A 57671-nucleotide genomic window follows, 5' to 3' on the forward strand; every position below is an offset into this window, starting at 1 on the left:
GACTCCATTTCGTGAATCGTACCGGGGGTCGCGCCATCGGCATGAAACCAGCTTTCGAAATGCCGTCGGTAAGAACAGTTGGCGCGAAAAGCATAGATGTTATAACCATTCACCTCGCTGGCCCGCGAAACGACGGAATGGCCGTGTGGCGCGACGATCATCATCTCTTCCTGGTAAGCCGGTATACCTTCCAGCCCCGGATGCATTAGCGGGCCATCAATAAAGGCGGCGTTCAGCTTTCCTTCGAGCACGCCATCCAGCATGGCGCCGGAAGGACCGGTCGTTAACGCGAACTGAATTTTAGGGTAACGCTGGTTATAACCCGCCAGCAGCGCGGGGATACGTACGGCGGCAGTACTTTCTAACGCGCCGAGTGAAAACAGTCCTTGCGGTTCCTCTCCGGCAACCACCATGCGGGCTTCATCGACCAGCGCCAGGATCTGCTGGCTGTAACGTAAAAAGTTATGCCCGGCTGGTGACAGCCTGAGTCGCTGGTTTTCGCGAATAAACAGAGAGACGCCCAGGTCGGCTTCAAGCTGGCGGATACGCGTGGTCAGGTTGGACGGAACGCGGTGTACTTTTGCCGCCGCCTGCGTAATGCTGCCCGTCAGAGCGACAGCGTTAAACATTTCCAGTTGCGTCAGGTCCATGGTTTTCTCAATTCGTGAATAGTCTGGTTAATATTATTCATTTTTCAGAAAGGGTAAAGGGCGTCATGATGGTACAATTCCCCTGATAACGAGAGAAAGAACATGACCATGATGACTACAACACAGGCGTTATCCGTTAATCCTGCGACCGGCCAGACGCTGGCGGCAATGCCCTGGGCTAACGCGCAAGAGATTGAACATGCGCTGAGTCTGGCGGCGAGCGGTTTCAAAAAGTGGAAAATGACATCAGTAGCGCAACGGGCGCAAACATTACGCAATATTGGTCAGGCGCTTCGCGCTCATGCAGAAGAGATGGCACAATGTATTACGCGTGAAATGGGTAAACCCATAAAGCAGGCGCGTGCGGAAGTGACGAAATCCGCCGCGTTATGCGACTGGTATGCGGAACATGGTCCGGCAATGCTGAATCCTGAGCCTACGCTGGTAGAAAATCAGCAGGCGGTGATTGAATACCGTCCGCTGGGCGTCATTCTGGCGATAATGCCGTGGAATTTTCCTTTATGGCAGGTGTTACGCGGGGCAGTGCCGATACTGTTGGCGGGGAATAGCTACTTGTTAAAACATGCGCCCAATGTCACGGGTTGCGCGCAGATGATAGCCCGAATCTTGACGGAAGCCGGTACTCCCGCTGGCGTCTATGGATGGGTGAACGCCAATAATGAGGGCGTGAGTCAGATGATTAACGATCCGCGAATCGCGGCGGTGACGGTGACCGGTAGCGTGCGCGCCGGCGCGGCGATTGGCGCTCAGGCTGGGGCGGCGCTGAAAAAGTGCGTACTGGAACTGGGTGGCTCGGATCCGTTTATTGTACTCAATGATGCCGATCTCGAGTTGGCGGTAAAAGCCGCAGTTGCCGGACGCTATCAAAACACCGGACAAGTCTGCGCCGCCGCCAAACGTTTTATTGTCGAAGAGGGCATTGCGCAGGCGTTTACCGATCGTTTTGTGGCGGCTGCCGCAGCATTAAAGATGGGTGATCCTCTGGTTGAAGAGAATGACCTGGGGCCGATGGCGCGCTTTGATTTGCGTGATGAACTCCATCAACAGGTGCAGGCTTCCGTCGCCGAAGGCGCACGGCTACTGTTGGGCGGGGAGAAAATCGCCGGGGAGGGCAACTATTATGCCGCGACCGTTCTGGCGGATGTTACACCTGACATGACGGCATTTCGTCAGGAACTTTTTGGGCCTGTTGCCGCCATTACCGTCGCAAAAGATGCGGCGCACGCCCTCGCGCTGGCGAATGACAGTGAGTTTGGCCTGTCGGCGACGATCTTTACCGCCGACGATACGCTGGCCGCGGAGATGGCGGCGCGTCTTGAGTGCGGCGGGGTATTCATTAATGGGTACAGCGCCAGCGATGCGCGTGTGGCATTCGGCGGGGTGAAGAAAAGCGGCTTCGGTCGCGAGCTTTCGCACTTTGGTTTACACGAATTTTGTAATGTGCAGACCGTCTGGAAGAACCGCGTCTAATCGCCCTGACGTCGCGTGGCGCCCTCTGCTATACTCGCAGGCCTTTTCAGACCTGCGAGCAAGGAGCATGTTGTGGCCAGGGCCATGGATAATGCAATTTTAGAGACGATTTTACAGCGCGTTCGCCCCCTCATTGGCCAGGGCAAAGTCGCTGACTATATTCCGGCATTAGCGTCCGTCGAAGGTTCAAAGCTGGGGATAGCGATTTGTACCGTGGACGGGCAGCATTATCAGGCGGGCGATGCGCACGAACGCTTCTCTATTCAGTCTATTTCGAAAGTGCTTAGTCTGGTGGTGGCGATGCGTCATTATCCGGAAGAGGAGATCTGGCAGCGCGTCGGAAAAGATCCTTCCGGCTCGCCGTTCAATTCGTTGGTTCAGTTAGAGATGGAACAAGGCATCCCGCGTAATCCATTTATTAATGCGGGCGCGCTGGTGGTATGCGACATGTTGCAAGGCCGGCTTAGCGCGCCGCGTCAGCGGATGCTGGAAGTTGTGCGCGCGCTTTGCGGCGTATCGGATATTACGTATGACGCTACGGTCGCGCGCTCTGAATTTGAGCATTCCGCCCGTAACGCCGCTATTGCCTGGCTGATGAAATCATTCGGTAATTTTCATCATGATGTGCCTACCGTGTTGCAAAATTACTTCCACTACTGTGCGTTGAAAATGAGCTGCATGGAACTGGCGAGGACGTTTGTCTTTCTGGCGAATCAGGGCGAGGCGTTTCATCTCGACGAGCCGGTAGTTACCCCCATGCAGGCCCGACAGATTAATGCGCTAATGGCGACCAGCGGGATGTATCAGAATGCCGGAGAGTTTGCCTGGCGGGTGGGATTGCCCGCTAAATCCGGCGTGGGCGGCGGTATTGTCGCCATAGTGCCGCATGAAATGGCGATTGCCGTCTGGAGTCCGGAGCTGGATCCTGCGGGAAACTCTCTGGCAGGTATCGCCGCGCTTGAACAATTAACACAAACGTTAGGACGTTCGGTATACTGATGAATGCGCTTGAACCGCTCTTTGCCCGCCTGGCGCGATCGACATTTCGTTCGCGTTTTCGTCTCGGGATAAAAGAAAGACAATATTGCTGGGATGAAGGCGCGGAGGTAATTGATAAACACGCCGCCGATTTTATCGCCCAGCGACTGGCGCCAGCTCACCCGGCGAATGATGGTAAGCAAACGCCGATGCGGGGCCATCCGGTATTTATCGCGCAACATGCGACGGCAACCTGCTGTCGCGGGTGCCTGGCGAAGTGGCACCAGATACCTCAGGGAGAACCACTGAGCGAAGCGCAGCAACAGTATATTGTCAGCGTTATCCATTACTGGCTGGTCATACAAATGAATCAGCGGTAGAGCAGCGCGTCGTTGCTGACGCTTTCCCCGATAAATTATACCACTGATAGCAGCCGTTGACCGTCATATATCTCATGTGCTGAAGTGTCTTTTTAGTTACAACATACATTTGGTTATTTTTTTCAACGCCTGTCAGCACTGTGCAAAAAAATGTTCTACAGGGCAGGGGATCCGTGTATCACCAGAAGCTTGCAACCTTGATCTGGATCACGTTTAATGACAGTGCTTTTTTACCTGCTGAAGATAATCATGATCGTTAGACCACAACAGCACTGGATTCGCCTGATATTTGTCTGGCATGGTTCCGTGTTATCTAAAATCTTTTCACGACTGCTCCTTAACTTTCTTCTTTCTATCGCCGTTATTATCATGCTGCCCTGGTACACAATGCTGGGTATTAAGTTTACCCTTGCGCCGTTTAGCATACTGGGCGTCGCTATCGCCATTTTTCTTGGGTTTCGCAATAATGCCTGTTATGCGCGTTACGTCGAAGCGCGACATTTGTGGGGGCAGTTGATGATCGCTTCACGCTCAATACTGCGAGAGGTGAAAACAACCTTGCCTGATGAACGCGGTATCGAGGATTTTGTTCGGTTACAAATCGCTTTTGCCCACTGTTTGCGTATGACATTGCGTCGACAGCCTCAAACGCAAGTTCTGGGAAACTATCTTGACCAGGAGGCGTTACAGAAAGTTGTCGCTTCCCATTCTCCCGCTAACCGTATCTTATTGCTGATGGGAGAGTGGCTGGCGATTCGCCGCCGCAGCGGAAAGCTTTCCGATATTTTATTTCATAGCCTCAACAACCGTTTAAATGATATGTCGTCAGTGTTGGCCGGCTGTGAACGCATCGCCAACACGCCGGTGCCTTTTGCCTATACGTTAATTTTGCATCGTACGGTTTATCTTTTCTGCATTATGTTGCCATTTGCACTGGTGGTTGATCTGCACTATATGACGCCGTTTATTTCGGTACTTATTTCTTATACGTTTATCGCGCTGGATGCGTTAGCGGAAGAGTTGGAAGATCCGTTCGGTACTGAAAATAATGATTTACCGCTGGATGCGATATGCAATGCGATAGAAATCGATTTACTGCAAATGAATGATGAAAGGGATATTCCGGCAAAACGGATACCGGATAAGCGCTATCAACTGACCTGAGATCGTCTTAACTGGCGCAGAATGTTCATCTGCGCCATAACCTGAAGAGCAAAGCTTAATAGCCTTCTCCAACGCCGGTTTTGGCTGGACCGGAGTAGTGGACATGAACGATTCGCCATCCTGTGTTTGGTATCTTCGCCCACACCTGGCTTTCGCGGCCTGTCGTGTGTTGAGTCTGCCCATTATCACGGCGTACCGCGGTAAAATGCCAGTCGAACTCTGCAACGGCGGCATTGCCATACACATGAATAGCAGGGGGAGCGTCCAGTTTTAATGTGCGTTTGCTGAAGGTTTTACCCATAGTGGTGCCATAAAAATTTTCAGCGATCTGCGACCATCCGCGTTCGTGACCGCGTGGATGAATAAAACTGGTTTCCGGTGAAACATAAAAGAGCTGCTTGCCTAACGTTGGGTCTGCCTTATCTATTGAATAAAGGTAACGGTTAATGCCTTCTGTAATTTCTTGTTTAACGGTCGACGTAACTTCATTTTGTGCGGCGGTTGGCGTTGCCGCTGATGCCGATGACGCCATCAGAGTTAACGTTATCGCGGCGGCCGAAAACAATAGTGACGTTTTTTGCATAATAGTTATACCCATATGGTCTGTTTTTGAGACGCTTTATCTTTCCTGTTACGTTCACCTTTATACTAAAAGAGCATGGCTCACGAACAATAAAAAACATCCTTCTATAAAATTACCCCGAAAAGGGAGTAGTGCAATTAAGAATATCGTATTTGTTTGTAACGGCATGACTCAAAATATCAACATTTAGAGTTTCAGGATTGTTGTTGTCCCTTGATTTGTTTTTGTATTTATTACCGCTGGTAAATAGTTAATCTTATGAATAGTGATACACAAATGACCGTTTGCGCTATGTGATAATTAACCATAGTAAAAATACACGAAGCGAAGAAATGCTATTTCAGTAGTACTGATATTTTCATAACGCTAATTTAAAAATAAATGTAAACGTAACAAATTATACACAAAAATAAGAAGGGCTGTGGTCTCAACTGACTTGATTATGATTCCGTCTTAACGAATGTCAGCCGAGTGTTAAGTGCCATTCTCGCCCTGGCATCCCCGACCGTAAGCCAGTTCTCTACTGGTAACCCCCTTGTTATTACAGCAGAAAACAGGGCATATCATTGATGCAGTCATACTTAACTTGCATTTTAACATTACTAATACATAGCAAGCTAATATTACACTTTGAAACTTAACGCACGGTAATTGTTAGTGATATTGTCCTGGACAGTTCCGCGAGCAGGTTTTGCGGAAAGTCCAAAAATAAGACAAATAAGGCATATAAAATGAAAAAAGTAGTGGTGTTATCTGCGGTAGCCGCAGCCGTGATGATGGCTGGAGCCGCCAACGCAGCAGAAATCTATAACAAGGATGGCAATAAACTGGATTTGTATGGCAAGGTCGACGGCCTGCATTATTTTTCCAGTAATCATAGTACGGATGGCGATCAATCTTATATCCGTATGGGTATTAAAGGCGAGACTCAAATTACCGATCAACTAACCGGTTTTGGACAGTGGGAGTATCAGGTCAACGCCAATCGTCCGGAAGATGGTGACTCCAGCGGTTCCCCGCAAAGCTGGACGCGTCTCGGTTTTGCTGGTTTGGCATTTGCCGATATGGGGTCTGTTGATTATGGTCGTAATTATGGCGTGTTATACGACATTGGTTCATGGACTGACGTACTGCCTGAATTTGGTAATGATTCGTATGAAGCTTCCGATAATTTTATGACCGGACGCGCGAATGGCGTTCTGACTTATCGCAATAATGATTTCTTTGGTCTGGTTGATGGCCTGAATATTGCGTTGCAGTATCAGGGTAAAAATGACGGCCTGTCGAAAGAAGGCGATCCTTTAAGTAATAATGCCAGAAAAAGTATCGCGTACCAGAATGGCGATGGTTTCGGGGCATCAGCGACATATGATTTGGGCATGGGGGTGAGCCTGGGGGCAGCCTATACCAGTTCCAAACGCACGCTTGATCAGATGACGCAAGATAAATACGACAATGGCGACCGCGCTGAAGCCTGGACTGGCGGCGTGAAGTATGATGCCAATAATATTTACCTGGCGGCAAACTATACCCGTACTTATGATATGACCTATATGGGTGATACATTGGGCGGCTTTGCACATAAAACCGATAACTGGGAAATGGTAGGGCAATATCAATTTGATAATGGCTTACGCCCATCACTGGCGTTCCTGCAATCCAGAGCCAATGATGTTGATGGACTGGGTTCGTTCGACCTTGTGAAATATATTGATGTGGGTTCCTATTACTACTTCAATAAAAATATGTCCGCGTATGTTGACTACAAAATCAATCTGCTAAAAGATGGCAACCCATCGAATCCTAATACAGACAACACCGTGGCGCTCGGCTTAGTCTACGAGTTTTGATAAAACTTGCTGATTAAGACAGTTTAGGGATACCCTCCTTTTCCCAAAACTGTGTCACTGCTTAACCTTTATTATTGTCAGTTTATTCTTTTATTATTTCAGGACGCTTCTGGCGTCCTTTTTTATTGACTATTCGTTGACTATTCGACTTCGATCTCCCGAATGCGCATTCTGCTACTGTCATCTATCTGCACTTTGCCTGAATGACAAAAGGGACAACAGAGTGTGGATGTTTGAGAGGTGAAGGGTTGATTACAGGACAGACACCAACCTTGCGCCGGTGCGATAGTAATGTGGAAACGCGCATTGTCAGCAAGGGTATGACGAGCGGCGACGTCCAGGCCAAAATGCAGCGCCGGCACCTCAACACAGGCCATAACGCCAATCTCCAGCCAGACTTGCTTTACCTTGCTGAACTGGTGATTTACTGCCTGTTCCTCCAGCAATTCGATAATATTTTGCGCCAGGGCTAATTCATGCATGGGCCAGCTCCTTCATTCAACAATATTTACGGCGACACAAGGATCAATTACCTGTAACTGTTGCGACCACAATGAGAGTGGAATAGTGGCCAGTTCGCGAGCAATGACGCCGTCAGATTGAGCGTGACGTGTGGTAGGCGAGATAATACGGTAATCAAGAATATTACCTGACGTCGTCAGTCTGGCCTGATGAACTAACCATCCTCGCGCGGTTTCCACTACTGCTATTTTCCATTCGCCATCATCAAAACGATTCCAGCGTAGGGTAGGAAGGGCGCTCAAACTTCGAGCGAGCGTAATGCAGCGGGCCAGCAGACGTAGCGCAGTCGTTTTTCCGCTAAGACAACAGGCTGACAGTAGCGGATATTCGATAGCCAGAGGCGAGACATCCAGGGGACCATGGGTTATTAACGTATAATCCGGGGACGACGCCATCGGTAGTGTAGGTGTAATGATATTCTGTACTGCCGCCAGCCAGCGGGCGGTTTCAGAACGCTCTTGCAAAAACCAGGCTTCCCAGCCCTTTACGCCAGCGGCAAGCCAGGTCTGAGGATCATCGTCAAAAAAGATTGTGCTTGCCAGCGGGGATAACTCTCCGCAACGTAACAACGCCCATTCTTCAGCGGTTGCCTGTCGGTGGCTAAACAGGGGGAGCCAGTCTGTCAACGCACGACGGAGCGTTTCTCGCGCCAGCTCTTGTTGTGCGGCCTGCATATCTGGCTTCTCTTCAGGAAACAACAGTAAAGCCGCCGCCGCGCTGTGCGCCTGAGCGCACAACGTAAACAAACGTGAAATAAGCGTTTTTGCGTATACCGGCGTTGCGCCCTGTAACAAACGACCGATCGGCGCCTCCTGCCAGGTAATCCGTAGCGGGTGAGAATAGACGGTCAATCTTTGCACGAATTATTACCTTCATCGATCACCATAAACCCGGACTTACTGGTTTCGCAAACCGGACAGCACCAGTAATCAGGTAACTGGCTGAAGGGCACGCCGGGTGGAATTTGCCATACATCATCGCCCAGCGCAGGGTCGTAAACCCACCAACATACTTTGCACTCCATGCGCACCACTGGCTCATTTTCTGTGACCGGGTATTCTTTCAACCATTCCAACGTATTTTTTAGCCCCGCGTAGGCATCTTCGATATCGTCGATGCCTGCAACGGCGATATCAGGAATGTCCGCTATCTCAATCATATCTTGCAGTAATGTGTTCATATCATTGAAATAATTGACCCGCCATACGCCGGGAAAATGCGTGCTTACAATCCGGCATTTACCATATCCGCGTGAAAAAATAGCGCTACACCCTTCGCCTAAAAAATGATCCAGATACTCGCGATCGGCATCGTTTACTGGCAATAGCGTTAAGTTAATGATATGCGGCTCTTTTACCGGCTGTTTTACGCGCTCGGCTATTTCATGCGCGATAAAGGCGCCATTCATCAATCCCGCCGGTTGCGGCGGCAATTCTGGCGTAATCGGCGGCTGCGGATGCGTCTGCCAGATGCTCTCCGGGATCGGGCCAATGATAATTTCATCGGCAACCCGTTGCTGGTCAGCGTTATATTCACGTACACGCCAGACGCCCGTAAAAACCGTCTCCTGAATACGCTGTTCTTTTCCATCGGATAATAGTACCCGGGCGGAGATTTCACCTTCGCCGAGCAGTTGATCCAACAAACCGCTATTCTGTTGCTCAGTGGCATTCAGCTTATAGCTCAGGGGAAAGGGGAGCGTTGCCACTGGGTTATCCATATTGCGAATAAGCGTAGTCAGGATGTGTCTGGCAACACGGAGCTCAGCGGGCAGCGCCTGTTCCGGTAAAACCGGCGTCAGTGGGAGATTAATGCCGGCGGGGATGGGAAGAAAGTTAAAGTCTTCCTCTTCTGGCTGCGAGCCTGGTCCGGCAATATTAACGACTGGAATAGTTCTGGAATGATTCACGTGTGTTACCTTTCATTCTATTGCGTGATAACGGGAATATCCTGACGATAGCCCGGTGTGGTCAGCAATGCGGCCACCCGCTGAGAGTATTCTTGCCAGCTATATAATCCCGCCAGACTGCCGACAAAACGGTGCTGGCGAAAGAAAAGCAGCGCCGGATATTTCAGAATGCGATACTCCCGGGCGATCAGTTCACTCTGTTCGCTATCCGCAAATGCCGCGGTATAAGACGTCGCCGGAAATTGCTTGAGGATCTCCGGGATAATGACCCAACTGTCGGCGACTTCCGGATGTTTGTTGGGGTCGCTTTGCAGCAAAACCAGCAGAGTCGGATGCGCATTAATCAACGACGGGAGCGTTTGCGCATCGGTAACCAGAAAGCCTTTATCCGCCAGTGGACAAACAGAATTTTGGGGTGAGATAGTCATTTTTTTAAATGCTCCGGTAATTCAGGCGTGCGAGATAATAAATCGGCAAAACCGGTCAGCGGATCGCTTTGCGTGAGCATGGCCTGTTCCAGTGAGTCCAGCGCCGCCAGTACCTCAGCGGCTTCCGCTTCGTCCATTTCTCGTCGCGCTGCGCCGCCAAATGTCAGCAGCCATGCGCCTGCTAAGGGGGGAGCCACAAGCCACAAGCCGAATATCAACGTCGATAAGCTCGCCGTGTCGGTCGCGGCATTTGGCGAACCACTGACCGGGTGAAATAACCTGCACAGGAACGCCAATACACATTATGATTTCTCTCTCTGTAGCACCCGAATATCGCCGACCCGGCAAGCGCTTTGCGCATCTGGCCGTTCATCTTCGTAGCGTTCCATACACAGGCTGTAATGATTGAGTCTTTCAGTGGGCAAGGCCGTTGAAGAGGCGGTGATACCCCATTGCGCCAGCACTTCCTGCGCGAGATAGACCGCAGGCATCAGTTGCGCCTTTACCTGCGGCGTGAGACTCCCGCCATAGTCATCCAGACATTCCGGCTGCACGCCAATCAGCACAATCTCCGCTAACTGACCGCCGGTTAATTGCAGCAATGCCAGCACTTCAGAAAAACTGGTCTGATGTAAACTGAGTTTTTTCGCCGTCAGATAGGCGGGAACCTGTTCATCACGAAACATCGCCAGCGAACCTGGCGCCATACCAAAATCGATAGCATCCATGATTAACAGTTTTTCGGTCTGTTGCAGCCACGGAAGCAGCGCCAGCCCCTGCGTACCGCCATCAACAACGTCAACTTTCTCGTTATCGGCATACTGTTCAAACAGCTTTTCCGCCGCTCTGACGCCGAACCCTTCATCTGCCCAAAGCAGGTTGCCAAGCCCTAAGATTGTTACTTCTGCCATTGTTATCACCTGAACCAGCGCCAGCCGCTTATCATGACGGAAATCACGCTTTGTCGGCTCATAATGTCTTCGCGGATAGCGGTATAAACATGCGCAATGACGAAGGCGATAATGAACCACATGCCCAGCCGGTGCCAGAAATGTAGCGCGAGGCTATCGTTGCCAGTCAGGCGAATCATCCAGCCAAACCATTGATACGCCCAACTGTCTGTTCCAAGCCCTTCGCCATAGAGCGCAAAGCCACTACACACCATCAGTACGGACATCCAGAAATAGAACATTACCGCCAGTCCCGCTACCGGATTATGTCCATAGTAACGATGGGCCTCTTTTTCGAGGAAAAAATACCAGCGGATTTCGCTGATAACGCCTTTGCGCCAGGCGCGGCGCCAGAACGGAACCAGAAACATCTCTCTGGCGTACTCATTGCCGACACATGCCCAGTAAATACGAAACAGCAGCGCGACAGTAAAAATATACGCCGTGGTAAAATGGATCAGTCGTATCCAGCCCATCCAAAACATAAAGGTCGCTTCACCTTGAATCGATGGCAGGGGGCGGCCAATGAAATATCCTGTAACAGCCAGGACGACAATGGATAACGCCGTGATCCAGTGCCATAAACGGACCGGCGCTTCATAGATATAGTACCCCTGGCTGGTTATTTCTTTGAGATGCATTGAGACCTCCGAATCGTCGTCATCGTACCTGAACCCTGACCAGCTCCCCTCCATGATTATCAATAACATGGGTGGAGCAGGCCAGGCAGGGATCGAAGCTGTGCAGAGTACGTAAAATCTCCAATGGTTGATCGGGAACGGCGAGTTTAGTCCCCATTAACGCCGCTTCGTACGCGCCAATTTGACCTTTATCGTCACGTGGCCCGGCATTCCAGGTTGTCGGTACCACACACTGATAGCTGTCGATTTTCTGATTTTCAATTTTTATCCAGTGCCCCAGCGCGCCGCGCGGCGCCTCGCTGAAACCAACGCCTTTTGTCGATGTAGGCCAGGTATTGGGTTCCCAGAGCGTGACGTTTGCCGTCGCCGTATCGCCGGACTTGAGGTTACGCATCAGACGATCGAAGAAATATTGCAGCGTATTGCCTGCCCATACAGATTCCAGCGCACGCGCGGCAGTACGTCCTAATGTAGAAAAGAGCGCCTCTTTAGGCAGCTTTAATACACTCAGCAGTTGATCCACGGGCTCTTTAAATTCCGGTTTATTTTGATGATATCCAATCAAATAACGCGCCAGCGGACCTACCTCCATCGCATGTCCCTTCCAGCGCGGCGATTTAATCCATGAATATTTAGCGGACTCATCCACCTGTTCGATAAAGGTTTTTGTGCCTTTATAGTGTTCGCCCATGACCAGTTGCGGTTCGGTCAGACCATCCCACGGATGCAGGCCCTTATCGTTATTGCCGTTACCATAGGTATACCAGGAGTGAGTGACAAACTCCTGAATCTCATCGGGGGCGGTTAAATCGACAGGATGAATTTCGTCGAAACGACCGTTAATGATAGCTCCACGCGGAAGCAGAAGATTACTGGCGGAATAATCGTTAGGGTTATCCGGAAACTCGCCATAAGCCAGCAGGTTCATGCTCGATAACCCGCCGCCGATTTTTGCCCAGTCTTTGTAATAACTGGCAATCAGCAAGACGTCCGGAAGATAAACTTGTTCGCAGAACTGGCGAGCTTTTTGGATGATGGAACTGACAAGGTTCAGGCGCTCCATATTCACTGCGCCGACCGCGCCCGTTTCGTCAAGGTTGATGGCGCAAGGGACGCCGCCCACCAGCCAGTTAGGATGCGGGTTTTTACCACCGAAAACGGTGTGAATTTTTACGATCTCTTTTTGAAAATCGAGCGCTTCAAGATAGTGGGCGACCGCCAGCAAATTGGCTTCCGGTGGAAGTTTCATCGCCGGATGTCCCCAGTAGCCGTTACGGAAAGGGCCAAGTTGACCGGACTCGATAAACCGCTTCAGTCGATTTTGCAAATCGCGGAAATATCCCGGCGAGGATAGCGGCCATGCGGAAAGGCTTTGCGCGATGGCGGAGGTCTGATGCGGGTCGGCTTTCAGGGCGGCAACTACATCGACCCAGTCCAGCGCATGCAGATGATAAAAATGCACCAGGTGATCGTGAACGTGTAGCGTAGCCTGCATCATATTACGGATACAGTTTGCGTTGTCCGGAATCGCGATTCCCAGCGCATTTTCTACGGCACGGATTGAGGTCAGAGCATGTGTACCGGTGCAGACGCCGCAAATGCGTTCAACAAATGCCCAGGCGTCTCGCGGATCGCGACCTTTCAGGATAACCTCCAGGCCGCGCCACATGGTGCCGGTCGACACGGCGTTAGTAATGACATTATTACTGTCAATATTCACTTCGCAGCGCATATGCCCTTCGATGCGAGTAACCGGATCGACCACAATTCGCCGTCCGCTATTGTCCAGCGTAAAACCCTGAGTCTGATAAGGATATGCCATAATTATTTTTTCTCTTCCGGAGCGTTTTCTGATGACGTGTTATTTTTATTACGGGCGTGTTTTATGGCGCTAACCGTAGCGTGAGCGATGGCGGCAGCGCCCGCGACGCCGGCAACGCCCAGTCCGATTTTATCGGCGGTAGCCTCAATGCCGGTTTGCGGAATGCCCGTTGCCCGGCTGTAGAAAGAACCGTAATCCCAGAATCCATCTTCCGAACATCCGAGGCATCCATGACCCGACTGGATAGGAAAAGACACGCCATCATTCCAGCGAACGGTTGAACAGGCGTTATAGGTGGTCGGGCCTTTACAGCCCATCTTGTACAAGCAATACCCTTTTCTGGCGCCTTCGTCATCCCATGCTTCCACAAACTGACCGGCATCGAAATGCGCGCGTCGGTAGCATTTGTCATGAATTCGCTGGCCATAAAACATTTTTGGTCGTCCAAGACGATCAAGGGGAGGGATGCGATCAAATGCCAGCATATAGGTGATAACGGCGGACATCACTTCAGGTATAGGCGGGCAGCCTGGCACTTTAATAATGGGGTTATCGGTAATTAATTTGTGAACCGGCGTGGCTTTAGTTGGGTTGGGACGGGCTGCCTGCACGCAGCCCCATGATGCGCAGGATCCCCAGGCGATAATCGCTTTAGCATCCGCGCTGACGCGTTTTAACTTCTCCAGGAACGGCTCGCCAGCCAGTATGCAAAACATCCCATCTTCATTCAGCGGCGCGTTACCTTCCACGGCAACGATATAATTTCCTTTGTACTCACGCATCACATCCGCCAACGCCTGCTCGGCTTGTTGCCCTGCGGCGGCCATAATGGTGTCGTCATAATCCAGGGAAATGAGCGACAAAATGGCATCTTTTGCCAACGGGTGCACAGAGCGAATGAAAGATTCGGTACAGCAGGTACATTCAAGACCATGCAGCCATATCACTGGCGTACGCGGTTTATTCTCCAGGGCATAAGCTATTTGAGGAATCATCGAACTGCTCAGGCCTAAAGACGTTGCGGTAAGGCTGCAAAACTTGAGGAAGCTACGCCTTGTCACGCCGTGTCTACGCATAACTTGATAAAATGTATCTTGTGTTTGCATAACGTTTATCCCAAACCACTATAGTTAGTGTGGGCATCATATGTTGCATTTCTTGTCTTTCTCAACGTGTTTTAGTAGCAATTATGTTTCTAATTCGTAACAACTGATTACATGTGTGCTACTCACATTACTCAAAAACATAAATTAATTTAATGTTATTGGTGATGTTGAGTAAATATAGCGTTGTGATGGCATCTCTTAATGTTGATAAGAAACCGTGTTTTTTATTTATAACATGATGGGATTTTTTTAAATGGTCACACGGATAACGCGTTTCATGTTAGTTCGCTGTGTTTAACTCTCCTTTAAACCCGTCAGTTATGTAAAATAAGATCACAATTAATTACGTGCTGCATAACCATTGATAGGTTTAATTTAATATATTCATCCAATCCATTTTACAAACAAGGAAAGCATGATGAAAAAAAGTAAAGCAATGTTATTTATCGCTCCGGCGCTGTTTTCATACGCCCTGGCTGCATGGAGAAGCTGGGGTTGATAATACGGCAGCATAATGCCATCGATCGTCGTATACGCGAGGCCGTTATCTCCCGGACAGGAAAGGCGATGACGGAGCGTATAGACGCTGCTCGAGAGCAAATGGGCAAAGTTGTTTTTAAAGACTGGCCTCAGGATGAACTTGATGTCTTTGTTCGGTTAATGCAAAAGTTTGCCGATGCAATGGATAGCGATGCTTCAATGCCGGAATAAGCAAAAGAAAAGGGCGGTCAAATCCGATCGTCCAGCTTAATATCGGTATCTGACATTGATTAAATAGCCAGCAAAGTAAATATAACAACAACATTTATTGAGTTAATTTTCACCCTTTGAAAGGCCAACGTATACTGCAGAATACGGCTATATAACAATCGCCGTATCAATGGTTTTTCAAAGGGTAAATAAATGCTTACCGAAAAATATGATTTTCGCATTACCGATCAGATGACTATCCCACTCAGACCTCATTGGATAGCCAATGATTCATACAGGGAAAAGTGTAAAATGCTTGTCCTCAACCGGAGTAAAGGGGAAATTCATAAGGTAGACTTTAGTAAAGTAACAGATTATATCAAAGAAGGTGATGTAATCTGTTTTAACGACAGTACTATAATAAACTATATGTTTATCTGTAAAACAAGACGAAATAGATTAATTAAAATTGTTTTAGAGGGATTTTTACCAAATAATAGAGTAATTATTTCCGGACTTTTAAAAGAAAGGCTTAACGCGAATGATGTTTTCTATTTGGTTGATAATCCTGAAATTTCCATTAAGGTAGAGCAAAAGTTTAGCGAAGAGAGCCAGTACCGAGCCGTCGTAGAAAATCATGATGCCTTAATTTGCTATTTAGCCAGTCATGGTGAGCGTCTTGATGAGTATGTGGATTCCAGCTTATTTTATAAATATCCAGATGCTTACCGCTCCGTTTTTTCTAAAAAGTATGGTTCTTTGGATGTAGATAAAGGGAATTTCTCGATCACAACATACTATCCGCCAGAACCACCGCTAAAGCATTTGCTTAATCCGTTTCGCAAAAACGATATTCCTCAGGCGCCGGAGTTCACGATAGGTATGCTCATTGCGTCTGCCAGGGCTGGTCGCTGGTTGTATGAACTGATTCACGCTTGGGGGCTGCTTTCCGTTCTCCATCATCATGGTGCGCATAATGTATATTATGTTAAATGCACCAGAACAATTAAAAGACATGTTAAGGCGGCTGGATTCGTGCATGTCAAAAAACTTCTGGCCCATAAGTTTGATCCCTTCCCTGCCGTGACGCTGCGCGAATTCTGTTGATTTGCACCCGCTTATCCTGCACACGAACCCTGGTCCGCTGCTTTTTCTGACTGATGTTCTGCAGCTCTGACAACGGCTATAAACGCTTTGATACCCGGATCCACATCCGGCGACAACATGCGCATTGTTGATTTGGCATTCCTGCCGAACCTCGTCAAAAATCGCAGGATAACCGAACGTGACTTTAATCAGCGTGCGCAGCATCCCTTGTTTCTCGTAAGCAGCAGTATCGCTTGATGGTAGTGAGGCTATTGTTGTACACGCCAGCCGATTACCGGATAAAGAGCTGCTGCGCTACGCAGCCCACTTTCCAGCGCTGGTTGTTGTTAATCGTTATATCGCCGGTATGGCCAACCGATGTATCTGGCTGGAAAATCGCAGCGCCGCCAGGGAAGCGACCCGATATCTCCTGGCGAACGGGCATCGGCGCATCGCCTGTGTGACATCTGACTTGCCAATTATCGATCGTCAGGAACGCCTTGATGGTTACCGTCAGGCGCTGGAAGAATATGGTATTTCTCCAGACCCTCGCTGGGTGATTAGCGTTCCGTTTAACGAAGAAGGCGGCGAGCGGGCCGCGCATCAACTTATTAATAGCGGGCTTCCCCTTACGGCAGCGGTCACGTTTAACGATGTGATGGCCGCTGGCATTATGCGTATTCTTCATCAACGCGGCGTTCAGCTTCCGCAACAGCTCTCTATTGTCGGCTTTGATGATGTGGTGCTGGCCCGGTATCTTTATCCGGCGTTAACAACAATGCATTATCCGGTCGAACAAATGGCGCGTTGTGCCGCGCAACTGGCGATACAGTTATACCAGGGCATTACGCCGCCGCCCAGCAGCAATCATTTCAATGCCGAACTGGTGATCCGCGATTCTGTCGCGCCCTATTTTTCACGATGAATGCGTCGTCAACAGTAAAAACTGTGATGACTATCAAATTAACCCTTCTCATGTAATCGGTTACATGGACGAAAGTAATGGATCACAGTAGTGAGAAGCGTATCCCCCTACCCTTGAGCTACCTTACTGACCGGAGCTCCATTATGAGTGCATCACAAAACAAGAAGAAAACGCTGTCATTGGGTTTAGCACTAATCCCAGTCATCTCCATGTTGTTATTGTTGATTATCGGTTACGGCATCATGGGGCTACGTATCGAACCGCTCCTTCTGTGCTCTGCGGCGGTAGCGGCAGGCATTGCATGGTGGCAAGGATACTGTTGGGAAGACATCATCAACTCAGTGGTGGATAAGCTGGCTAAAGCAATGCCGGTTATCATGATCCTGATCTGCGTGGGTGGTTTGATTGGCACCTGGATGTTTAGTGGCACCATTCCCTACATGGTGTACTGGGGGCTAAAACTCATAAGCCCGGAATATATTTTGATTGCAGCCTTCTTTTTAACCAGCGTGGTCTCCGTCTGTACCGGTACATCGTGGGGATCCGCCGGGACGGTTGGCGTTGCGTTAATGGGGGTTGCCGCCGGGCTGGACGTGTCTCTTGCAGCAGCAGCTGGCGCCGTCGTTTCTGGCGCTTATTTCGGCGACAAAATCTCACCGTTGTCCGACTCGACTAACTTTGCCGCGATTGTCGCAGACACTACTCTGTTTGAGCATATTCAGCATTTACTTTGGACGACCCTGCCAAGTTTCCTGCTTGCCGCCGTGGTTTATCTTATCGCCGGACACAGTAATATGCTGGGCGAGGTGGCCACGCCGCAGCGCGTTACGGACATCATCCACTCGCTGGAGTCGCTATACCATTTTAATATTGTTCTTATTTTGCCGCCGGTGATCGTACTGTGGGGCGCAATTCGCAAGAAGCCTGTCATCCCATTAATGTTAAGCGCCTGCGTACTTGCCTTGTTCCTCGGCGTCATCATGCAGGGACTGAGCATCAAACAGGGACTGGACGCTTTCATTGATGGATTTGATATCGCCATGTTCCCACAAGGCGCAGAAGGTGTCGTGGCCGATGTTCCGCGACTGCTAAACCGGGGCGGAATGTTCTCGATGATGGGAACAATACTGTTAGTTTTCTGCGCTTTTTCATTTGCCGGAGCGCTAACGTTAACCGGCGCGTTAACGATCATCATTAACCGACTGCTGACCATTATTCATAGCGTTGGTCAACTCATTGCCGCCACTATCGGCACCACAATTTTGGTCACTGGCATTGTTAGTTCCCGCCGAACTGTTTAAAGATGCCTATCGTCGTATGGGGCTGGATACTAAAAACCTTTCACGGACGATAGAAGATGCCGGTACCGTTATCGAACCTCTCCTGCCGTGGACCTCGGCTGGCGTCTACATGGCAACCACGCTGGGCGTTAGCACGCTTGATCTTCTGCCCCGGGCTATCCAATGCTATGCGGCAATCTTCTTCGCATTAATTTATGGTTTTAGCGGAATTGGTATTGCCAGAACTGCCTCCGCCTCAGAAAAGTCGCCGCAATCGTCAGTGACGGAATAATAAGGAAACAAGATGGATTTTAACCAGATTATCAATCGCAACAATACTGGTTCGGTAAAGTGGGATTTTATTGAGCGTCACTTTGGCGATGGCGCAGGGAAACTGCTGCCGATGTGGGTTTCTGATTTCGATTTTGCCTGCCCGCCTGAGGTTCAGGCGGCATTGCATCAGCGAATCGAGCACGGCGTATTTGGCTATAGTGAACGTGATGAGGCCTATTTTAACGCCCTGCTTCACTGGTTTTCGTCACGCCACCAGCTCACGTTAAAACAGGAATGGGTATGCAGCGTGGAAGGCGTCGTACCAGGGTTGGCGCTCTTAGTGCAAATGTTGACGCATCCAGGCGACGGCGTAGTGGTACAGGGACCATACTATGGCTCCTTCGCCAAAATAATCACGCTTAATGGTAGAAAACTGCTGGAGAATCCCCTTAGCGAGTCGCCGGACGACGGCTACCAGATGGATTTTTGCCAACTGGAAAGGCTGTTTCGCCATGAGCGCCCTCCGCTGATGATTTTGTGTAATCCACATAATCCAACCGGGCGTTGCTGGTCGGCCAACGAGCTGGAGCAACTGCTTTTATTATGTGAAGCTTATGATGTCACTCTCATCTCGGATGAAATATGGGCCGATCTATTGCTGCCCGGCGAAACCTTTACCTCGGTACTGCATTTAGGGGAGCGCTGGCATAAACGGGTCATCTCCGCCACTGCGGCCAGCAAAACGTTTGGCTTATCGTCGTTGCGAATTTCTAATTTTCTCATTCCCGAGCCTACGCTTCGCCAGCGTTTCCTGTCTCGTCTGGACGCTCATGGGTTGGACGTCTTTAACGCTCTCTCCGTTCAGGCGGCGACTACCGCATGGAATGAAAGCAGACAGTGGCTGGATTCGCTACTGGATTACCTGGCGGAAAACCGCCGCTGGTTTGTTGAACAGGCGACAGAGCACCTTCCCTGGGCAAGAATTGTCCCGGCGCAGGGAACCTATTTATTATGGATGGATTGTAAAAAACTGGGACTGGATGACGAACAGCTAAAATGGGTAATGGCGGATGTCGCGGGTATTGCTCCTTCAATGGGCAGCGGCTTTGGCCCGGCGGGCAGCGGATTTATCCGTTTAAATCTGGGATGTCCACGTACCTACCTTGAAATGGCAATAGACGGCCTGAAGCGAATATCGGTGAAGACAATCAAAGGAATACCAACAGGCGGATGAATTTTTCGGGCGGTAAACTGACAACGGTGTTATTTCTGCGACATGATATCGCCTGAGCGCCAGTAAAAAAACCGGCCATCAAGGCCGGTTGGGTCCGGAGCGCGGTTTCACTATCAGGGGCGTCTGAATAATACGATGCTGCGCCCGGCCAGATCGAAATCCATTTCTTCGGTAATCCGCATTCCCTGCTGCGCGTTATCGGCAGTCGTCAGTTCAAGTACCCAGCCGCCTTCTCCCCACATCGGAATACGGAACGGTACGCTGCCTTCAAACGGATTGAAAAGCAGTAAGGCGTCATGCCAGATCCCCGCTTCCGGCTGAAGATCGGGACGACTAATACATACGCCTATCGTCGATCCCTCATCCCATTGTTCGGATTGCTGCGCCCCTCCGCCGGCGTTAAACCAGCGGATCTCCAGACCGTCACGCCAGCTCTCCCGGCGCAGCAACGGTTGCGTGGCGCGCAGTTGAATCAGATGACGGGTAAACTCCCGTAGCGCATTGGCGGTTTCCGGCAAATTATCCCAGTGGACCCACGATATTTCACTGTCCTGACAGTAGCCATTGTTATTGCCCATCTGACTGCGGCCAAACTCATCGCCCGCTAATAACATCGGCGTGCCGTGTGAGAAAAGTAAGGTGGTCAGGAAATTACGTTTCTGTCGCTCGCGTATCGCATTGATGCCCTCGTCGTCGGTTGGCCCTTCTGCGCCATAGTTACAGGAGCGGTTATCATTATGCCCGTCATTATTATCTTCGCCATTGGCTTCATTATGTTTGTCGTTATAAGACACCAGATCGTTCAGCGTGAAGCCGTCATGGGCAGTAATAAAGTTAACGCTTGACCAGGAGCGACGGCCGCGCAAATCGTAGAGATCGCCGGAACCCAGCAGGCGTGCGGCGAAATCATTTGTGACGTTGTCACCTTTCCAGTATTCGCGAACCGTATCGCGATATTTATCATTCCATTCGCCCCACCCTGGTGGAAAACCGCCAACCTGATAGCCGCCCGGTCCGATATCCCAGGGTTCGCCAATCAGTTTCAGTTTTGCCAGCACCGGGTCTTGCGTTACCGCATCAAAAAAGCCGCCTCTCTGATCAAAGCCTTCCGGCTCACGACCAAGAATGGTGCCCAAATCAAAACGAAAGCCGTCGACATGCATTGACTCCGCCCAATAGCGAAGCGAATCCATCACCATTTGCAGTACCCGTGGATGAGAGGTATTGACGGTATTACCTGTCCCTGTATCGTTAATATAATAGCGATGCTGATCGGGCATGGTGCGATAGTAAGAGAAGTTATCGATACCTTTAAATGACAGCGTGGGGCCAAGTTCATTCCCTTCTGCCGTATGGTTATAGACCACATCCAGTATCACTTCGACGCCGGCATCATGGAAAGCGCGCACCATATCGCGGAATCCCTGAATACCTTTTGGACCATAGTAGCGCGTCGCCGGCGCAAAAAAGCCCAGCGAGTTATATCCCCAGAAATTTTTCAGTCCTTTATCGAGCAGATGCTGATCGTCCGGGAACCAGTGAACGGGTAAAAGCTCGACGGAGGTAATCCCCAGACTTTTAATGTAATCCACGCTGGCTTTATGCCCCATGCCCTCAAACGTACCGCGTAGAGGCTCAGGGATCGCCGAATTAAGCTGGGTAAAGCCTTTTACATGCGTTTCATAAATAATGGCGTTCGACCACGGTATGGAAGGCCGTTGTCTATCCTCCCAGTTAGCCTCAGCCGGATCAATCACCCGGCATTTAGGCGTAAATGGCGCGCTATCCTGGTCATCAAAGGTCAAATCTTTATCGTCATGAAGTAATTGATACGCGAAATGCGCATCGTTCCACTGAATATCGCTCACCAGCTCACGGGCATAAGGGTCAATAAGCAGCTTATTGGGGTTAAAACGATGACCATTTTCCGGGTCATAAGGACCGTAAACGCGGTACCCATACAGCGCGCCGGGCTGCAACTTCGGGACATAGCCGTGCCATATTTCGTCGGTATATTCCGGTAACTCCAGACGAGCGATTTCATGCTCCCCACTCGGATCGTAAAGACAAAGCTCGACGCGTTCCGCATGGGCGGAAAAAATAGCGAAATTCACGCCTTCGCCGTCATAATTCGCGCCAAGCGTATGGCTGTATCCTGATCTGATTTCAAAAGCCCTGTTTGTTGTCATTCTCTTTCTCCACCCACGGTAAACGTTGTCCTGTCACGGCACATCAACACATAAACTCAGTCGCTCATTAAAACCAGTACGCCGCCCTGATGTGAGGCCAACGACAGGCGTTCACCAGGCATTAACCTCTCCTGGGTAAGCACATTGCGATAACGACGCTGATTAAGCTGTCCGGGTATAATAATGTCGGTTCCTGACCAGAAACCGCTATGCGATTGTGACAATAAGCCGTCACATTCGGCGAACACCAGTCGGGGCGCAACAACAATCAGCGCATCATCATGATTGACTCTGGCGTAAGCGATGACCTTGTCGGCACGCTGACCAACAGCCCGCAGCGGTATATAGTCGCCAAAACGGAAGAGCTCATGATTCTGCTGACGCAAACGCAGTAAGGCGGCGGTGGCATACTGATTCACCTGCCCGTCCAGCCAACTCTCTTCGCGCGAGAAAACTCCCGGCGTCAGTTGGTCTAACTGCTGCGCCAGCGTGGCGAAATCTGGTTCGCGGCGGTTGTCGGGATCGACAAGGCTAAAATTCAACGCCTCGCTCCCCTGATAGATATCAGGTACTCCCGGCGCGGTTAATTTGATAACGGTCTGCGTCAGGCTGTTAACCAGTCCTGCGCGGATGAAGGGTTGCAAGGAACGATAAAAATCCTGCAAAAATGTCTGATTATCCGGCGCCAGTAAATAACGGGCGTAATCAAGCATTGCCGTTTCGTAAGCCTCATTACTGTCCACCCAATCGGTACGTAGCTTCGCTTCGCGTAGCGCTTTCTCCACAAAGGCTTCAAAGCGTATTTTCAGCGCGTTTAAACCTGTTTCGTCCTGTGGTTGTAGCATCGGGGGCCAGACGCTGGTCAGCGCCTGATATAGCATCCACGTATCCGCCGATTTTGGCGCAGTGCCATCATTCAAAAATTTGACATGGGTCTGGTTCATCTGCCGCCAGCGGGCAAGGCATTCGCTCCACTGTTCCGGCGCTTCGGTAAGCGTATACAGGCGTGCTCGCGCATCCTCGCCTCGCTTGGTATCGTGGGTCGACGTACCGGATAACGCATCAGGCTGTCGCGCCTGTCGGGTTTTCATCTCATGGTGAAAGCGTTCGATGGAGAAGTGATGCGTGACGGGCTCGGCGCCGACTTCATTTAACGCCAGTCCCATGTTTTGACGAAAGAAAAGCGTATCCTCTACCGATTTCGCCATCAGCGGACCGGTGAGTTGCTGGAACCGAACGCGAAACTGTGTCGCCTCCTCCTGGCTGGAGGCGGGAACATCGCCGGTAAGAAGACGGCTCAGAAATGTAAGCGCTTCTGGCTGCGGAGGGTTTTCAAGCGTCTTTACCCGTTCCACAATACGGTGTAACAGGCAAATATCGGTCGGCGGTAGCCCTTCTGCCGTGCCGTAAGTGCGATATACGGGAAAGGCAATTAATAACTCGCGTAACGCCTGCCGAACGACGCTCTCTTCCTGTGCGATCTGTAGCTCGCTGGCAATCGACAGCGCAAGCGCGAGCAGCCGGGTAAATTCCCCCTCGAAATTGCGATCGACCATCAGCAATTTAGCCGCCCGTAATTCCGCCCGCATATCCACTGGCGCGCCTGTTACGGTCTCGTAAGCCTGGCGCAGATTGTCTATCTGCTCATCGTCAACCAGTACTTCCGCCAGCGAGGCGATGAATTCATAGCCTGTGGTGCCGGAAACCGGCCAGTCATCAGGAAGTTGCTCGCCTTTAGCGAGAATTTTTTCCACGGTGATATAGCACGCCGGTCCCACTTCCTGACGTAAACGCGCAAGATAGGCTTTCGGATCGGCAAGGCCGTCGATATGATCGATACGTAAACCGTCAACCGCCCCCGTTCTGACCAGCTCCAGAATCAGCCGATGTGTATCGTCGAAGACGATTTTATCTTCCACCCGCATTCCCACCAGCCCTGTGACCTCAAAGAAACGCCGATATGAAAGCGAGCGAGCGGCATCGCGCCAGGACATTAATTTCCACGGCTGGCGCTCATGCAAATCAGCAATAGCGGCTTTATCGGTAAGCGCCAGTATTTCGGCCTCGCGCCCCTGCCACGTCGCCGGCGCAAGCGGATAATAGTTATCATAATAGGCGAACGTGGGTTTACCCGTAGCGGGATCGGGCTTGATCGCAACTTCTCCGTTTTCCAGCACGGCGTCAAACGTGTCGCCTAAAAAAGGCAGCGTCAGTCGGCGCGACCAGTCAATATCGAAATGGCGCGCGTAACGGCTCTCCTTGCCATATTCAAGCACGTCGCGCCACCAGGCGTTTTCCAGCGAGCTGGCCATGTGATTAGGCACAATATCGATGATCAATCTCAGACCTTGTGCTTTAAGTTCAGCCACCAGTCTTTCAAATCCTTCGCGCCCGCCAATAGAAGGCTCAATCTCATTCGCATCGGTGACATCATAACCATGCGTTGACGCTTTGGTGGCGGTAAAGATGGGTGAGGCATAAAGATGGCTGATACCCAGATTTTTAAGGTAAGGCACCAGCGCCGCAGCGCGGTCGAAGGTCATGCCATTGCGAAACTGAAGACGATACGTTGCAGTTGGGATCATGATGCAGACTCTCCCTGGGCTAAGCGGACAATAAGAGAATATTGGGAAAGCGACCCGGTGGATTCATTCGGCCAGGCAAAGAGAGTCTTACCCGGTAAATCGGGCAGCAATACCGTCGTGGCGCTAATATTCAGCGCCAGTGACAGTGTTCCTCCCGGAAAACGCCAGCTAACGGCAATAAACCCGGGCGCGGTTTGCAATACCGTTCCTGAGCTCTCACGGGCAGCGGACAACAGCGGCACGATATGCTTCTGGCGCAAAAGCAGTAGTTCGCGGGTAAACGCCAGCCACGCTTTACCCTCTTCACTGTGCTGTTGCTTCCAGTTAAGTTTTGAGCGTTGAAAGGTCTCTGGTGCATTCGGGTCCGGAACATTCTCCCCTGCATGATCGGCAAACTCTTTTGCGCGACCTTCACGAACGGCGCGGGCTAAATCCCCATGGAAATCGGTAAAAAAAAGAAAAGGACGGCTTTCGCCATACTCTTCGCCCATAAAAAGCAGCGGAATATGCGGTGAAAGCAGCAACGTGGCGAGCAATACTTTTGTTCGTTCAGCGCCCGCCAGGGTTATCAGTCTGTCGCCCTGGGCGCGGTTACCGACCTGATCGTGATTCTGAATAAAATCCACAAAGGCGACCGGGGGTTGTCCGGTACTTTTTACGCCGCGAGGTTCGCCGGTTTGTGGTGAAATTTCCCCCTGATAAGCGAATCCTTCGGCCAGCGCTCTTGCGAGGTGTTTTTCCGGGGCATCAGCAAAATCATTGTAGTAGGCCTGGGTCTCTCCGGTCGCAAAAACGTGGACGGCATTATGAAAATCGTCATTCCATTCGGCGGTAAACAGCGGCGCATTGCCATCCTGATCACGGGGATGCAGAGAAATAATATTGCGGCTATCTTCGGTAGTCAGATGAATGGGTCTGTCGGTAATGTCTTCCCGAATACGTTGTGCGATTTCAACCAGCACATGCCTGGCGCTACTGTCCTCAATCTGATCGATAGCGTCAAAGCGTAAGCCGTCGAGATGGTATTCTGTCAGCCAGTATAACGGCGCCTCGATGATATAGCGCCGCACGGCGTCGACATCATAGGCGATACCATTTCCCCACGGCGTCATGCGCTCTTTGTGGAAAAACGCCGGCGCCAATAGCGGTAAATAATTTCCCTCCGGGCCGAAATGGTTCAGCACAATATCCAGGACGACGGAAAGACCATACCCATGCGCGGCGTCAATAAACGCTTTGAAATCATCCGGCGTCCCATAGGCAGAATGCGGCGCGTAAAGCAGTACGCCGTCATAGCCCCAGCCACGCTCGCCGCCAAATTGCGCAACGGGCATCACTTCAATAACGGTAACGCCGAGTTCAGCGAGATAAGGCAGCTTCGCTATTGCGGCGCGGAAAGTGCCTTCCGGAGTGAACGTGCCTGTATGCATCTCGTACACCACGGCCTGCTCCCAACGGCTACCTTTCCACCCGGTGTTGCGCCACGCGTAGCTGCCTGGATCAACCACATATGACGGACCATTGACGTCAGTTTTTTGGGCGCGGGAAGCCGGATCGGGGACCACCATGCCATCGCTGAGTACAAAGTTATACTCCGTACCTGGCGTCACCCCGGATACATCCAGCGTAAACCAGCCGTCACCGCTCACCTGCATTTCCTGGTCTTTACCCGCAAGCCTGAGCATAACCTTTTGCTGACCGGTGGCCCAAAGACGAAAGCGGACGACATCAGCGGCGATATATTCAGCCCCCCAGCTTTTGCAAAAAATTTTTGAACTCATTTGTCGCTCCGTTTAACCCATAACCTCTACAGCATCCGAAAAACAAGCATAGACTATGGGGCTAATTTTTACGTGACACTGTCACTTAACAGGCATTCTTTTTCCTATCTGCGTGTAAAACCGTGGAATTATTGTCGGGATTGCTCAGATGTACCGAAGTGCGCGGTATCGCCTCGCCCGTGTTCGCCAGAGCCCTGAACACGCTGTAGCTGGATAACCTCCCCCTGCTCCCAGGCGTTAGCCCCTTTAACAACGGGATGCTCAGGCAGATCCTGCCGCTCGCGTTTAATGGCCTGGGTATCAATTCCCAGACGGCGATCCCGATCGGCCAGCAGTGCGGGGTCAAGCTGCCCGTCGCCAGTAAAGCCCATCATCAGCGCAGGGATACCCATTGGCAGGGTTTTATCCCGGTCGGTATGCCAGGTGTGCCAGGTCTTGCCATAAGTATTAACAATCTTACTCATCAACGCCTTATCAGCGACCTGCGGTAAGCCAGGCGCCACCAGGCTACCGGATTTCACCTCGTACTGGTGGCTGTGCCACAGTTTTTTCTCCTCGGGAGGAAGCGTTTTAAATAAACGTTCGCTGATAATGTACTCCACCCCCATCAGGCGCGCGTTTTTCGTGTTGCCGTCGTAAATCACCGCCTGCATGACATCTTCGTTCAGGACGGTAACGTAATGGTGCGCTTCCATCTGTCCGTTTTTATCACCGCTATAAAAATGGAACCCGTCAAGGTAGGTACTGATGGCATCGACAGGTGGTCTGGATTGAATAGCCGCCGCGCCTGTTTCCAGGGTACGTAATTTGGCAGAGGTTTTTTCCCCAGGAATAGGCGTTTGCGGCGGCGTATTATTGGCGCCACATCCGGCCAGAAAAGGAATGATAAAGAGTGCCAGCGGTAAAATTTTCATTAGGTCTCCATATAGTGAAAGGGCTCTAATGAAAATAGTGCAATACCACGTGATTGGTAGAAGAAATGGAAGATGTTATTTGTGACGGTGTCACAAATAGTAAAACCCGACACACAGGCCGGGTTTTGATATCAGTTTACTCTTATTTTGAGAGTTCTTTCTTGATTTCGTCTTTTATTTTGCTTAATTCACTCTGCGGGTTTTTCTTACAAAGCTCAACGGCTAGCGGCACTGCTGTCGTCTCAGTTTCCTGGAAATCTACGTAGTCCCCGCCTTTAAAATCTTCATCTTCATTCAGCACCCAGAAAGCGACTGGCGCCATCGTCTGCGGATTGAGGTCAACAAACTCCTGGCAGCTCATACCTTTAGGCGTAACGTTTGTTTTAGTAGTATCTGTTGCCGCATTCACGCTAACACTGGTTACCAGCGCTGCCACGATAATACCTGCTGTAGCAAGGGAGAATTTATTCATTGTTGTTACTCCAATAATTATATAAATAACCTCTACATCTGCGCGTTAACCCGTTAATGTAGAACGCAGAAAATAATACCCCTCCTCTCTCAGGAATAAAGATCACCCTCCGTGATATGGCTATTATTGATATTTACGTTGACTGATTTTGATGTTTGATGAATAAAGCAACATGGCGAGCAGATTTTAGGGCGAAAAAGTAGACCACGACAATAGCCACGGATGTGGTATGCACTACGTTGAGCTGATGAAAGAGAACTTCGCTCTGACATGCCGTCGCGATCGCGCGCCAGCCAGACACAAACGGTGGGCAGAACAAACATCGTAAAACAGATTGCCTGTCAGCATTCCGGAGGCAACCACCAACCCTGGCCAAAACGGCTTGCGGCGTTTACGCCGCTGGCGAACCCTATCAGGGCTAAACCAACCACTATTGCCCCGGTAGTCATCAGCACCGGGCGCAATCGGATCTACAATACAATTTCATAGCATTTACAGATAGTCGGACAATTTCAGGTTTCCGTAATCATAAAAAACACCTTTCGTACACAAACTGTATACTTCCAGTAGATTTATTGTTATTTAGCACTATAACTGCAAGCAGTTGAATCCAAAGGGTAATAATTCAGGTATTATTAGGAGGGAAATTTATATGATTAAGATAAATAAATACTTATCGGTGAAGTGAGCGACGTTTAAGTTTTGTTGCAACCACGGCTTTATACTTTTTACGAGTGCTATTTTTTTTTGGCTAATTAAAAAGGTAAAGTTAATGAAACTATCCGTAACATTGGCGTTTTTCGGTTACATGATGGTATCCAGTATGGCACAAGCTAGCGATATCAATATGTGGCGTGAACCCAAACCTGTTGTGAAAGAAGGTAAATATTACAGCTTAATCATGGATCGTGGCGAGTTGCAGAAAGCAGTAAAAAGCAGCAATAACAACTATCTCTTTTCCGAAAAAGGTGCAGGAGTGAAACCGCTGGTATTGATTGGCTCTCCGGTAGAGATTAGCGAATTTATGTTGCAAAATAAAACTCGCAGCATTGAAAACCACATTAAAGGTCTACCTGACATTTATATGGGAGTGACAAAATATAAACCCAAACAACGTTTTACCGGCTTATTTCCGCTACAGGATATATTGACTCAAACTGTTGATCAGGTATCGAAATTTGTGCCCGGTACCGATATCACCGATGCGGTGGGTATCCCCTCCGACCTAAAAGCATTACAGCAAGCCATTTTGGCTATGAAGCCAAAAGATAAAACCAGCAACAATATACTGTACGTCAAATTTAGCTACTTACCGGAAGATGGGATGGTGAAAGTAGGAAGCAAAACAGTTTCTTTTGGTCGTATTCTGGAAAAAATGCAGCAGAGTAATCGTACCCAGCGTAGATAAGCAGGAAGTTGGCAGTATTTCCAGCTTCTGGAATGCTAACTTAAGCTACAAAAGCTGTCTGGAGGCAATAGGTAGGAATAAGTTATAAAACAATAGCTTAATTGCAATTTATATATTTAAAGAGGCAAATGATTATGACTGGAATATTTGCAGAACAAACTGTAGAGGTAGTTAAAAGCGCGATCGAAACCGCAGATGGGGCATTAGATTTTTATAACAAATACCTCGACCAGGTTATCCCCTGGAAGACCTTTGATGAAACCATAAAAGAGTTAAGCCGTTTTAAACAGGAGTACTCGCAGGAAGCTTCTGTTTTAGTTGGTGATATTAAAGTTTTGCTTATGGACAGCCAGGATAAGTATTTTGAAGCGACACAAACTGTTTATGAATGGTGTGGTGTCGTGACGCAATTACTCTCAGCGTATATTTTACTATTTGATGAATATAATGAGAAAAAAGCATCAGCGCAGAAAGACATTCTCATCAGGATATTAGATGATGGCGTCAATAAACTGAATGAAGCGCAAAAATCTCTCCTGGGAAGTTCACAAAGTTTCAACAACGCTTCAGGAAAACTGCTGGCATTAGATAGCCAGTTAACTAATGATTTCTCGGAAAAAAGTAGTTATTTCCAGTCACAGGTGGATAGAATTCGTAAGGAAGCTTATGCCGGTGCTGCAGCAGGCATAGTCGCCGGTCCGTTTGGATTAATTATTTCCTATTCTATTGCTGCGGGCGTGATTGAAGGGAAATTGATTCCAGAATTGAATGACAGGCTAAAAGCAGTGCAAAATTTCTTTACTAGCTTATCAGTCACAGTGAAACAAGCGAATAAAGATATCGATGCGGCAAAATTGAAATTAGCCACTGAAATAGCAGCAATTGGGGAGATAAAAACGGAAACCGAAACAACCAGATTCTACGTTGATTATGATGATTTAATGCTTTCTTTACTAAAAGGAGCTGCAAAGAAAATGATTAACACCTGTAATGAATACCAACAAAGGCACGGTAAGAAGACGCTTCTCGAGGTTCCTGACATCTGATACATTTTCATTCGCTCTGTTTACTTTTAACGCCCGATAGCGTGAAGAAAATGAGAGACGGAGAAAAAGCGATATTCAACAGCCCGATAAACAAGAGTCGTTACCGGGCTGGCGAGGTTATCATGCGTTAAGCTGGTAGTCGAGGGTGATTTCCGCATTCAGAACCTGCGATACCGGGCACCCGGCTTTTGCTTTCTGGATGATTTGATCGAAAGTTGAAGCATCAATATCTGCTACCGCAACTTTGCTTTGTAGCGCAATTTTGGTAATGGCGAAGCCCGCCTCCACCTTATCAAGCGATACGTCAGCGGTGGTGTCAATGGATGTCGGCGTAAATCCAGCCTCTCCCAGCATGAGTGATAGCGCCATGGAGAAACAGGCCGCATGTGCGGCGCCAATTAGCTCTTCCGGGTTGGTTCCTTGCGCGCCTTCGAACCGGGTATTGAATCCATACGGTTGTTGATTAAGCACGCCGCTTTCTGTTGATACAGTGCCTTTACCTCGTTTGATGTCGCCTTCCCAGTGTGCCTGACCTTTCTTATGGATTGTCATTTTTGCTCTCCTGTTGGCTCAAAAAATAAAGTATAGACCATGCTGCAAATCTGCGTTGTCCATGCCGATGGAGGTAGCATGTTGTCGATTACCCGCACTTCAGATATAGAAAATAGTTGTATGCTTTTTCAGTGATGAATATTAAACCAACAGGCCTCCCTTTCTTTAAAGAATATATCCCTCCTTTTGTCCTTACTTTTTCTTCCGGAGGCGCATTCCATTATGTATATTTTCATTAAAATTAAGATTTATCTTATCTCGTTGTAATAAAGGATAAAAATCGCAATAAGTAGCCTTTTAAATGTATATTAGTTGACCACCACTAGTATGAGGATATGTAATTGGCAAACGTAATATATTTTCTTCTGGGGTAAACAATTAGAGTTCCGCCTTGCGTTAAAATAACTCCAGGACTAATCTTAACCACAGCCGCAAAAATATTTGCCATGCTGAATACGAATTAATTTTCTGCGAGCCGTACTAAATAAATACATGTTCACGGAGGCATTATATGTTTACTTATCACTCAGCAAATACCTCAGCAGCACAACCGGCCTTGGTCAACGCGATTGAACAAGGATTACGCGCGGAGTTAGGCGTTGTCACTGAAGATGATATTTTAATGGAGCTGACCAAATGGGTTGAGGCTTCCGACAATGACATCCTCAGTGACATCTACCAGCAGACCATCAACTATGTGGTAAGCGGGCAGCACCCGACTCTGTAAAACCTGCTATGCTGTATCGGCAACCTTAGGGGTTACGTTTCTTTCGCGTAAGCGAATTTGTCCTTAAAACTAGCAACAGGATTGAGGAGTTAACATGAAATCGAACCGTCAGGCTCGTCATATACTTGGACTGGATTACAGAATTTCCAACCAGCGTAAGGTTGTTACTGAAGGCGACACCAGCAGCGTGGTGAATAACCCAACCGGCAGAAAGCGTCGCGCCGATAGCCAAAAGTAATCGTACAGTCCTGAAATGACGTTAAACACCATTGCATCTGCAATGGTGTTTTTGTTTATAGGAATGACCTTAACGTCTCACAATGCTTTATACTCAGGGTCGGTTCCCTGGTGGAAGGCAATATATGATGATAAACGACGGTGCCAGGGACAGTTATTCGAAAAAGAGTGAGTAACATGGAAACTACAACCAAGAAAGCACGTTCCCTTTATATCCCTTACGCTGGCCCTGTATTGCTGGAATTCCCCCTGTTAAACAAAGGCAGCGCTTTTAGCGTAGAAGAGCGCCGCAACTTCAATTTGTCAGGACTGCTGCCGGAGGTCGTCGAGTCGATTGAAGAACAGGCCGAACGCGCCTGGCTCCAGTATCAGGGGTTTAAAACAGAAATCGATAAGCATATTTACCTGCGTAACATCCAGGATACCAACGAAACGCTCTTTTATCGACTGGTGCAAAACCATCTTGAAGAGATGATGCCGGTTATCTATACCCCGACCGTGGGCGCGGCCTGTGAGCGCTTCTCTGAGATTTATCGCCGGGCGCGCGGCGTATTTATCTCTTATCCGAACCGTCACAATATGGACGACATTTTGCAGAATGTGCCTAACCACAACATTAAAGTTATTGTGGTGACGGATGGCGAGCGGATTCTGGGGCTTGGCGATCAGGGCATCGGCGGAATGGGGATACCTATCGGTAAGCTGTCATTATACACCGCCTGCGGCGGCATTAGTCCGGCCTATACCCTTCCCGTTGTGCTGGATGTCGGCACCAACAATCAACAGTTACTCAACGATCCGCTCTACATGGGCTGGCGTCATCCGCGCATTACCGACGATGAGTATTATGCGTTTGTCGATGAGTTTATTCAGGCCGTTAAGCAGCGCTGGCCAGATATCCTGCTACAGTTCGAAGATTTCGCGCAGAAAAACGCAATGCCGCTGTTGACGCGCTATCGTGATGAGATTTGCTCCTTTAACGATGATATTCAGGGCACCGCAGCCGTGACCGTCGGTACGTTGATCGCCGCCAGCCGCGCTGCCGGCAGTCAGCTTAGCGAGCAGAAAATCGTTTTCCTCGGCGCGGGTTCAGCCGGATGTGGGATTGCTGAACAGATCATCGCGCAGACTCAGCGTGAAGGTTTAAGCGAAGATGCCGCTCGACAGAACGTTTTTATGGTCGATCGCTTCGGCCTGTTGACGGACCGGATGCCTAATTTATTGCCGTTCCAGGCAAAACTGGTGCAGAAATGCGACAATCTCCAGCACTGGGATACCGAAAATGACGTGCTGTCGCTGCTGGATGTGGTGCGTAACGTGAAGCCGGATATCCTGATCGGGGTTTCCGGCCAGACCGGGCTCTTTACTGAAGAGATCATCCGCGAGATGCATAAGCATTGCCCTCGCCCGATCGTCATGCCGCTCTCTAATCCCACCTCTCGCGTGGAGGCCACGCCACAGGACATTATCGCCTGGACGGAAGGCAACGCGCTGGTGGCAACCGGCAGCCCATTCTCGCCGGTCATCTGGAAAGATAAGGTTTATCCGATCGCACAATGTAATAACGCCTATATTTTCCCCGGCATCGGACTTGGGGTTATCGCTTCCGGCGCATCGCGCATTACTGATGAAATGCTGATGTCAGCCAGTGAGACGCTGGCGAAACATTCTCCGCTGGTGAATAACGGCGAAGGATTAGTGTTACCAGCGCTTAAAGACATCCAGGTCGTGTCGCGCGCTATCGCTTTTGCCGTAGGCAAAATGGCGCAGCAACAAGGCGTAGCGGTGAAAACCTCTGCGGAAGCGCTGCAACAGGCGATTGACGATAACTTCTGGAAACCGGAATACCGCGACTACCGTCGGACTTCCATTTAATACGTACCCGGCGGTGAATGCCGCCGGATATCACTTTCTTCTTTAGTTTTGGTGAGTCTGTCGACACACCTGAATTCCTTTCCCTGCTTATTTGTCAAGCTACTAATATTAGCCACCTTTATGTATTGAACGAGGATTTATCAGGATAATCCTGGCTAAACTATTACATTGTATTTCTGCCGCCTTGCATAACTCATCAGAAATATTAATCCTAAAGAGGTAATAGCACCTTACCTGCTATTACCTGCTATTACCTGCTATTACCTGCTATGCAGTTCACTATTAAGAAAAGGAGAAGGTTATGAAAGCTGCTGTTGTCACACAAGATCATCAGGTTGATGTTACTGAGAAAACGCTGCGTCCCCTTCGCCACGGTGAAGCTTTGCTAAAAATGGAGTGCTGCGGTGTATGCCATACCGATCTACACGTGAAAAACGGAGATTTCGGTGACAAAACCGGCGTTATTCTGGGACACGAAGGCATTGGCGTCGTGGCGGAAGTCGGTCCTGGTGTCACCTCGCTGAAACCCGGCGATCGCGCGAGTGTCGCGTGGTTTTATGAAGGATGCGGACACTGTGAGTATTGCAATACGGGCAATGAAACCTTATGCCGCAACGTGAAAAATGCCGGTTACACGGTAGATGGCGGCATGGCCGAAGAGTGTATTGTCGTCGCGGATTATGCGGTGAAAGTACCGGAAGGCCTGGACTCTGCGGCGGCAAGTAGTATTACCTGCGCGGGCGTTGCCACCTATAAAGCGGTGAAGATTTCTCATATTAAACCTGGCCAGTGGATTGCCATCTACGGTCTGGGCGGTCTGGGTAATCTGGCCTTGCAGTACGCGAAAAACGTTTTCAATGCGAAAGTGATCGCCATTGATGTCAATGATGGGCAACTGAAACTGGCCGAGGAAATGGGCGCAGATCTGACCATTAATTCACGTACGGAAGATGCGGCTAAAATTGTGCAGGAAAAAACCGGTGGCGCGCACGCAGCGGTGGTTACCGCGGTCGCTAAGGCGGCGTTTAATTCCGCAGTAGATGCCGTTCGCGCCGGAGGCCGCGTGGTGGCGGTCGGGCTGCCGCCAGAAGCCATGAACCTTGATATCCCTCGCCTGGTGCTGGATGGCATTCAGGTTGTCGGTTCGTTGGTGGGGACACGCCAGGATCTGACCGAAGCCTTCCAGTTCGCGGCGGAAGGAAAAGTCGTGCCAAAAGTCGCTTTACGTCCGCTTGAAGATATCAACGTTATTTTTAAAGAGATGGAACAGGGACAAATTCGTGGCCGTATGGTCATCGATTTCCGTCGTTAAACGATTTGCTGTGGTCGTCTGAGTATACAGACAGCAGATGAAAACAAGGCGCTACCAGGATAGCGCCTTGTTTATCAGATTGCGAAAGAATTACTGAATACCTTCTTCGCTCTCTTTTTTTGCTTCCGCCTTCTCGATTTCACGATACCAGCGCGGATGATGTTTCTTCGCCCAGCGACGGCTGACCTTCCCTTCGATCATGCCTTTAATCGAGCCTTTCACCCAAAATGCCATATACATATGGATGAGGATCGCGTGCATTAAAATAATGCCCGCCGCCGCATGAATTAACAGGCTATAACGCACCACCTGCATCGGGAAATACTGCGCGAAATACGGACGCCAGATAACCACACCAGTCACCAGCAGCACAAAAATCATGCTCATAATGGACCAGAACATCATCTTCTGTCCGGCATTGTATTTGCCGACATCCGCCACCTTATGCTCATTGCCTTTCAATACTTCGACAATATTTTTCAGCCACGGAATATCTTTTTTATCCGGGATGTTGTGGTGGACGAAACGCACGAACATAAACATCAGCGCGATGAAGATGGCAATACCGAAGAACGGGTGCAAAATACGTCCCATCTGCGGCGTGCCGAAAGTTTGCGTCAACCATTGTAGCGTTGGGAAGAAAAACGAAATCCCTGACAGCGCTACCAGGAAGAAGCAGATCACCACCGTCCAGTGACAGGCGCGGTCGACAAATTTCGTGCGTACAATCATTTTCGACTTACTCATGATGATCCTCCTCATCGTCGTCCGTTTCTTTATTCGGGCCAATACCGATGTAGTGGTAAATCAGACCGGCGAAAGTGGCGATAAAGCCCGCTGCGGCCAGCGGTTTTAGCGCCCCTTTCCACAGATTGATTGAGGTATCGATCTGCGGATCTTTCGGCAAGCCGTGGTACAACTCCGGCTGATTGGCATGGTGCAGCACATACATGACGTGCGTACCGCCAACGCCCTGCGGGTTGTAGATACCGGCATGTTCAAAGCCGCGCGCTTTTAACTTCTCCACGCGTTGCTCACCCAGTTCCAGCATCTCTTTTTTGGTGCCGAAATGAATAGCCCCGATCGGACAAGTTTTGACGCAGGCCGGTTCCTGGCCCACGCTGACGCGATCGACGCAAAGCGTACATTTATAAACGCGGTTGTCCTCTTTGTTGAGGCGCGGAATATTAAACGGACACCCGGCGATACAGTAACCACAGCCGATACAGTGTTCAGATTGAAAATCAACAATCCCGTTCGCGTACTGGATGATAGCCCCGGCAGACGGACAGGCTTTAAGACAGCCTGGATCTTCACAGTGCATACAACCATCTTTACGAATCAGCCACTCCAGCTTGCCGTTCTGCTCGGTTTCGGTAAAGCGCATCACCGTCCAGGACTTGGCGCTGAGATCGGCAGGGTTATCGTACACCCCGACACAATGGCCAACGTTATCGCGAATATCGTTCCATTCAGAACAGGCTACCTGGCAGGCTTTACAGCCGACACAGGAGGAGACGTCGATCAGTTTCGCGACTTCGGCTTTGTAATCACGCGCCTGCGGAGGCGGCGTGATGGCGTTTGTTGCGGACCGTTTAATAATGTCCTGCGTTTCCATAGACATATGTTCGCCTCCCTTACGCCTTCTCGATGTTAACTAAAAACGCTTTGTATTCCGGCGTTTGCGAGTTGGCATCACCGACATTTGGCGTCAGAGTATTGGCGATATAGCCTTTGCGCGCGACACCCTCAAAGCCCCAGTGAATCGGGATCCCCACCGTTTCAACCTGCTGATCGTTGACATGCAGGGTGCGAAGACGACGAGTTACCACCGCGACCGCGCGAATAAACCCGCGTTTACTGCTCACCTTCACATAGTCGCCGTTAGCAATACCTTTCGCTGCCGCCAGCGTCTCACTGATCTCCACAAACTGTCCCGGCTGAGCGATAGCGTTAAGTAGCGCATGTTTGGTCCAGGTATGGAAATGCTCTGTGAGGCGGTAAGTCGTGCCCACGTACGGAAACTGCTCCTTCTTACCCATGCGCAGCGCATCTTCTTCATACAGACGCGCCGCCGGGTTCGAGACCACATTCGGGTGCAGCGGGTTAGTGCCCAGCGGCGTTTCCATCGGCTCGTAGTGTTCAGGGAACGGCCCTTCCGCCATTTTATCAATAGCAAACAGACGTCCCAGCCCTTCCGGCTGCATGATAAACGGATTGGTCCCGCTCCCCGGCGCCGCGTTGTTAAAGTCCGGAATATCGTTCCCTGTCCACTTCGCGCCGTTCCACTGGATCAGCATCCGTTTTGGATCCCACGGTTTACCCTGCGGGTCCGCCGAAGCGCGGTTATACAATACGCGACGGTTTAGCGGCCACGCCCACGCCCAACCCAGTGTATTGCCAAGCCCTGACGGGTCGGCGTTATCACGTCTGGACATCTGGTTGCCCTGCTCCGTCCAGCTACCGGTATAAATCCAGCAGGAGGAGGATGTCGTACCGTCATCGCGCAGTAATGCAAAACTGCTCAACAACTGGCCTTTCCTGGCAAGCAGTGTACCGTTGGCGTCATAGAGATCTTCCAGCGCATAGCCGTTGTTCTCTTTCGCCACTTCTTCCGAATGCGGTTCATCCGGCTGCTTGTAGTTCCAGCTCATCTTCAATAGTGGTTCGGCGCCTTTACCGCCTTCTGCGCGATACATTTCACGCAGACGATGGTAAATACCGGCCAGAATCTCGCCGTCGTTACGCGCTTCGCCCGGCGCGTCCTGACCTTTCCAGTGCCACTGTAACCAGCGACCGGAGTTAGCGATAGAGCCATCCTCTTCCGCAAAACAGGTAGACGGCAGACGGAAGACTTCGGTCTGAATCGTTGTCGGATCAACATCATTAGATTCGCCGTGGTTCTGCCAGAACGTTGACGTTTCAGTCACCAGCGGATCGATAACGACCAGATACTTCAGTTTGCTTAAGCTTTGCACCACTTTGTTTTTGTCCGGGAAGGACGCCACCGGGTTAAAGCCCTGACAGAAATAGCCGGTGACTTTCCCGCTATCCATCATGTTGAAATATTTGATCACGTCATAGGACTGATCCCACTTAGGCAGCCAGGCAAAGCCCCAGTCATTCTCTTTCTGCGCCGCATCGCCATAGAAAGATTTCATCAGGCTGACGAAGAACTTAGGATAATTCCCCCAGTAGTTGACCTGATCGGCCAGCGTCGCTTTGGGGGTATTCGCGGCCAGATAAGTTTGCAGATCGGCCTGTTTTTCTGACGGTAGCGTCAGGTAGCCCGGCAGGCTGGTGGAGAGCAGTCCTAAATCCGTTAAGCCCTGAATATTAGAGTGGCCGCGCAAGGCGTTCACACCGCCGCCAGCCATCCCCATATTGCCGAGCAGCAACTGGATCATCGCCATAGTACGGATGTTCTGCGCCCCGACGGTATGTTGCGTCCAGCCCAGCGCATACAGGAAGGTCGTAGTGCGATCCGGCGCGCTGGTAGAGGCCAACACCTCACACACCTTCAGGAAGTCCGCTTTCGGCGTACCGCAGATGTTTTCCACGACGTCCGGCGTATAGCGCGAAACGTGCTGCTTCAGCAGATTCCACACACAGCGTGGGTGCGTCAACGTTTCATCACGTTTGGCATAGCCGTTTTCATCGAACTGGTAGTTCCAGGAGGATTTATCGTACTGACGCTTTTGGGCGTCATAGCCGCTGAAAAGACCGTCTTCGAACGTAAAGTCTTCCCGCACCAGCAGGCTGGCGTTGGTGTAATGCTTAACGTATTCAGCGTTGATTTTGTTATTTTCGATCAGGTACAGCAAAACGCCGGACAGAAAGGTAATGTCTGTACCGGAACGTATTGGCGCATAGATATCCGCCACCGACGCCGTACGCGTAAAGCGTGGATCAACGACAATCAGCGTCGCATCGTTATTATTTTTCGCTTCCATCGCCCAGCGGAAACCCACCGGATGCGCTTCTGCGGCATTGCCGCCCATCACCATCACGACGTTGGCGTTTTTAATATCCACCCAGTGGTTGGTCATCGCACCGCGACCAAATGTTGGAGCAAGACTTGCTACCGTTGGTCCGTGTCAGACGCGCGCCTGGTTATCTACCGCCAGCATACCGAGAGAACGCGCAAACTTCTGCGTCAGCATCCCCGTTTCATTGCTGGCCGCCGAGGCGCACAGCATCCCGGTAGAGAGCCAGCGGTTAACTGTGACGCCCTGCTCATTCTTTTCAATAAAGTTGGCGTCACGGTCGGCTTTCATTAATTTAGCAATACGAGTGAAAGCGTCATCCCAGCTAATGCGCTGCCACTTGTCAGAACCCGGCGCGCGGTATTCTGGATAGCGTAGGCGATCTTCACTGTGAACATAGTCCAGCAAACCGGCCCCTTTCGGGCACAGCGCGCCACGGCTTACCGGATGATCCGGGTCGCCTTCAATATGGTAAATCGCTTCTTTCGCGTTTTTTGCCCCATCTCCCAGGCTATACATTAATAGCCCGCAACCTACGGAACAGTATGTGCAGGAGTTACGGATCTCTTTTGCGCGCAACAGTTTATAGTTTCGCGCCTGAGCCAGGGCCATTTTAGGGGTAAAACCCAGTGCGGCCACCGTTGTTCCCGCCATACCGCCCGCGCAGATTTTAAAAAATTGTCTGCGGCTGACGTCCATTGTTTTCCTCTTTTTTCCAGGGATGCACGCCTCCTTCGAACTGCAGCAAAACCTCAATCCAGGATGCGTGTATAACTTCGCGAGGAAACTAACAGTAAAATCGATAATTTTTTTGCGTCAAATCAATATTGAAACGGTTCCGCTACTAAATAGCCCTATTTTTAAACCGCAATAACTCCAGGGAGGTACCAAAAAATGACACTGCATGGCATCGCCCTCGGAAAAAGTGCTATAAGTGGCAGTTTATTTTTCGCGGTATTCAGGACAGTCACAAAGCATGACATCACAAAAAGCAACGCTAATAGGGCTTGTTGCCATCGTTCTGTGGAGCACGATGGTTGGGTTGATTCGCGGCGTCAGCGAAGGTCTCGGACCGGTAGGCGGCGCAGCCATGATCTATTCATTAAGCGGCCTGCTGCTGATTTTTACCGTCGGATTACCTGATATCCGTCGTTTCCCGGGGCGTTACCTCATCGCAGGCAGCGTACTGTTTGTCAGTTATGAAATATGCCTGGCGCTTTCTCTTGGTTATGCCGCCACTCGCCATCAGGCTATCGAAGTCGGCATGGTTAACTATTTATGGCCCAGCCTGACTATTCTGTTTGCCATTCTTTTTAATGGGCAAAAAACTAACTGGCTTATTGTTCCCGGATTGCTTATTGCACTTACTGGCGTTTGCTGGGTTCTGGGGGGCGAGAATGGTCTTAATGCCGAAGAAATTATCAACAATGTCGCCACCAGTCCGCTAAGTTATTTACTGGCATTTCTTGGGGCGTTTATATGGGCGACGTACTGCACGGTCACCAATAAATATGCGCGTGGTTTTAACGGTATCACCGTCTTTGTGTTACTCACCGCCCTGGCGCTGTGGTTACACTATTTTCTTACGCCGCAACCTGCCATGATATTTAGCCTACCGGTGATTGCTAAACTTTTTACCGCGGCATTAACGTTAGGGTTTGCCTACGCCGCATGGAATGTGGGCATACTTCATGGCAATGTGACTATCATGGCCGTAGGGTCTTATTTTACCCCCGTCATGTCCTCTGCTCTGGCCGCGCTGTTACTCAGCTCGCCACTGTCATTCTCCTTCTGGCAAGGCGCAGTCATGGTTTGCGTAGGTTCGCTACTTTGTTGGCTGGCAACGCGGCGGCGCTAAGCGACGGGCGGGCCGATGTTGATATAAAATCCGCCCGCTGCACCTTGACACCCTTCACAACACAACTACGCTTTTATCTATCGCCTGTGTGTATTTGACGATTTTCCATTTTCACGTGCTCCCCCTGCGCCATACCAGGATTGCGCTGGTAAAAATGAATTTTATAAAATCGTTAAATATGTTAATGTGATGATATAATTATATTAAAAAAATATATAATTAACGCTAGCTGGCAACTGTATTAGTGCATATAATAATCAATCGTTACTACCAAAAATAAAATCATAAACAGCCCAATAGTCCCCTCCGAAAATATATCTTATTAGACAGTCCCTATTTGAATTAATACTCTCAAATGTATTAAGGAGATCTCGATCACACAAATTAAAATAATTTGTAATCTTATGAAACTTATTATTGAACTTATGCCACTCCGTCATTTAAAAATAGTCTGCCATTGACAAACGCCTCGTTTAACAATGGTTGAGGAAACACGCTAAGAAAATTATAAGGATTATTAAAATGAAACTTAAGTTAGTGGCAGTGGCAGTGACTTCCCTGTTGGCAGCAGGCGTTGTAAATGCAGCCGAGGTATATAACAAAGACGGCAATAAACTGGATCTGTACGGTAAAGTTCACGCTCAGCATTATTTCTCTGATGATAACGGAAGTGATGGTGACAAAACTTACGCGCGTCTGGGCTTTAAAGGCGAAACGCAGATCAACGATCAGTTAACCGGTTTTGGCCAGTGGGAATATGAATTCAAAGGCAACCGTACTGAAAGCCAGGGCGCTGACAAAGACAAAACCCGTCTGGCGTTTGCTGGTCTGAAATTCGCTGACTACGGTTCTTTCGACTACGGTCGTAACTACGGCGTTGCTTACGACATCGGCGCATGGACCGACGTTCTGCCAGAGTTTGGTGGCGATACCTGGACTCAGACTGACGTCTTCATGACTGGCCGTACTACTGGTGTTGCCACCTACCGTAACACTGACTTCTTTGGCCTGGTTGAAGGTCTGAACTTTGCCGCGCAGTACCAGGGCAAAAACGACCGTGACGGCGCGTACGAGTCTAACGGCGACGGTTTCGGTCTGTCCGCAACGTATGAGTACGAAGGTTTTGGCGTAGGTGCGGCCTATGCGAAGTCTGACCGTACTAACAACCAGGTGAAAGCAGCGAGCAACCTGAATGCTGCGGGTAAAAACGCTGAAGTCTGGGCTGCTGGTCTGAAATATGATGCAAACAACATCTACCTGGCGACCACCTACTCCGAAACGCTGAACATGACCACCTTCGGTGAAGATGCAGCGGGTGATGCGTTTATCGCGAATAAAACCCAGAACTTCGAAGCGGTTGCTCAGTATCAGTTCGACTTCGGTCTGCGTCCGTCCATTGCTTACCTGAAATCCAAAGGTAAAAACTTGGGTACTTACGGCGACCAGGATCTGGTTGAGTACATCGATGTCGGTGCTACCTACTACTTCAACAAAAACATGTCCACCTTCGTTGATTACAAAATCAACCTGCTGGACGACAGCGATTTCACCAAAGCAGCTAAAGTGTCTACTGACAACATCGTTGCTGTTGGTCTGAACTACCAGTTCTAATTTTGTTGTAGTCTGAATACAAAGCCAGTCCTTTCAGGGCTGGCTTTTTCTCTTGATGTAGACTCGGTCATAAGGAGTATGCCGTGCAGACGTTCACTGGTCGTTGTCTTTGCGGACAAAGCCATTTTACCGTTGACGTCGAAATGCTGGATGTCTATGCCTGCCATTGTACGCTGTGTCAAAAATGGTCGGGTGGAATAGCCATGTATCTGGAAGCCTGCGGGCAACCACAGCTAGCCCCCCTTTCCCCGGAACCGCCATACTTTTCATCCTCTTCGCGCGGCGAACGCTACTTCTGTTCCGGCTGCGGGTGTCCGCTGTGGTTTCGGCTTACCGATACCGATCGTTATTTTATTCCCTGGACCTTACTGGAACTGAACGAAGTTGATCGCCGTCGGCTGATTCTGGCTGCGGAAATTTATACCGAAACCCAGCCTGCCTTCTGGCGACTGACGGGGCAATACGCACGCCTCAGCGGTAAAGAGGTTGAGGAAATGGACTCCCCCTGCCAGCTAGCGCATTAAGCGCTTATCTCACCAGGCGTTATGTTATCGGCGTTGGGCTTTTGCCAGGCTGAACCACATCCCTACCGCCAGCAAAAGAAGCATACTCCCGGCGCTGCTTAACGCCACGCTATGCGACCAGATAAAGGCATGTCTGGCGGCGTCCAGTATTGCCTGCCCCTGCGTGGGCGGCAGGCTATTCGCCAACTGCACGGCTTCTCCCATTGAAGATGACGCTCTGGCAATCTCTTGCGCCTCAAGCCCGGCAGGCAGACGGATAGACGCGGAGAAGCTACGGCTTAACAACAGACCGAAAATGGCAATGCCCAGTCCCGCGCCCAGTTCATAAGCCATCGTTTCTATCGCGCCGGCCGCCGCCGCTTTTTCTGCCGGCGCAGCGGCCATAATTGCCGACGTGGAAGCCAGCAATGCGCTGGCGGCGCTAAATCCCAGCAGCGCCATCAGCCCCCAGGCCTGCCATTGTTGGGTGCTGAAATCCGTCATCGCCAGGCCATAAAAACTCAGCGCGCTTAACGCCATGCCGCCCGTCGCGACCAGCCGTAGTCCCAGACGCGAGACCAGCGCGCCCGCAATCGGCCCGCTGAATCCACTGGCGACCATCACCGGCAGCATAAATACCCCGGCCTCATAAGGCGATAGTCCGTGAACAAACTGCAGCTCTTGCGCCATCAGCAGCTCAAAACCCACCAGTGTGATCATCGCGGTCATCGCCATCACGACGCCGCTCAGGATAATGCGATGGGTAAATAGTCGCATATCAATCATCGGACGCGATGTCGCAAGCTGTGTGCGGATAAAGAGTCCCAGGAGCAACGCGCCGGTAAGCAGGGTAAGCGAGATGACCCACAGCGACAGATGCCCTTTCAGCGCGGTTTTAACGCTATAGACTAACAGCAAAATAGCAACAATCAGCATCACCGCATGGCCAAGATTGAGCGGTTGATCGCGACGGCCCGCCTGGCGAGGAACATAGCGGGCGGTTAAGCCCATGACGACCAGCACAATCGGCACGTTGATCAGGAAAACCGATCCCCAGTAAAAATGCTCTAATAAGATGCCGCCGATGAGCGGCCCAAACGCCGCTCCGCCCGAACCTACCGCTGCCCAGACGCCCAGCGCCATGTTGCGATGCTTCTCTTCACAAAAGGTGGCGCGTATCCCGGCCAGCGTCGCCGGTACAATCATCGCCGCGCCAATAGCCAGTAATACCCTGGTGGCAATAAGCCAACTGGCGGTATGCGAAAACGCCGCCGTCAGTGACGCCAGGCCAAAGAGCGTCCCGCCCAGCATCAGCAGGCGTTTAAAACCGATACGATCGCCAAGCGCGCCCATCGGCAACACCATGCCAGCCATGACCAAAGAATAAATATCAATGATCCACAGCAGCTCGTTGCCGCTGGCCCCCAGTGTCATACTCAGTGTCGGGGCGGCGACATGCAAGACCGTGGCATCAATGGCGACAGGAATATAGACCAGCACAATAATGACTAACGTTAACCACTGACGAAACATAACTCTCCCTTCAAAAACTCAAATTTGGACGCTTGTCCAGCTTCAGGATCCTACGGTAAGTTGAACGAATGTCCAGCTTTTTGTTACACTGCGCGCATTGGCTAATGTGGGGAAAATATGAGTTACCTTAACCGGGATGAACGCCGCGAAGTGATCCTGCAAGCGGCGATGCGCGTGGCGCTGGCAGACGGGTTTGCCGCCATGACGGTGCGACGAATCGCATCAGAAGCCGATGTCGCCGCCGGACAGGTGCATCACCACTTCAGCTCGGCGGGTGAGCTCAAAGCGCTGGCCTTTGTCCATTTGATCCGTACCCTGCTCGATGCCGGGCAAGTTCCGCCGCCCGCCACCTGGCGTGCACGGCTTCACGCTATGTTGGGTAGCGAAGACGGCAGCTTTGAGCCTTACATAAAATTGTGGCGAGAGGCGCAAATTCTGGCCGATCGGGATCCGCACATCAGAGATGCTTATCTCCTCACGATGCAGATGTGGCATGAGGAAACGGTCACAATTATCGAGCAGGGCAAACAGGCAGGAGAATTTACGTTTACTGCTAACGCCACGGATATCGCCTGGCGGCTTATCGCACTGGTGTGCGGGCTAGACGGTATGTATGTGCTGGGTATTCCGGAAATGGCCGATCCCGCGTTTAAATACCATCTGGATCGTATGATTACGCTTGAACTCTTTGCGTAAAGTTACAAATAATTTAATAAAAATCACCTTTAGTTTACAAATAGTAACAATTAAGAAACATCATATCTCCTCTTTGCGCCGCGCTGGCTTAGTTTTTTATCTATTCTTTCACTCAATATTCTAAAAAAACTTCAATAAGTTCTCAAAAGAGCGCGTGACGCTCTGTCTCTTTTTTGTGTTTTTTTCAAATGATATGCGCATGTGAGGGGTAAAATGACACGACAAAACGAGAATTATAACCGTTATCTCTTGAGTGACTGGCGACCCGAAAATCCAGCCTTCTGGGAGAATAAAGGGAAAGGCATCGCCAGAAGAAACTTATGGATTTCAGTAAGTTGTTTGCTCCTGGCATTTTGCGTCTGGATGTTGTTTAGCGCTGTTGCCGTCAACCTCAATAAAATTGGATTTAATTTTACCACCGACCAACTCTTTTTATTAACCGCATTACCTTCTCTTTCCGGCGCAATATTACGCGTCCCCTACTCCTTTATGGTGCCACTGTTTGGTGGCCGTAAATGGACCGTATTAAGTACCGTAATATTGATTATTCCCTGCGCCTGGCTGGGATTCGCCGTGCAAAATCCCGCCACCCCTTTCGGGGTATTTATGCTCATCGCTCTGTTGTGCGGTTTTGCGGGGGCAAACTTCGCGTCCAGTATGGGCAACATCAGTTTTTTCTTTCCAAAAGCCAGACAAGGTAGCGCGTTGGGTATTAACGGCGGACTGGGAAATCTTGGCGTCAGTGTGATGCAGTTGCTTGCGCCGCTGGTTATTTTTCTGCCGATATTTACTTTTTTAGGCGTCCGGGGCGTGCCGCAACCTGATGGCTCCCTGCTCGCCCTCACTAACGCCGCCTGGATCTGGGTGCCGTTACTGGCTGTCGCGACGCTTGCCGCCTGGTTTGGTATGAACGGTATCGGCAGTTCAAAAGCGTCTGTCGCCTCGCAATTGCCGGTGCTAAAACGTCTGCACCTGTGGCTGCTTAGCCTGCTGTACCTGGCGACATTCGGGTCATTCATCGGCTTTTCCGCAGGTTTCGCCATGCTCGCCAAAACGCAATTTCCCGACGTAAACATTCTGCAACTGGCGTTCTTTGGCCCCTTTATCGGCGCGCTGGCGCGTTCGGCAGGCGGCGTGATCTCCGATAAATTCGGCGGCGTTCGCGTCACGCTCATTAATTTTATCTTTATGGCGCTGTTTACCGCCCTGCTATTCCTCACGCTGCCAGGCTCCGGCGCAGGCAGCTTTAGCGCGTTCTATCTTGTTTTTATGGGCCTGTTTTTGACAGCGGGTCTCGGCAGCGGTTCTACCTTCCAGATGATTGCGGTGATCTTCCGTCAGATCACGCTCTACAACGTCAAACTGCGCGGCGGGAGCGATGAGCAGGCGCAGCGCGAAGCGGTGACGGATACCGCCGCCGCACTCGGTTTTATCTCCGCTATTGGCGCTGTGGGCGGCTTCTTTATTCCAAAAGCGTTTGGCACCTCTTTGGCCTTGACCGGCTCGCCGGTGGGCGCCATGAAAATCTTTTTGCTGTTTTACATCGCTTGCGTCCTGCTGACCTGGCTGGTCTACGGGCGTCGTAAGCCTAAACAACAATAACAACATACGCACCTGTAGGACGGCCATCCGGCAATGGTTTAACGCCAAATCGACAGGATGGCGGAAAATTTATCGAAGCAGGAGAAATGTCATGAGTAAACTGTTGGATCGCTTTCGTTACTTTAAACAAAAAGGCGATACCTTTGCCGACGGCCATGGTCAGGTGATGCATACCAACCGCGACTGGGAAGACAGTTATCGCCAGCGCTGGCAGTTTGATAAGATCGTACGCTCAACCCACGGCGTCAACTGCACGGGCTCCTGTAGCTGGAAAATTTATGTCAAAAACGGTCTGGTGACGTGGGAAACCCAGCAAACCGACTACCCGCGCACGCGTCCCGATTTACCGAACCATGAACCGCGCGGCTGCCCGCGCGGCGCCAGCTACTCCTGGTATCTCTATAGCGCCAACCGTCTGAAATACCCTCTGGTGCGTAAGCGGCTGATAGAACTGTGGCGCGAGGCCCTTTCCCGGCACAGCGATCCGGTACTGGCATGGGAATCTATAATGAACGACCCGCAAAAATGCCAAAGTTACAAACAGGTGCGCGGACATGGCGGCTTTATTCGTTCGAGCTGGAAAGAGCTGAATCAGCTCATTGCCGCCGCTAACGTCTGGACAATCAAAACCTATGGCCCGGATCGTGTGGCGGGATTTTCACCTATTCCGGCGATGTCGATGGTTTCTTACGCCGCCGGAACACGTTATCTGTCATTGCTTGGCGGTACTTGCCTGAGCTTCTATGACTGGTATTGCGATCTTCCGCCCGCGTCGCCAATGACCTGGGGCGAGCAGACTGACGTGCCGGAGTCCGCCGACTGGTATAACTCAGCCTACATTATTGCCTGGGGCTCTAACGTGCCGCAGACGCGTACCCCGGACGCCCACTTCTTTACCGAAGTGCGCTACAAAGGCACCAAGACAATCGCCATCACCCCGGACTATTCCGAAGTCGCTAAACTGTGCGATCAGTGGCTGGCGCCAAAGCAAGGTACCGACAGCGCGCTGGCGATGGCCATGGGTCACGTCATTTTGAAAGAGTTTCATCTCGATAATCCCAGCGACTATTTTCTTAACTATTGCCGCCGTTATACCGACATGCCGATGCTGGTCCTGTTGGATGAGCGCGCAGACGGCAGTTATGTACCGGGGCGTATGATGCGCGCGTCGGATCTGATGGATGGGCTGGGAGAAGCCAACAATCCGGAATGGAAAACCGTCGCGCTCAACAGTACGGGCGAACTGGTCGCGCCCAACGGTTCTATCGGTTTTCGCTGGGGTGAAAAGGGAAAATGGAACCTGGAACCGGTGGCGGCGGGCGTCGAAACTGAACTGTCGCTCTCTTTACTCGGCCAGCATGATGATGTGGCGGGTGTCGCCTTCCCCTATTTTGGCGGTAACGAAAACCCACATTTCCGCAGCGTGCGGCAGGAACCGGTGCTGGTTCGTCAGTTACCGGTGAAACGCCTGACTCTGGCGGACGGTAGCGAGCGGATGGTCGTCAGCGTTTACGATCTGGTGCTGGCGAATTATGGGCTGGATCGTGGTCTGGATGACGGCCATAGCGCCAATAATTATAACGACGTAAAAGCCTACACGCCGGCCTGGGGCGAACAGATTACCGGCGTGCCGCGTCGACATATCGAAACTATTGCGCGTGAATTTGCCGAGACCGCCCATAAAACTCACGGTCGTTCGATGATCATCCTCGGCGCGGGAGTGAATCACTGGTATCACATGGATATGAATTACCGTGGGATGATTAACATGCTGGTGTTCTGCGGCTGTGTTGGACAAACCGGCGGCGGCTGGGCGCACTATGTCGGCCAGGAGAAGCTGCGGCCGCAAACCGGCTGGCTGCCGCTGGCCTTCGCGCTGGACTGGAATCGCCCGCCGCGTCAGATGAACAGTACCTCGTTTTTCTACAACCATGCCAGCCAGTGGCGCTATGAAAAACTGACTGCGCAAGAGTTGCTGTCGCCGCTGGCCGATCCGGCTAAATTTTCCGGACACCTGATCGATTTCAACGTGCACGCGGAACGTATGGGCTGGCTACCCTCGGCGCCGCAGCTTAATCTTAACCCGCTCAGCGTGAAAGCGAGCGCCGATAAAGCCGGGCTGTCTGCGGCGGATTATACCGTGCAGGCGTTGAAATCAGGCGCTATCCGTTTTGCCTGCGAACAGCCTGACAGTGGTCATAATCACCCGCGAAATTTATTTGTCTGGCGCTCTAACCTGCTCGGCTCCTCCGGGAAAGGTCATGAGTACATGCTCAAATATCTGCTGGGCACCGACAGCGGTATCCAGGGCGAAGCGCTGGGTTCCAGCGAAGGAATTAAGCCTGAAGAGGTGGAATGGCAGTCCGCCGCGATTGAGGGCAAGCTCGATCTGTTGGTCACGCTTGATTTCCGTATGTCCAGTACCTGTCTGTTTTCCGATATCGTTTTGCCGACCGCCACCTGGTATGAAAAAGACGATATGAATACCTCGGATATGCATCCGTTTATCCACCCCCTTTCCGCCGCGGTCGATCCTGCCTGGGAATCCAAAAGCGACTGGGAGATCTACAAAGGTATCGCCAGCGTCTTTTCTGAAGTGTGTGTCGGACATCTCGGACAGGAAACCGATGTGGTGTTACACCCGCTCCAGCATGATTCCCCGGCGGAACTGGCGCAGCCATTTGATATTCTCGACTGGCGTAAAGGCGAGTGCGAACTTATTCCGGGCAAAACCGCCCCCAATATCGTCGTGGTTGAACGCGATTATCCGGCCACCTATGAACGTTTTACCTCGCTGGGTCCCCTGCTGGATAAATTAGGCAACGGCGGTAAGGGTATTGCCTGGAATACGCAAGATGAAGTCGATTTCCTCGGTAAGCTCAATTACACCAAACACGATGGCCCGGCGAAAGGACGTCCGCGGATCGACACCGCGCTGGATGCTTCGGAAGTGATTCTTGCCTTAGCGCCGGAAACTAACGGCCAGGTGGCGGTGAAAGCCTGGCAGGCGTTGGGCGAGATGACCGGGCGCGAGCACACCCATCTGGCCATCAATAAAGAAGATGAGAAAATTCACTTTCGTGATATCCAGGCGCAACCGCGCAAAATTATCTCCAGCCCGACCTGGTCAGGGCTGGAAAGCGAGCATATCTCTTATAACGCCGGCTATACCAACGTACATGAACTGATCCCGTGGCGCACGTTGTCGGGGCGGCAACAACTCTATCAGGATCATGCGTGGATGCGCGCTTTTGGCGAAAGCTTGGTGGCATATCGTCCGCCGATTGATACCCGCAGCGTCAGCGAAATGCGAGAAATTCCGCCCAACGGTTTCCCGGAAAAAGCGCTTAACTTCCTGACGCCGCACCAGAAATGGGGAATTCACTCCATCTACAGCGAAAACCTGCTGATGCTGACCTTGTCGCGCGGCGGGCCGATTGTCTGGATCAGCGAAGCCGATGCCCGTGAATTGGGTATTGAAGATAACGACTGGATTGAAGCCTTCAACGCTAATGGCGCCCTTACCGCTCGTGCGGTGGTCAGCCAGCGCGTTCCGCCGGGTATGACCATGATGTACCACGCCCAGGAGCGAATTATGAATATTCCGGGCTCGGAAGTGACCGGGATGCGCGGCGGGATCCATAACTCCGTGACCCGGGTCTGTCCAAAACCGACGCATATGATCGGCGGCTATGCGCAACTGGCTTACGGCTTCAACTATTACGGAACCGTGGGTTCGAATCGCGATGAATTCATCATGATCAGGAAAATGAAAAACATTAACTGGCTGGATGATGAGGGCCGGGATCAGGTACAGGAGGCGAAAAAATGAAAATACGCTCACAGGTTGGGATGGTACTGAATCTCGATAAATGTATTGGCTGTCACACCTGCTCCGTCACCTGTAAAAACGTCTGGACCGGACGTGAAGGGATGGAATACGCATGGTTCAATAACGTCGAAACTAAACCGGGCATCGGCTATCCCAAAAACTGGGAAGACCAGCAGGAGTGGCAAGGCGGTTGGGTTCGTGATGTTAATGGCAAGATAAGGCCCCGTCTGGGCGGCAAAATGGGGGTAATTAGCAAAATTTTCGCCAACCCGGTGATTCCGCAAATCGATGATTACTATGAACCCTTTACCTTCGATTATCAGCATTTACATACTGCGCCGGAGAGTAAGCATCAGCCCACTGCCCGCCCTCGCTCACTGATTGACGGAAAACGGATGGACAAGGTGATCTGGGGGCCAAACTGGGAAGAGCTGCTCGGCGGCGAGTTTGAAAAACGCGCCCGCGACCGCAACTTCGACAACATACAAAAAGAGATGTACGGTCAGTTCGAAAACACCTTCATGATGTACCTGCCGCGCCTGTGCGAACACTGCCTGAACCCCAGTTGTGTCGCCACCTGCCCAAGTGGCGCTATTTATAAGCGTGAAGAAGACGGCATCGTGCTAATCGACCAGGATAAATGCCGGGGCTGGCGTTTGTGTATCAGCGGCTGCCCGTACAAAAAAATCTACTTTAACTGGAAGAGCGGTAAGTCTGAGAAGTGCATATTTTGCTATCCGCGTATTGAATCCGGCCAGCCGACCGTTTGTTCGGAAACCTGCGTCGGGCGCATTCGTTATCTTGGCGTTCTGCTCTACGACGCTGACAGGATTGAAGAAGCGGCCAGTACCGAACACGAGACGGATTTGTATGAACGTCAGTGCGATGTGTTTCTCGATCCGCACGATCCGGCGGTCATCGAAGAGGCGCTTAAACAGGGCATCCCGCAAAACGTCATCGACGCCGCCCAACGGTCGCCGGTGTACAAAATGGCGATGGACTGGAAGCTGGCGCTTCCGCTGCACCCGGAATACCGTACCCTTCCGATGGTCTGGTACGTACCGCCGCTATCGCCCATCCAGTCATACGCCGACGCGGGCGGGTTGCCGCACAATGGCAATATTCTGCCGGCGGTGGAAACGCTGCGTATTCCAGTTCAGTACCTGGCCAATATGCTCAGCGCGGGCGATACCGGCCCGGTCATTCGGGCGCTAAAGCGGATGATGGCGATGCGCCACTACATGCGCTCGCAGACGGTTGAAGGCGTGACGGATACCCGCGCGATTGACGAAGTGGGTCTGAGCGTACAACAGGTTGAAGAGATGTATCGCTACCTGGCGATTGCCAATTATGAAGATCGTTTTGTCATTCCCACCAGCCACCGGGAAATGGCGCGCGACGCCTTTCCGGAGCGCAACGGCTGCGGCTTTACTTTTGGCGACGGTTGCCACGGGTCGGATACCAAATTCAACCTGTTCAACAGTAGCCGTATTGATGCCATCAATATCACCGAAGTGCGTGATAAAGCGGAGGGGGAATAATGCAAATCCTCAAAGCGATTGGCCTGTTGATGGAGTATCCGGACGACGAGTTGTGGGAATGTCGGGATGAAGCGCTTGCCCTTATCCAACACGATGCGCCAATGCTGGCCGACTTCACTCGCGAGCTGCTTTATGCGCCGTTACTGGATAAACAAGCAGAATGGTGTGAAGTGTTTGACCGCGGGCGCGCCACTTCATTGCTGTTATTCGAGCATGTTCATGCGGAGTCCCGCGATCGCGGCCAGGCGATGGTCGATTTGTTAAGTCAGTACGAATCCGTGGGCCTGCAGCTCAACTGCCGCGAACTGCCGGATCATCTGCCGCTCTATCTGGAGTACTTAAGCGTGTTGCCGGAAGCGGAAGCGCGCGAGTGCCCCTATTCTGGCGCTGCTGGGCGGTCGTCTGAAACAGCGAGGAGCGCCGTGGTATCAACTGTTTGACGCCCTGTTGACGCTGGCGGGCAGCTCGCTGACAAGTGACAGTGTCACCAAACAGATTATTCAGGAATCGCGGGATGATACCCGTCAGGCACTGGATGCCGTCTGGGAAGAAGAACAGGTGAAGTTTATCGAAGATAACGCCACGACCTGTGACAGTTCACCGTTACACCATTATCAACGACGCTTTAGCCAGGACGCGGCGCCGCAGTACGTCGACGTCAGCGCGGGAGGCCCGAAATGATACAGTACCTGAACGTCTTTTTTTACGACATCTACCCCTATATTTGCGCCACGGTATTCTTCCTCGGCAGTTGGCTGCGCTATGACTACGGACAATATACCTGGCGCGCGTCGTCCAGCCAGATGCTGGACAAGCGTGGGATGGTGATATGGTCGAATCTGTTCCATATTGGCATTCTGGGGATCTTCTTTGGCCATCTGTTTGGGATGCTAGCGCCACACTGGATGTATGCCTGGTTCCTGCCGATTGCGGTAAAGCAGCAGATGGCGATGATCCTCGGCGGCGTGTGCGGCGTATTAACGTTGATCGGCGGCGCGGGATTACTGTGGCGTCGTCTGACCAATCAGCGTGTGCGGGCGACATCCACTACACCAGATATTATCATCATGAGCATTTTGCTGATTCAGTGCCTGCTTGGCCTGAGCACCATTCCGTTTTCGGCGCAATATCCGGATGGCAGCGAAATGATGAAGTTGGTGGGCTGGGCGCAAAGTATTGTCACCTTCCGCGGCGGGTCTTCGGAAATGCTGAGCGGTGTGGCGTTTGTTTTCCGCGTTCATCTGGTGCTGGGAATGACCATTTTCCTGCTCTTCCCGTTCACCCGTCTGGTTCATGTCTGGAGCGCGCCGTTTGAGTATTTCACCCGTCGCTACCAGATTGTTCGTACCCGCCGCTAATTCTCTTTGCCCGGGGATACGCTTACCGGGCAAAGAAAAACGCCTGGGCGTCGTCATTCGGCAACGCACAGGCTATGATGATTCTTCAGTCAAAGGAGAACATCAATGAAACCGCAGATTTACCATGTTGACGCCTTCACCAGCGAACCCTTTCGCGGCAACTCTGCTGGCGTTGTCTTACATGCGGATACGCTAAGCGACGCGCAGATGCAGCTGATTGCCCGTGAACTTCGTCACTCGGAAACCGCCTTTTTGCTAAAAAGCGAAGAGAGTGATGTGCGCATACGCTACTTTACACCGACAGTAGAAGTCCCCATCTGTGGTCATGCCACTGTGGCCGCGCATTATGTTCGGGCAACGGTACTGGGGTTGGGAAACACCACCGTCTGGCAAACCTCGTTAGCGGGCCGTCATCGCGTTGAAATTCATGCCGAACACAACGACTATCGCATCACGCTGGAACAAGGTCAGCCCTCTTTTGAACCACCGCTAGTCGGAGAGATTCGGGCTGCCATCATCACCGCACTGAACCTGACTGAAGATGATATCGTGCCGGGAGCGCCAATTCAGGTGGCTTCAACAGGACATGCAAAAGTGATGATCCTGCTCAAACCAGACGTTGATATTGATGCCCTTTCGCCGAATCTGGCAGCCCTGACGGCAATCAGCCAGCAAATTGGCTGTAACGGCTTTTTTCCTTTCCAGATTCGTCCGGGAAAAAACGAAACCGATGGGCGAATGTTTTCCCCGGCGATAGGAATTGTGGAAGATCCGGTAACGGGAAACGCCAATGGCCCGATGGGGGCATGGCTCGTCCATCATGGCCTGATGGCGCATGACGGTAAAACGCTGCAGATTCAAGGCCATCAGGGGCGCGCTTTAGGCAAAGAGGGTACTGTTGATGTTAGCGTCACCATTCGCGATAACCAGCCGGAAAACGTCACCATCTCCGGCCAGGCGGTCATTCTGTTTCATGCCGAATGGGCCATTACTTTTTAATCTTTGTCAGGCCCGCAAATCCTCGCGGCAAAAAATTATTTTCCCGCCTCCGGATGGGTATCAAATGCAGCCATTACCGCGGCCAGCTCCGCCTCGGTAAAACCGTGCTTTACATCATTTACGCCGAGACCAAACTGCTGCTGAAGTAACTGATACAACGACGGTACATCCGGTATATTGACCTGTTCAACGGCATGTCCCTGGTGGTAACGCGTGAAGTGGAAATTCGTTAATGTCAGCTTGCCGCCATCAGGCAAATGGCGGCACATCAACAAATGATGACGAAAATGGGATTGCGGCCAGTGAGCCGACCAGAAATTGCCCATTACATGATCGCTCTGCTGCTGCACCCCCAGATCAAAACAGTACATCGACTGCCAGTGCTCATGGTGGCGGAATTGTAAAATCCATGTGCTCCCCTCCTGTATCAGGCGGTATTCGCCATGCGGCGTTTGCTGGGCAATTTCAGCCTGCAGACGAAGCGGTGCGGTTAGCGTTTGGCCGCCAAACCCCACGTCCGCGATCCACTGCTCATCCTCAACATCAACCAGCAGCAAACGGTGCGTGCGCGGCGGTAAACTGGCGGGATGAGACAGAATGACCCGCCCCAATAAGCTTCGGACGTTAAAACCGATGTCGCGTAACGCGCGTTCAAACAGGCCATTCAGTTCAAAACAGTATCCACCGCGTCGGGCATAAAGCAGTTTCTCCTCTAGTGCCGTCTCATCAAGCTGTATTTCACGAGGCAGTAGCACATCCAGATTTTCAAAAGGAATCGCGCAGTTGTGCGCTAAGTGAAGCGTTCTGAGCGCTTCAACCGTAGGAACCCCCAACGGCTGACAATTTAATCGCGTAAAATAAGCATGTAAAAAAGAGGTCATCTGAGGCTTCCATTAACATTAATGCTTGCGTTCGGCACACAGGCTGAGGTGGATATCGCTGCGCAACAGGATACCCTATCCGTGGAATAGCGTTGGATACTTTTGAAAAAATAAGACAGGCCGGCTACAGCCGCCGGGGTACGTAGAATTTTGGCGTACAAACGGAAATCGGGTTCTGAGAATCTCTTTGCGACACGCCGCCAAAATAGCGGCGTGTTAAAATTTTTAACGCCAGCTCAGCGAGTCTGATTTCTAACAAAACTGGCTAAACATAAACGCTTTTTAATACTTGTCTAAATAGTTATGGTAACGATCTTTTATGTCGGCCGCCCGTTGCGCTTTCGCCTCCGGCATGTCGCTGGCCCGATCGGTATAATATTTTAAACTCGGAATGGCGCCTAATGCCTGAGGTAAGGCATTATATGCTGCTATTCGCTCTCTGACGGTTTTATATTTTTCATCAATATCATAACCATAGTATGCTGGCGCTTCAAAAAAGCCCTCTTCCAGTCTCATACAGATATCTTCAAAGGACCCCTTAACCTCAACGCTATGTTCGCCATCCGATATCCTGACGATTGGCTCACGTCCAGCCATCAGCGAGAGTTGTTCGAATGTTAACATCCGACCATCAGAAAGCTCGACATCTATAATAAATTGTTCATCACGTACAGCATCTGCAAGGTGATTATGGATATTCCCTGCATTGGCACAGAACTCATCAACTTTAGGCGTAACATTGCAATAATGTTCAATTACTCGCGTAAATCCGTAGGCCAGTCCTGCGGTAAGCACATACAAGATGCCTTTCATGATTTTTGTTGATAATTTATTTTCATAATCTCCTGCAGCAACATGAGGTAGCTTATTTCCTGATAAAGCTCTGGCATAGGTAGAAACTGATGTATATGGCATATCCTGCTCCTTCAAATTTTGCTCAATAGCTTTATATGTCCTACTCCTCTCTCATTATGACGATATGTCAATCAACAAAATTGCTCAAAGGCATACATTTTCAGGAGAAAATGAGAATAACAGGCGCAACGGCCTGATCTTATGCTGCTTCAATATCGTCAGGTGGTTTATCGTTCGAGGTCATATCTATGACCATAAATCCCTGCAGGGATTAACTCTGATTAATTATTGCGCAACGCAATCACTGCGGATTTGTGCTGGCGTCTTATCTGGCTGAATCGTGACCACACCGCACCACATCTGACCACACAAATAAACTCGACATCCTCATTTTGTTCTTTCCGTATGTTTTGCGTCATTTAACAATTGCAGGTAGGATGCTCCGCCGGCGGTTTTATCCCTGTCACAGAATCAGGGAAAAGCGGCATTCGCCATTGCAGGCAATCGATTGGTGAGCGCCCGTCGCGGCATAAGGAATTTTTCTGTCAGGACAGGCTACAACAGGTAACGTAATGAAAACACAGACTACGCACGCCGCAGAACAACATGCGGCGAAACGACGCTGGCTGAACGCCCATGAAGAGGGGTATCACAAAGCGATGGGGAATCGTCAGGTTCAGATGATTGCTATCGGCGGCGCGATTGGCACCGGTTTATTTTTAGGTGCAGGCGCCCGATTGCAAATGGCCGGACCGGCACTGGCGCTGGTCTATCTGATATGCGGCATTTTTTCTTTTTTCATTTTACGCGCGCTGGGCGAACTGGTATTGCACCGTCCTTCCAGCGGGAGCTTCGTCTCCTACGCCCGTGAGTTTTTGGGTGAAAAAGCGGCCTACGTCGCAGGCTGGATGTACTTTATTAACTGGGCGATGACCGGGATCGTCGATATCACCGCAGTGGCGTTATATATGCACTACTGGGGCGCATTTGGCGACGTTCCGCAATGGGTGTTCGCGCTCGGCGCGTTAACCATTGTCGGTACCATGAACATGATCGGCGTAAAATGGTTTGCCGAAATGGAGTTCTGGTTCGCGCTGATAAAAGTACTCGCCATTGTTATCTTCCTGGTGGTAGGCACGATTTTTCTCGGTACCGGTCAACCGCTTGAGGGTAATGCCACCGGTTTTCACCTGATTACAGATAATGGCGGCTTTTTCCCGCACGGCCTGTTGCCCGCGCTGGTACTGATTCAGGGCGTAGTGTTCGCCTTTGCTTCGATTGAACTGGTCGGTACCGCCGCTGGGGAGTGCAAAGATCCACAGACGATGGTGCCAAAAGCCATCAATAGCGTGATCT

At 50.8% G+C, this 57671-nt stretch carries 44 protein-coding genes and 6 pseudogenes (2 of these 50 only partly in view); 27 read left to right on the forward strand and 23 right to left on the reverse strand.

The window, feature by feature from the left end; all coding sequences use genetic code 11:
* Window positions 1–650 carry the 5' portion of a putrescine utilization regulator PtrR gene (ptrR, locus tag J4685_RS01505; RefSeq protein ID WP_000366537.1) on the reverse strand. It extends 223 nt beyond the left edge of the window, so 650 of the gene's 873 nt are visible here — the first part of the coding sequence; it begins with the start codon at window positions 648–650; its stop codon lies off the left edge, out of view.
* Between the two features lie 102 nt (window positions 651–752).
* Between ptrR and sad the strand changes: the two genes are divergently transcribed.
* The 4 genes from sad to J4685_RS01525 all read left to right on the forward strand — a co-directional run bounded on the left by sad (window position 753) and on the right by J4685_RS01525 (window position 4663).
* Window positions 753–2141: a succinate-semialdehyde dehydrogenase gene (gene sad, locus J4685_RS01510; RefSeq protein WP_000178422.1), complete on the forward strand. Its 1389-nt coding sequence runs from the start codon at window positions 753–755 to the stop codon at window positions 2139–2141.
* 72 nt (window positions 2142–2213) lie between these two features.
* Window positions 2214–3140 (forward strand): glutaminase B, encoded by a 927-nt coding sequence (gene glsB, locus J4685_RS01515; protein WP_000090081.1) that lies wholly within the window; start codon window positions 2214–2216, stop codon window positions 3138–3140.
* Window positions 3140–3499: a DUF4186 domain-containing protein gene (locus tag J4685_RS01520; RefSeq protein ID WP_000992445.1), complete on the forward strand. Its 360-nt coding sequence runs from the start codon at window positions 3140–3142 to the stop codon at window positions 3497–3499. Before glsB ends, J4685_RS01520 begins: the two co-directional genes overlap by 1 nt.
* 249 nt (window positions 3500–3748) lie before the next feature.
* A complete protein-coding gene (locus J4685_RS01525) occupies window positions 3749–4663 on the forward strand; it encodes a bestrophin family protein (protein ID WP_001670736.1) in 915 nt (304 codons plus the stop codon).
* A gap of 55 nt (window positions 4664–4718) precedes the next feature.
* On the opposite strand, the gene J4685_RS01530 is transcribed toward J4685_RS01525, so the two are convergent.
* Window positions 4719–5261, reverse strand: a complete 543-nt coding sequence (locus J4685_RS01530; protein WP_000513125.1) for a YybH family protein — start codon at window positions 5259–5261, stop codon at window positions 4719–4721.
* Between the two features lie 716 nt (window positions 5262–5977).
* Between J4685_RS01530 and ompC the strand changes: the two genes are divergently transcribed.
* Window positions 5978–7096, forward strand: coding sequence for a porin OmpC (ompC, locus tag J4685_RS01535; protein WP_000758335.1), 1119 nt, complete (start codon window positions 5978–5980; stop codon window positions 7094–7096).
* A 140-nt stretch (window positions 7097–7236) separates the two neighbouring features.
* Here the strand turns inward: ompC and hypA are convergent, their stop codons facing one another.
* The 9 genes and pseudogenes from hypA to J4685_RS01580 all read right to left on the reverse strand — a co-directional run bounded on the left by hypA (window position 7237) and on the right by J4685_RS01580 (window position 14474).
* Window positions 7237–7578, reverse strand: a complete 342-nt coding sequence (gene hypA / locus J4685_RS01540; RefSeq protein WP_000544772.1) for a hydrogenase maturation nickel metallochaperone HypA — start codon at window positions 7576–7578, stop codon at window positions 7237–7239.
* 12 nt (window positions 7579–7590) lie between these two features.
* Entirely contained in the window at window positions 7591–8478 is an 888-nt protein-coding gene (locus J4685_RS01545) for a hypothetical protein (RefSeq protein ID WP_001189410.1), read from the reverse strand.
* Window positions 8466–9527: a hydrogenase expression/formation C-terminal domain-containing protein gene (locus J4685_RS01550; RefSeq protein WP_001016754.1), complete on the reverse strand. Its 1062-nt coding sequence runs from the start codon at window positions 9525–9527 to the stop codon at window positions 8466–8468. Before J4685_RS01550 ends, J4685_RS01545 begins: the two co-directional genes overlap by 13 nt.
* Window positions 9528–9544: 17 nt before the next feature.
* Window positions 9545–9955 carry a hydrogenase gene (locus J4685_RS01555; protein ID WP_000155989.1) on the reverse strand — a complete coding sequence of 137 codons (411 nt, stop codon included), beginning with the start codon at window positions 9953–9955 and terminating at the stop codon, window positions 9545–9547.
* Window positions 9952–10258: pseudogene (hypC, locus tag J4685_RS01560) on the reverse strand (HypC/HybG/HupF family hydrogenase formation chaperone). Before hypC ends, J4685_RS01555 begins: the two are co-directional and overlap by 4 nt.
* Window positions 10258–10866, reverse strand: coding sequence for a HyaD/HybD family hydrogenase maturation endopeptidase (hybD, locus tag J4685_RS01565; protein ID WP_000852662.1), 609 nt, complete (start codon window positions 10864–10866; stop codon window positions 10258–10260). Before hybD ends, hypC begins: the two are co-directional and overlap by 1 nt.
* Window positions 10867–10871: 5 nt before the next feature.
* Complete coding sequence (cybH, locus tag J4685_RS01570) at window positions 10872–11615, reverse strand: Ni/Fe-hydrogenase, b-type cytochrome subunit (protein WP_000924456.1); 744 nt, start codon at window positions 11613–11615, stop codon at window positions 10872–10874.
* Window positions 11566–13368: a nickel-dependent hydrogenase large subunit gene (locus tag J4685_RS01575; RefSeq protein ID WP_000331202.1), complete on the reverse strand. Its 1803-nt coding sequence runs from the start codon at window positions 13366–13368 to the stop codon at window positions 11566–11568. Before J4685_RS01575 ends, cybH begins: the two co-directional genes overlap by 50 nt.
* A 2-nt stretch (window positions 13369–13370) precedes the next feature.
* Window positions 13371–14474, reverse strand: a complete 1104-nt coding sequence (locus J4685_RS01580; RefSeq protein ID WP_001194453.1) for a hydrogenase small subunit — start codon at window positions 14472–14474, stop codon at window positions 13371–13373.
* Window positions 14475–14954: 480 nt separating this feature from the next.
* Between J4685_RS01580 and J4685_RS01585 the strand changes: the two are divergent.
* From J4685_RS01585 to J4685_RS01605, 5 genes and pseudogenes are all read left to right on the forward strand, one after another.
* Window positions 14955–15185: pseudogene (locus J4685_RS01585) on the forward strand (MarR family winged helix-turn-helix transcriptional regulator); the annotation flags it as partial.
* Window positions 15186–15377: 192 nt separating this feature from the next.
* Window positions 15378–16073: pseudogene (locus J4685_RS01590) on the forward strand (DUF1493 family protein); the annotation flags it as partial.
* 436 nt (window positions 16074–16509) lie between these two features.
* Window positions 16510–17175, forward strand: a pseudogene (locus tag J4685_RS01595) (substrate-binding domain-containing protein); the annotation flags it as partial.
* Between the two features lie 143 nt (window positions 17176–17318).
* Window positions 17319–18747, forward strand: a pseudogene (gene nhaC, locus J4685_RS01600) (Na+/H+ antiporter NhaC).
* 12 nt (window positions 18748–18759) lie between these two features.
* Window positions 18760–19962, forward strand: coding sequence for a MalY/PatB family protein (locus tag J4685_RS01605; protein ID WP_000347158.1), 1203 nt, complete (start codon window positions 18760–18762; stop codon window positions 19960–19962).
* Between the two features lie 113 nt (window positions 19963–20075).
* On the opposite strand, the gene glgX is transcribed toward J4685_RS01605, so the two are convergent.
* From glgX to hdeB, 5 genes are all read right to left on the reverse strand, one after another.
* Window positions 20076–22151 (reverse strand): glycogen debranching protein GlgX, encoded by a 2076-nt coding sequence (gene glgX / locus J4685_RS01610; protein ID WP_000210603.1) that lies wholly within the window; start codon window positions 22149–22151, stop codon window positions 20076–20078.
* A 56-nt stretch (window positions 22152–22207) separates the two neighbouring features.
* A complete protein-coding gene (treY, locus tag J4685_RS01615; RefSeq protein ID WP_000613166.1) occupies window positions 22208–24736 on the reverse strand; it encodes a malto-oligosyltrehalose synthase in 2529 nt (842 codons plus the stop codon).
* Complete coding sequence (gene treZ, locus J4685_RS01620; protein ID WP_000095565.1) at window positions 24733–26517, reverse strand: malto-oligosyltrehalose trehalohydrolase; 1785 nt, start codon at window positions 26515–26517, stop codon at window positions 24733–24735. Before treZ ends, treY begins: the two co-directional genes overlap by 4 nt.
* Window positions 26518–26645: 128 nt before the next feature.
* Entirely contained in the window at window positions 26646–27431 is a 786-nt protein-coding gene (locus J4685_RS01625) for an OBAP family protein (protein WP_000698598.1), read from the reverse strand.
* A 142-nt stretch (window positions 27432–27573) separates the two neighbouring features.
* Complete coding sequence (gene hdeB / locus J4685_RS01630; RefSeq protein ID WP_001032161.1) at window positions 27574–27903, reverse strand: acid-activated periplasmic chaperone HdeB; 330 nt, start codon at window positions 27901–27903, stop codon at window positions 27574–27576.
* Between the two features lie 772 nt (window positions 27904–28675).
* Here hdeB and J4685_RS01635 point away from each other — a divergent pair.
* Together J4685_RS01635 and hlyE are read left to right on the forward strand one after the other, a co-directional pair.
* Complete coding sequence (locus tag J4685_RS01635; protein ID WP_000778347.1) at window positions 28676–29311, forward strand: hypothetical protein; 636 nt, start codon at window positions 28676–28678, stop codon at window positions 29309–29311.
* A 134-nt stretch (window positions 29312–29445) separates the two neighbouring features.
* Complete coding sequence (hlyE, locus tag J4685_RS01640) at window positions 29446–30357, forward strand: hemolysin HlyE (RefSeq protein ID WP_016505335.1); 912 nt, start codon at window positions 29446–29448, stop codon at window positions 30355–30357.
* 120 nt (window positions 30358–30477) lie between these two features.
* On the opposite strand, the gene J4685_RS01645 is transcribed toward hlyE, so the two are convergent.
* On the reverse strand, window positions 30478–30909 hold the full coding sequence (locus J4685_RS01645) for an OsmC family protein (RefSeq protein ID WP_000152297.1): 432 nt from the start codon (window positions 30907–30909) through the stop codon (window positions 30478–30480).
* A 511-nt stretch (window positions 30910–31420) separates the two neighbouring features.
* Between J4685_RS01645 and bdm the strand changes: the two genes are divergently transcribed.
* The 4 genes from bdm (at window position 31421) to adhP (ending at window position 35060) form a co-directional block, all read left to right on the forward strand.
* A complete protein-coding gene (gene bdm, locus J4685_RS01650; protein WP_000495700.1) occupies window positions 31421–31636 on the forward strand; it encodes a biofilm-dependent modulation protein in 216 nt (71 codons plus the stop codon).
* Between the two features lie 94 nt (window positions 31637–31730).
* Entirely contained in the window at window positions 31731–31874 is a 144-nt protein-coding gene (sra, locus tag J4685_RS01655; protein WP_000841559.1) for a stationary-phase-induced ribosome-associated protein, read from the forward strand.
* Window positions 31875–32050: 176 nt separating this feature from the next.
* The gene (locus tag J4685_RS01660) at window positions 32051–33748 is read left to right on the forward strand and encodes an NAD-dependent malic enzyme (RefSeq protein ID WP_000450511.1); all 1698 of its coding nucleotides are present in this window, start codon (window positions 32051–32053) and stop codon (window positions 33746–33748) included.
* A 301-nt stretch (window positions 33749–34049) separates the two neighbouring features.
* Window positions 34050–35060, forward strand: coding sequence for an alcohol dehydrogenase AdhP (gene adhP / locus J4685_RS01665; RefSeq protein WP_000642444.1), 1011 nt, complete (start codon window positions 34050–34052; stop codon window positions 35058–35060).
* Window positions 35061–35150: 90 nt separating this feature from the next.
* Here the strand turns inward: adhP and fdnI are convergent, their stop codons facing one another.
* From fdnI to fdnG, 3 genes are read right to left on the reverse strand one after another with little or no spacing between them, the layout of a single operon-like run.
* Window positions 35151–35807, reverse strand: coding sequence for a formate dehydrogenase-N subunit gamma (fdnI, locus tag J4685_RS01670; protein WP_000045663.1), 657 nt, complete (start codon window positions 35805–35807; stop codon window positions 35151–35153).
* Complete coding sequence (gene fdxH, locus J4685_RS01675; RefSeq protein ID WP_000061597.1) at window positions 35800–36684, reverse strand: formate dehydrogenase subunit beta; 885 nt, start codon at window positions 36682–36684, stop codon at window positions 35800–35802. The genes fdnI and fdxH overlap by 8 nt, the downstream gene beginning before the upstream one ends.
* Window positions 36685–36697: 13 nt before the next feature.
* Window positions 36698–39745 (reverse strand): formate dehydrogenase-N subunit alpha, encoded by a 3048-nt coding sequence (gene fdnG / locus J4685_RS01680; RefSeq protein WP_011233046.1) that lies wholly within the window; start codon window positions 39743–39745, stop codon window positions 36698–36700.
* Between the two features lie 277 nt (window positions 39746–40022).
* Between fdnG and yddG the strand changes: the two genes are divergently transcribed.
* The 3 genes from yddG to J4685_RS01695 all read left to right on the forward strand — a co-directional run bounded on the left by yddG (window position 40023) and on the right by J4685_RS01695 (window position 43039).
* Entirely contained in the window at window positions 40023–40904 is an 882-nt protein-coding gene (yddG, locus tag J4685_RS01685; protein WP_000203785.1) for an aromatic amino acid efflux DMT transporter YddG, read from the forward strand.
* Window positions 40905–41426: 522 nt separating this feature from the next.
* On the forward strand, window positions 41427–42515 hold the full coding sequence (gene ompD / locus J4685_RS01690; protein ID WP_000769035.1) for a porin OmpD: 1089 nt from the start codon (window positions 41427–41429) through the stop codon (window positions 42513–42515).
* Between the two features lie 143 nt (window positions 42516–42658).
* The gene (locus tag J4685_RS01695) at window positions 42659–43039 is read left to right on the forward strand and encodes a GFA family protein (RefSeq protein WP_014343841.1); all 381 of its coding nucleotides are present in this window, start codon (window positions 42659–42661) and stop codon (window positions 43037–43039) included.
* A 24-nt stretch (window positions 43040–43063) separates the two neighbouring features.
* Here J4685_RS01695 and smvA read toward each other — a convergent pair whose 3' ends face one another.
* Window positions 43064–44551 carry a methyl viologen efflux MFS transporter SmvA gene (gene smvA, locus J4685_RS01700; RefSeq protein ID WP_000489749.1) on the reverse strand — a complete coding sequence of 496 codons (1488 nt, stop codon included), beginning with the start codon at window positions 44549–44551 and terminating at the stop codon, window positions 43064–43066.
* 117 nt (window positions 44552–44668) lie between these two features.
* Here smvA and J4685_RS01705 point away from each other — a divergent pair, with 117 nt between their 5' ends.
* The 7 genes and pseudogenes from J4685_RS01705 to J4685_RS01735 all read left to right on the forward strand — a co-directional run bounded on the left by J4685_RS01705 (window position 44669) and on the right by J4685_RS01735 (window position 54579).
* Window positions 44669–45247, forward strand: a complete 579-nt coding sequence (locus J4685_RS01705; RefSeq protein ID WP_000121039.1) for a TetR family transcriptional regulator — start codon at window positions 44669–44671, stop codon at window positions 45245–45247.
* A 213-nt stretch (window positions 45248–45460) separates the two neighbouring features.
* On the forward strand, window positions 45461–46849 hold the full coding sequence (locus J4685_RS01710; protein ID WP_000198261.1) for a NarK family nitrate/nitrite MFS transporter: 1389 nt from the start codon (window positions 45461–45463) through the stop codon (window positions 46847–46849).
* Window positions 46850–46940: 91 nt separating this feature from the next.
* The gene (locus tag J4685_RS01715) at window positions 46941–50681 is read left to right on the forward strand and encodes a nitrate reductase subunit alpha (RefSeq protein ID WP_000040406.1); all 3741 of its coding nucleotides are present in this window, start codon (window positions 46941–46943) and stop codon (window positions 50679–50681) included.
* The gene (narH, locus tag J4685_RS01720) at window positions 50678–52222 is read left to right on the forward strand and encodes a nitrate reductase subunit beta (RefSeq protein WP_000702602.1); all 1545 of its coding nucleotides are present in this window, start codon (window positions 50678–50680) and stop codon (window positions 52220–52222) included. The genes J4685_RS01715 and narH overlap by 4 nt, the downstream gene beginning before the upstream one ends.
* Window positions 52222–52903, forward strand: a pseudogene (gene narW, locus J4685_RS01725) (nitrate reductase molybdenum cofactor assembly chaperone). The gene narH and the pseudogene narW overlap by 1 nt, the downstream one beginning before the upstream one ends.
* Window positions 52900–53580, forward strand: coding sequence for a respiratory nitrate reductase subunit gamma (gene narI, locus J4685_RS01730; RefSeq protein ID WP_000617100.1), 681 nt, complete (start codon window positions 52900–52902; stop codon window positions 53578–53580). The pseudogene narW and the gene narI overlap by 4 nt, the downstream one beginning before the upstream one ends.
* A 105-nt stretch (window positions 53581–53685) precedes the next feature.
* The gene (locus tag J4685_RS01735; RefSeq protein WP_000804295.1) at window positions 53686–54579 is read left to right on the forward strand and encodes a PhzF family isomerase; all 894 of its coding nucleotides are present in this window, start codon (window positions 53686–53688) and stop codon (window positions 54577–54579) included.
* Window positions 54580–54614: 35 nt separating this feature from the next.
* Here the strand turns inward: J4685_RS01735 and nhoA are convergent, their stop codons facing one another.
* Window positions 54615–55460 (reverse strand): N-hydroxyarylamine O-acetyltransferase, encoded by an 846-nt coding sequence (gene nhoA / locus J4685_RS01740; protein ID WP_000200337.1) that lies wholly within the window; start codon window positions 55458–55460, stop codon window positions 54615–54617.
* 282 nt (window positions 55461–55742) lie between these two features.
* Window positions 55743–56375, reverse strand: coding sequence for a type III secretion system effector SteA (gene steA / locus J4685_RS01745; protein ID WP_001147140.1), 633 nt, complete (start codon window positions 56373–56375; stop codon window positions 55743–55745).
* A 512-nt stretch (window positions 56376–56887) separates the two neighbouring features.
* On the opposite strand from steA, the gene ansP reads away from it, so the two are divergent.
* Window positions 56888–57671, forward strand: partial view of an L-asparagine permease gene (gene ansP / locus J4685_RS01750; protein WP_000857112.1) — the 5' portion only. It continues 710 nt past the right edge of the window; only the first 784 of its 1494 coding nucleotides appear in the window; the start codon lies at window positions 56888–56890; its stop codon lies beyond the right edge, outside the window.

The sequence above is a fragment of the Salmonella sp. 32100201201700099SM genome, assembly GCF_017572645.1.
GTDB classification, from domain to species: domain Bacteria; phylum Pseudomonadota; class Gammaproteobacteria; order Enterobacterales; family Enterobacteriaceae; genus Salmonella; species Salmonella enterica.

Coding starts and splice junctions, on each gene's coding strand:
- sad (WP_000178422.1), top strand. CDS start 753: ATGACCATGATGACTACAACACAGGCGTTATCCGTTAATCCTGCGACC.
- ompD (WP_000769035.1), top strand. CDS start 41,427: ATGAAACTTAAGTTAGTGGCAGTGGCAGTGACTTCCCTGTTGGCAGCA.
- J4685_RS01575 (WP_000331202.1), bottom strand. CDS start 13,368: ATGGCATATCCTTATCAGACTCAGGGTTTTACGCTGGACAATAGCGGA.
- fdnI (WP_000045663.1), bottom strand. CDS start 35,807: ATGAGTAAGTCGAAAATGATTGTACGCACGAAATTTGTCGACCGCGCC.
- J4685_RS01625 (WP_000698598.1), bottom strand. CDS start 27,431: ATGAAAATTTTACCGCTGGCACTCTTTATCATTCCTTTTCTGGCCGGA.
- adhP (WP_000642444.1), top strand. CDS start 34,050: ATGAAAGCTGCTGTTGTCACACAAGATCATCAGGTTGATGTTACTGAG.
- hlyE (WP_016505335.1), top strand. CDS start 29,446: ATGACTGGAATATTTGCAGAACAAACTGTAGAGGTAGTTAAAAGCGCG.
- smvA (WP_000489749.1), bottom strand. CDS start 44,551: ATGTTTCGTCAGTGGTTAACGTTAGTCATTATTGTGCTGGTCTATATT.
- J4685_RS01580 (WP_001194453.1), bottom strand. CDS start 14,474: ATGCAAACACAAGATACATTTTATCAAGTTATGCGTAGACACGGCGTG.
- J4685_RS01710 (WP_000198261.1), top strand. CDS start 45,461: ATGACACGACAAAACGAGAATTATAACCGTTATCTCTTGAGTGACTGG.
- J4685_RS01735 (WP_000804295.1), top strand. CDS start 53,686: ATGAAACCGCAGATTTACCATGTTGACGCCTTCACCAGCGAACCCTTT.
- nhoA (WP_000200337.1), bottom strand. CDS start 55,460: ATGACCTCTTTTTTACATGCTTATTTTACGCGATTAAATTGTCAGCCG.
- steA (WP_001147140.1), bottom strand. CDS start 56,375: ATGCCATATACATCAGTTTCTACCTATGCCAGAGCTTTATCAGGAAAT.
- hybD (WP_000852662.1), bottom strand. CDS start 10,866: ATGGCAGAAGTAACAATCTTAGGGCTTGGCAACCTGCTTTGGGCAGAT.
- fdxH (WP_000061597.1), bottom strand. CDS start 36,684: ATGTCTATGGAAACGCAGGACATTATTAAACGGTCCGCAACAAACGCC.
- yddG (WP_000203785.1), top strand. CDS start 40,023: ATGACATCACAAAAAGCAACGCTAATAGGGCTTGTTGCCATCGTTCTG.
- J4685_RS01695 (WP_014343841.1), top strand. CDS start 42,659: ATGCTGGATGTCTATGCCTGCCATTGTACGCTGTGTCAAAAATGGTCG.
- narH (WP_000702602.1), top strand. CDS start 50,678: ATGAAAATACGCTCACAGGTTGGGATGGTACTGAATCTCGATAAATGT.
- sra (WP_000841559.1), top strand. CDS start 31,731: ATGAAATCGAACCGTCAGGCTCGTCATATACTTGGACTGGATTACAGA.
- narI (WP_000617100.1), top strand. CDS start 52,900: ATGATACAGTACCTGAACGTCTTTTTTTACGACATCTACCCCTATATT.
- treZ (WP_000095565.1), bottom strand. CDS start 26,517: ATGAGTTCAAAAATTTTTTGCAAAAGCTGGGGGGCTGAATATATCGCC.
- J4685_RS01635 (WP_000778347.1), top strand. CDS start 28,676: ATGAAACTATCCGTAACATTGGCGTTTTTCGGTTACATGATGGTATCC.
- hypA (WP_000544772.1), bottom strand. CDS start 7,578: ATGCATGAATTAGCCCTGGCGCAAAATATTATCGAATTGCTGGAGGAA.
- J4685_RS01520 (WP_000992445.1), top strand. CDS start 3,140: ATGAATGCGCTTGAACCGCTCTTTGCCCGCCTGGCGCGATCGACATTT.
- treY (WP_000613166.1), bottom strand. CDS start 24,736: ATGATCCCAACTGCAACGTATCGTCTTCAGTTTCGCAATGGCATGACC.
- J4685_RS01525 (WP_001670736.1), top strand. CDS start 3,749: ATGATCGTTAGACCACAACAGCACTGGATTCGCCTGATATTTGTCTGG.
- ompC (WP_000758335.1), top strand. CDS start 5,978: ATGAAAAAAGTAGTGGTGTTATCTGCGGTAGCCGCAGCCGTGATGATG.
- glgX (WP_000210603.1), bottom strand. CDS start 22,151: ATGACAACAAACAGGGCTTTTGAAATCAGATCAGGATACAGCCATACG.
- hdeB (WP_001032161.1), bottom strand. CDS start 27,903: ATGAATAAATTCTCCCTTGCTACAGCAGGTATTATCGTGGCAGCGCTG.
- J4685_RS01555 (WP_000155989.1), bottom strand. CDS start 9,955: ATGACTATCTCACCCCAAAATTCTGTTTGTCCACTGGCGGATAAAGGC.
- J4685_RS01705 (WP_000121039.1), top strand. CDS start 44,669: ATGAGTTACCTTAACCGGGATGAACGCCGCGAAGTGATCCTGCAAGCG.
- J4685_RS01660 (WP_000450511.1), top strand. CDS start 32,051: ATGGAAACTACAACCAAGAAAGCACGTTCCCTTTATATCCCTTACGCT.
- cybH (WP_000924456.1), bottom strand. CDS start 11,615: ATGTTATTGATAATCATGGAGGGGAGCTGGTCAGGGTTCAGGTACGAT.
- J4685_RS01645 (WP_000152297.1), bottom strand. CDS start 30,909: ATGACAATCCATAAGAAAGGTCAGGCACACTGGGAAGGCGACATCAAA.
- J4685_RS01605 (WP_000347158.1), top strand. CDS start 18,760: ATGGATTTTAACCAGATTATCAATCGCAACAATACTGGTTCGGTAAAG.
- bdm (WP_000495700.1), top strand. CDS start 31,421: ATGTTTACTTATCACTCAGCAAATACCTCAGCAGCACAACCGGCCTTG.
- J4685_RS01530 (WP_000513125.1), bottom strand. CDS start 5,261: ATGGGTATAACTATTATGCAAAAAACGTCACTATTGTTTTCGGCCGCC.
- J4685_RS01715 (WP_000040406.1), top strand. CDS start 46,941: ATGAGTAAACTGTTGGATCGCTTTCGTTACTTTAAACAAAAAGGCGAT.